Annotated in this window: 52 protein-coding genes and 2 rRNA genes (1 of these 54 running past the window's edge); 51 read left to right on the top strand and 3 right to left on the bottom strand. The window is 55.0% G+C overall.

Annotation, left to right across the window (positions count from 1 at the left end):
- Positions 1 to 126: ribosomal RNA gene (locus NQZ67_RS25120) — 23S ribosomal RNA — on the top strand; the annotation flags it as partial.
- A 68-nt stretch (positions 127 to 194) separates the two neighbouring features.
- A 5S ribosomal RNA gene (gene rrf / locus NQZ67_RS25125) occupies positions 195 to 311 on the top strand.
- Positions 312 to 852: 541 nt separating this feature from the next.
- Here the strand turns inward: rrf and NQZ67_RS25130 are convergent.
- Positions 853 to 1,383 (bottom strand): transposase, encoded by a 531-nt coding sequence (locus tag NQZ67_RS25130; protein WP_257451393.1) that lies wholly within the window; start codon positions 1,381 to 1,383, stop codon positions 853 to 855.
- A gap of 226 nt (positions 1,384 to 1,609) precedes the next feature.
- Between NQZ67_RS25130 and NQZ67_RS25135 the strand changes: the two genes are divergently transcribed.
- The 10 genes from NQZ67_RS25135 (at position 1,610) to rsmI (ending at position 9,188) form a co-directional block, all read left to right on the top strand.
- Positions 1,610 to 1,801, top strand: a complete 192-nt coding sequence (locus NQZ67_RS25135; protein ID WP_371825360.1) for a sigma factor G inhibitor Gin — start codon at positions 1,610 to 1,612, stop codon at positions 1,799 to 1,801.
- Between the two features lie 124 nt (positions 1,802 to 1,925).
- Entirely contained in the window at positions 1,926 to 3,479 is a 1,554-nt protein-coding gene (locus NQZ67_RS25140) for an aminotransferase class I/II-fold pyridoxal phosphate-dependent enzyme (protein ID WP_257451395.1), read from the top strand.
- A gap of 62 nt (positions 3,480 to 3,541) precedes the next feature.
- Complete coding sequence (gene tmk, locus NQZ67_RS25145; RefSeq protein WP_257451397.1) at positions 3,542 to 4,177, top strand: dTMP kinase; 636 nt, start codon at positions 3,542 to 3,544, stop codon at positions 4,175 to 4,177.
- Positions 4,178 to 4,397: 220 nt separating this feature from the next.
- The gene (gene darA, locus NQZ67_RS25150) at positions 4,398 to 4,727 is read left to right on the top strand and encodes a cyclic di-AMP receptor DarA (protein ID WP_257451399.1); all 330 of its coding nucleotides are present in this window, start codon (positions 4,398 to 4,400) and stop codon (positions 4,725 to 4,727) included.
- A 14-nt stretch (positions 4,728 to 4,741) separates the two neighbouring features.
- On the top strand, positions 4,742 to 5,185 hold the full coding sequence (locus NQZ67_RS25155; protein WP_257451401.1) for a YaaR family protein: 444 nt from the start codon (positions 4,742 to 4,744) through the stop codon (positions 5,183 to 5,185).
- Between the two features lie 34 nt (positions 5,186 to 5,219).
- Complete coding sequence (gene holB, locus NQZ67_RS25160; protein ID WP_257451403.1) at positions 5,220 to 6,197, top strand: DNA polymerase III subunit delta'; 978 nt, start codon at positions 5,220 to 5,222, stop codon at positions 6,195 to 6,197.
- A 3-nt stretch (positions 6,198 to 6,200) separates the two neighbouring features.
- Complete coding sequence (locus tag NQZ67_RS25165) at positions 6,201 to 7,004, top strand: PSP1 domain-containing protein (RefSeq protein ID WP_257451405.1); 804 nt, start codon at positions 6,201 to 6,203, stop codon at positions 7,002 to 7,004.
- A gap of 67 nt (positions 7,005 to 7,071) precedes the next feature.
- Complete coding sequence (locus tag NQZ67_RS25170) at positions 7,072 to 7,464, top strand: initiation-control protein YabA (RefSeq protein WP_257451408.1); 393 nt, start codon at positions 7,072 to 7,074, stop codon at positions 7,462 to 7,464.
- 123 nt (positions 7,465 to 7,587) lie between these two features.
- Positions 7,588 to 8,295 carry a tRNA1(Val) (adenine(37)-N6)-methyltransferase gene (locus NQZ67_RS25175; RefSeq protein ID WP_257451562.1) on the top strand — a complete coding sequence of 236 codons (708 nt, stop codon included), beginning with the start codon at positions 7,588 to 7,590 and terminating at the stop codon, positions 8,293 to 8,295.
- Entirely contained in the window at positions 8,292 to 9,188 is an 897-nt protein-coding gene (gene rsmI / locus NQZ67_RS25180) for a 16S rRNA (cytidine(1402)-2'-O)-methyltransferase (RefSeq protein ID WP_257451410.1), read from the top strand. Before NQZ67_RS25175 ends, rsmI begins: the two co-directional genes overlap by 4 nt.
- Positions 9,189 to 9,294: 106 nt before the next feature.
- On the opposite strand, the gene NQZ67_RS25185 is transcribed toward rsmI, so the two are convergent.
- Positions 9,295 to 9,549, bottom strand: coding sequence for an AbrB/MazE/SpoVT family DNA-binding domain-containing protein (locus tag NQZ67_RS25185; protein ID WP_012772023.1), 255 nt, complete (start codon positions 9,547 to 9,549; stop codon positions 9,295 to 9,297).
- A 266-nt stretch (positions 9,550 to 9,815) separates the two neighbouring features.
- Here NQZ67_RS25185 and NQZ67_RS25190 point away from each other — a divergent pair, with 266 nt between their 5' ends.
- The 38 genes from NQZ67_RS25190 (at position 9,816) to NQZ67_RS25375 (ending at position 50,705) form a co-directional block, all read left to right on the top strand.
- Positions 9,816 to 11,135: an HD domain-containing protein gene (locus tag NQZ67_RS25190; RefSeq protein WP_257451416.1), complete on the top strand. Its 1,320-nt coding sequence runs from the start codon at positions 9,816 to 9,818 to the stop codon at positions 11,133 to 11,135.
- Positions 11,136 to 11,150: 15 nt separating this feature from the next.
- Positions 11,151 to 11,930: a TatD family hydrolase gene (locus NQZ67_RS25195; protein ID WP_257451418.1), complete on the top strand. Its 780-nt coding sequence runs from the start codon at positions 11,151 to 11,153 to the stop codon at positions 11,928 to 11,930.
- Between the two features lie 454 nt (positions 11,931 to 12,384).
- The gene (locus NQZ67_RS25200; RefSeq protein WP_257451420.1) at positions 12,385 to 13,533 is read left to right on the top strand and encodes a resuscitation-promoting factor; all 1,149 of its coding nucleotides are present in this window, start codon (positions 12,385 to 12,387) and stop codon (positions 13,531 to 13,533) included.
- A gap of 169 nt (positions 13,534 to 13,702) precedes the next feature.
- Positions 13,703 to 14,257: a ribonuclease M5 gene (gene rnmV, locus NQZ67_RS25205; RefSeq protein WP_371825361.1), complete on the top strand. Its 555-nt coding sequence runs from the start codon at positions 13,703 to 13,705 to the stop codon at positions 14,255 to 14,257.
- Between the two features lies 1 nt (position 14,258).
- Entirely contained in the window at positions 14,259 to 15,188 is a 930-nt protein-coding gene (gene rsmA, locus NQZ67_RS25210; RefSeq protein ID WP_257451424.1) for a 16S rRNA (adenine(1518)-N(6)/adenine(1519)-N(6))-dimethyltransferase RsmA, read from the top strand.
- Between the two features lie 62 nt (positions 15,189 to 15,250).
- On the top strand, positions 15,251 to 16,150 hold the full coding sequence (gene yabG, locus NQZ67_RS25215; protein WP_257451426.1) for a sporulation peptidase YabG: 900 nt from the start codon (positions 15,251 to 15,253) through the stop codon (positions 16,148 to 16,150).
- A 163-nt stretch (positions 16,151 to 16,313) separates the two neighbouring features.
- The gene (gene veg / locus NQZ67_RS25220; protein WP_116050072.1) at positions 16,314 to 16,586 is read left to right on the top strand and encodes a biofilm formation stimulator Veg; all 273 of its coding nucleotides are present in this window, start codon (positions 16,314 to 16,316) and stop codon (positions 16,584 to 16,586) included.
- A 162-nt stretch (positions 16,587 to 16,748) separates the two neighbouring features.
- Positions 16,749 to 16,934 carry a small, acid-soluble spore protein, alpha/beta type gene (locus NQZ67_RS25225; RefSeq protein WP_371825359.1) on the top strand — a complete coding sequence of 62 codons (186 nt, stop codon included), beginning with the start codon at positions 16,749 to 16,751 and terminating at the stop codon, positions 16,932 to 16,934.
- A gap of 124 nt (positions 16,935 to 17,058) precedes the next feature.
- Positions 17,059 to 17,913, top strand: coding sequence for a 4-(cytidine 5'-diphospho)-2-C-methyl-D-erythritol kinase (gene ispE, locus NQZ67_RS25230; protein WP_257451431.1), 855 nt, complete (start codon positions 17,059 to 17,061; stop codon positions 17,911 to 17,913).
- Between the two features lie 82 nt (positions 17,914 to 17,995).
- A complete protein-coding gene (gene purR / locus NQZ67_RS25235) occupies positions 17,996 to 18,823 on the top strand; it encodes a pur operon repressor (protein ID WP_257451433.1) in 828 nt (275 codons plus the stop codon).
- A gap of 17 nt (positions 18,824 to 18,840) precedes the next feature.
- Positions 18,841 to 19,239: a RidA family protein gene (locus tag NQZ67_RS25240; RefSeq protein ID WP_257451436.1), complete on the top strand. Its 399-nt coding sequence runs from the start codon at positions 18,841 to 18,843 to the stop codon at positions 19,237 to 19,239.
- A 130-nt stretch (positions 19,240 to 19,369) separates the two neighbouring features.
- A complete protein-coding gene (gene spoVG / locus NQZ67_RS25245; RefSeq protein ID WP_087571183.1) occupies positions 19,370 to 19,651 on the top strand; it encodes a septation regulator SpoVG in 282 nt (93 codons plus the stop codon).
- Positions 19,652 to 19,790: 139 nt separating this feature from the next.
- A complete protein-coding gene (gene glmU / locus NQZ67_RS25250) occupies positions 19,791 to 21,179 on the top strand; it encodes a bifunctional UDP-N-acetylglucosamine diphosphorylase/glucosamine-1-phosphate N-acetyltransferase GlmU (RefSeq protein WP_257451565.1) in 1,389 nt (462 codons plus the stop codon).
- 113 nt (positions 21,180 to 21,292) lie between these two features.
- Positions 21,293 to 21,946, top strand: coding sequence for a 50S ribosomal protein L25/general stress protein Ctc (locus tag NQZ67_RS25255; protein WP_257451439.1), 654 nt, complete (start codon positions 21,293 to 21,295; stop codon positions 21,944 to 21,946).
- Between the two features lie 258 nt (positions 21,947 to 22,204).
- The gene (pth, locus tag NQZ67_RS25260) at positions 22,205 to 22,765 is read left to right on the top strand and encodes an aminoacyl-tRNA hydrolase (protein ID WP_257451440.1); all 561 of its coding nucleotides are present in this window, start codon (positions 22,205 to 22,207) and stop codon (positions 22,763 to 22,765) included.
- 64 nt (positions 22,766 to 22,829) lie between these two features.
- The gene (fin, locus tag NQZ67_RS25265; RefSeq protein ID WP_257451441.1) at positions 22,830 to 23,060 is read left to right on the top strand and encodes an anti-sigma-F factor Fin; all 231 of its coding nucleotides are present in this window, start codon (positions 22,830 to 22,832) and stop codon (positions 23,058 to 23,060) included.
- A gap of 156 nt (positions 23,061 to 23,216) precedes the next feature.
- On the top strand, positions 23,217 to 26,744 hold the full coding sequence (mfd, locus tag NQZ67_RS25270; RefSeq protein WP_257451568.1) for a transcription-repair coupling factor: 3,528 nt from the start codon (positions 23,217 to 23,219) through the stop codon (positions 26,742 to 26,744).
- A 359-nt stretch (positions 26,745 to 27,103) separates the two neighbouring features.
- Positions 27,104 to 28,231 (top strand): peptidylprolyl isomerase, encoded by a 1,128-nt coding sequence (locus NQZ67_RS25275; protein ID WP_257451442.1) that lies wholly within the window; start codon positions 27,104 to 27,106, stop codon positions 28,229 to 28,231.
- A gap of 158 nt (positions 28,232 to 28,389) precedes the next feature.
- Positions 28,390 to 30,003 (top strand): spore germination protein, encoded by a 1,614-nt coding sequence (locus tag NQZ67_RS25280; RefSeq protein WP_257451443.1) that lies wholly within the window; start codon positions 28,390 to 28,392, stop codon positions 30,001 to 30,003.
- Positions 30,004 to 30,045: 42 nt separating this feature from the next.
- Positions 30,046 to 31,149 carry a GerAB/ArcD/ProY family transporter gene (locus NQZ67_RS25285; RefSeq protein WP_257451446.1) on the top strand — a complete coding sequence of 368 codons (1,104 nt, stop codon included), beginning with the start codon at positions 30,046 to 30,048 and terminating at the stop codon, positions 31,147 to 31,149.
- Positions 31,142 to 32,377 (top strand): Ger(x)C family spore germination protein, encoded by a 1,236-nt coding sequence (locus NQZ67_RS25290; RefSeq protein ID WP_257451448.1) that lies wholly within the window; start codon positions 31,142 to 31,144, stop codon positions 32,375 to 32,377. Before NQZ67_RS25285 ends, NQZ67_RS25290 begins: the two co-directional genes overlap by 8 nt.
- A gap of 28 nt (positions 32,378 to 32,405) precedes the next feature.
- Positions 32,406 to 32,603 carry a CLC_0170 family protein gene (locus tag NQZ67_RS25295; protein WP_257451450.1) on the top strand — a complete coding sequence of 66 codons (198 nt, stop codon included), beginning with the start codon at positions 32,406 to 32,408 and terminating at the stop codon, positions 32,601 to 32,603.
- 87 nt (positions 32,604 to 32,690) lie between these two features.
- The gene (locus tag NQZ67_RS25300; protein ID WP_257451453.1) at positions 32,691 to 33,563 is read left to right on the top strand and encodes an SPFH domain-containing protein; all 873 of its coding nucleotides are present in this window, start codon (positions 32,691 to 32,693) and stop codon (positions 33,561 to 33,563) included.
- A gap of 12 nt (positions 33,564 to 33,575) precedes the next feature.
- Positions 33,576 to 33,758: a type II toxin-antitoxin system antitoxin gene (locus NQZ67_RS25305; protein WP_257451455.1), complete on the top strand. Its 183-nt coding sequence runs from the start codon at positions 33,576 to 33,578 to the stop codon at positions 33,756 to 33,758.
- A 424-nt stretch (positions 33,759 to 34,182) separates the two neighbouring features.
- Positions 34,183 to 34,725 carry a stage V sporulation protein T gene (spoVT, locus tag NQZ67_RS25310; protein WP_257451457.1) on the top strand — a complete coding sequence of 181 codons (543 nt, stop codon included), beginning with the start codon at positions 34,183 to 34,185 and terminating at the stop codon, positions 34,723 to 34,725.
- A gap of 387 nt (positions 34,726 to 35,112) precedes the next feature.
- Positions 35,113 to 36,780: an oligosaccharide flippase family protein gene (locus tag NQZ67_RS25315; protein WP_257451460.1), complete on the top strand. Its 1,668-nt coding sequence runs from the start codon at positions 35,113 to 35,115 to the stop codon at positions 36,778 to 36,780.
- Between the two features lie 88 nt (positions 36,781 to 36,868).
- Positions 36,869 to 38,362, top strand: coding sequence for a bifunctional methyltransferase/pyrophosphohydrolase YabN (yabN, locus tag NQZ67_RS25320; protein WP_257451463.1), 1,494 nt, complete (start codon positions 36,869 to 36,871; stop codon positions 38,360 to 38,362).
- Between the two features lie 383 nt (positions 38,363 to 38,745).
- Positions 38,746 to 39,018 (top strand): HU family DNA-binding protein, encoded by a 273-nt coding sequence (locus NQZ67_RS25325; protein ID WP_257451465.1) that lies wholly within the window; start codon positions 38,746 to 38,748, stop codon positions 39,016 to 39,018.
- Positions 39,019 to 39,021: 3 nt separating this feature from the next.
- Positions 39,022 to 39,321, top strand: a complete 300-nt coding sequence (locus tag NQZ67_RS25330; protein WP_257451467.1) for an RNA-binding S4 domain-containing protein — start codon at positions 39,022 to 39,024, stop codon at positions 39,319 to 39,321.
- A 183-nt stretch (positions 39,322 to 39,504) separates the two neighbouring features.
- A complete protein-coding gene (locus NQZ67_RS25335; RefSeq protein ID WP_257451469.1) occupies positions 39,505 to 42,594 on the top strand; it encodes a PAS domain S-box protein in 3,090 nt (1,029 codons plus the stop codon).
- Between the two features lie 54 nt (positions 42,595 to 42,648).
- The gene (locus NQZ67_RS25340; protein WP_257451471.1) at positions 42,649 to 44,106 is read left to right on the top strand and encodes an amino acid permease; all 1,458 of its coding nucleotides are present in this window, start codon (positions 42,649 to 42,651) and stop codon (positions 44,104 to 44,106) included.
- An 80-nt stretch (positions 44,107 to 44,186) separates the two neighbouring features.
- On the top strand, positions 44,187 to 44,474 hold the full coding sequence (yabP, locus tag NQZ67_RS25345; protein WP_257451473.1) for a sporulation protein YabP: 288 nt from the start codon (positions 44,187 to 44,189) through the stop codon (positions 44,472 to 44,474).
- On the top strand, positions 44,471 to 45,088 hold the full coding sequence (yabQ, locus tag NQZ67_RS25350) for a spore cortex biosynthesis protein YabQ (protein ID WP_257451476.1): 618 nt from the start codon (positions 44,471 to 44,473) through the stop codon (positions 45,086 to 45,088). The genes yabP and yabQ overlap by 4 nt, the downstream gene beginning before the upstream one ends.
- The gene (locus tag NQZ67_RS25355) at positions 45,088 to 45,390 is read left to right on the top strand and encodes an FtsB family cell division protein (RefSeq protein WP_257451478.1); all 303 of its coding nucleotides are present in this window, start codon (positions 45,088 to 45,090) and stop codon (positions 45,388 to 45,390) included. The genes yabQ and NQZ67_RS25355 overlap by 1 nt, the downstream gene beginning before the upstream one ends.
- A 199-nt stretch (positions 45,391 to 45,589) precedes the next feature.
- Positions 45,590 to 46,090: a S1 domain-containing RNA-binding protein gene (locus tag NQZ67_RS25360; protein ID WP_257451481.1), complete on the top strand. Its 501-nt coding sequence runs from the start codon at positions 45,590 to 45,592 to the stop codon at positions 46,088 to 46,090.
- A gap of 601 nt (positions 46,091 to 46,691) precedes the next feature.
- Entirely contained in the window at positions 46,692 to 49,190 is a 2,499-nt protein-coding gene (spoIIE, locus tag NQZ67_RS25365; RefSeq protein ID WP_257451483.1) for a stage II sporulation protein E, read from the top strand.
- A 221-nt stretch (positions 49,191 to 49,411) separates the two neighbouring features.
- Positions 49,412 to 49,936, top strand: coding sequence for an RNA polymerase sigma factor (locus NQZ67_RS25370; protein WP_257451485.1), 525 nt, complete (start codon positions 49,412 to 49,414; stop codon positions 49,934 to 49,936).
- On the top strand, positions 49,920 to 50,705 hold the full coding sequence (locus NQZ67_RS25375) for a hypothetical protein (protein ID WP_257451488.1): 786 nt from the start codon (positions 49,920 to 49,922) through the stop codon (positions 50,703 to 50,705). The genes NQZ67_RS25370 and NQZ67_RS25375 overlap by 17 nt, the downstream gene beginning before the upstream one ends.
- A 51-nt stretch (positions 50,706 to 50,756) precedes the next feature.
- On the opposite strand, the gene NQZ67_RS25380 is transcribed toward NQZ67_RS25375, so the two are convergent.
- Entirely contained in the window at positions 50,757 to 53,027 is a 2,271-nt protein-coding gene (locus NQZ67_RS25380; protein ID WP_257451490.1) for a helix-turn-helix transcriptional regulator, read from the bottom strand.
- Between the two features lie 236 nt (positions 53,028 to 53,263).
- Here NQZ67_RS25380 and NQZ67_RS25385 point away from each other — a divergent pair, with 236 nt between their 5' ends.
- On the top strand, positions 53,264 to 57,671 hold the 5' portion of the coding sequence (locus NQZ67_RS25385) for an S-layer homology domain-containing protein (RefSeq protein WP_257451492.1). The gene runs 1,244 nt beyond the window's last position; the window shows 4,408 of its 5,652 coding nt (coding positions 1-4,408); it begins with the start codon at positions 53,264 to 53,266; the stop codon falls past the right edge of the window.

The raw sequence follows: 57,671 nt of genomic DNA on the forward strand, positions 1-57,671 counted from the left end.
GCCCCCCTCAAGATGAGATTTCCCAATTAGTAAGACCCCTTGAAGACGACGAGGTTGATAGGTTCGGGGTGGAAGCACGGCAACGTGTGGAGCTGACGAATACTAATCGGTCGAGGGCTTATCCTAAAATGAGTTAAAGATCACTTCAGCTAAACTTTCGTATCCAGTTTTCAATGTGCAAACATTGAACATCGTTTGGTGGCGATGGCGGAGGGGAACCACGCGTTCCCATACCGAACACGACCGTTAAGCCCTCCAGCGCCAATGGTACTTGGACCGCAGGGTCCTGGGAGAGTAGGACGTCGCCAAGCACGAAAGACCTGTCACAGTAAATTGTGACAGGTCTTTTTGTGTGCATGAAGTTTTCGTACTTGGCTTAGGCCAATGCGAAAATCTTCGTGGCGACTTCACTCTCCCAACAGGGAGAGTGTCTGAACCGTTTTGATCGAAGCAATTCGACGTAGCATGACCCGGCCTTTAGAGGTAGGTTCAGACGCCGACCGGCGATGTGATAGCTTCGAAGCTGATTCATCGCCGGTGCGGAATGGACGTTGCCAAGCACGAATGACCTGTCACAGTAAATTGTGACAGACCTTTATGCGTAGCGACTTCACTTTCCCTGTTGGGAGAGTGTCTGAACCTTGTTGATCGAAGTAATTCGACGAAGCGTGACCCGGTCTTTAGAGGTAGGTTCAGACGCCGACCGGCGATGTGATAGCTTCGAAGCTGATTCATCGCCGGTGCGGAATGGACGTCATAGAGCACGAAAGTTACAGCCGGTGCGAATGGACGACCTAAAAGAAATGCCCTATCGTTTTTTGCGACAGGGCATTTATTATGTAAGTAACTCTTCTAACGATGATAGAAGAAAGCTTCTCTTGTCTGTAGGCGAAGAATGCCGTCCTTGCGCTGCTTACGGAATGCAACGGATAGAAGCAGGCGGGGAATGATGACCCAGATATGCCAACTGATCAAGCTGATCATTAACGATGGTTGAATCCATGGATAGAGTACCGCAATAATGCATAAGCCTAGCCAGAACAGATGGCGGTGCACGCGGCGGAATACGGTTATGGATATATCGTTGGCCGGTTTAAAGCCTATCCACGGAGGGTTGACGCGCCAGATCCATTTGCGTTCGGCTGCTTCGGTAACGGAAATAAAGGTTATGATAATGATAACGAGATGCAGCAGTTGAATGGCAGCGAATCCGAACAGCCAGGCGAACAAGCCGTTCATGCCGTACACGAGCATTTGAATGCCTAAGAAGATTGCGGCAATAATAAGATGGCTAAGGATAAGCTCGGACCTTACGACGACTTTTTTGACCAGCTGGTATTGATAGATCGTCGCGTTCTTCTGCTCGGATAGATTCTGTTTCATGAACGACGTCCTTCCTTTGGCAAACATAGTCCCACTATTTATATCGGCAAGTCAGATACCGTTGTGAATACAAACAATTTGGTAATCGCCGCTCACCATTCGCCTAGTTGTCGCATATGATGATATATAAATATTTGAAATGGGTTATGAAACAAGTATAATTCGCTAGAATACGTGGCATAATAATAGGAATAGATCATAATTGGCAAGGAAAGCGGGGATGATCATGGACAATATCGGATCTCACCAATGCACCATATGCGGCAATGTGAAAGCTGAAGGTGAAGGCATACGTATCGTATTGGGCTTTATCTGCAGCGATTGCGAGACGGAAATGGTTCGTACAGATGTCAAAGATGCTAAATATCCTTTTTTCATTCATCAAATGAAGCAGCTATTCGTCGAGAAAAACGCGTAAACAGCCCTGGAGACGGAGGCTGTTTTTTTTCTGTGCGCTTCCCGTTTACGGACGAGGCTCGCATCAGTACAATAGAACAAACGCAGCTCAAAGCTGCTCAATGGACAGGAAGGATGTTGGAGCAGTGAAGCAACGGCTACATGCACCGCTTTACCAAGCACTAGTGAATCATGCAAGCAAAGATCCCGTTAGCTTCCATGTTCCCGGTCATCATGGGAACGAAGCTTTGCAATATGCGTTGAACATGCTGGACAAGCAAGAAGAAGCCATTAATAGACACTTCGGTCCGCTACTTGCGCTAGACGTCACAGAGCTATCGACGACGGATGATCTCCATCATCCGGAATCCTCCATTAAGGAAGCGCAGGCCTTGGCAGCCGAATGTTTTGGGGCAGAGGATACTTATTTCCTTGTAGGGGGAAGCACCTCGGGAAATTTGGCTCTGATTCTGGCGGTATGCGATCCTGGAGATATAATACTTGTTCAACGGAATGTACATAAATCGATAATCAATGGCCTGAAGCTGGCCAACGCTAAGGCGGTATTCCTCACGCCCGAGCGCGAGTCGATTACAGGTCTTGCCACGGTGCCAAGCTTGCTAGAAACCGAAAAGGCCATTATCCGATATCCGGAGGCCAAAGCCGTATTTTTGTCGACGCCCAATTACTATGGAATGAGTGTAAATATGGAGCGTTACGCGGAGCTGTGCCACCGCAATGGCATTCCTCTTCTCATAGACGAAGCGCATGGGGCGCATTATGGATTTCATCCTGAGCTTCCGGCTTCGGCCATTCAGGCTGGGGCCGACGCGGTCGTCCAGTCGACCCATAAGACGCTTACGGCCATGACGATGGGCGCCATGCTGCATGTGCGGGGCAGCCTTTTGTCACGCGGCAGGCTGAAGGACACGCTCGCCATGATTCAAAGCTCCAGCCCATCTTTCCCCATTATGGCGTCGCTAGATATTTCCCGAGCAATAGCCCAGCAGCTTGGACCGGACCTATTTCGTGAATCTATCGAGGCGGTTCGGTTATTTCGTCAATGGCTGAAAGAGGAATCGAGCAGATTGACGGTGCCCGAGAGGGAGGATAGTCCTGTTCGATCTATTTCGTATGACCCGCTAAGAATCTTATTAATGGATAGAGACGGATTGTTGTCCGGCTACGAGATTCAGCAGGAGCTGGAACGGCATGGCTGCTATGCGGAGATGGCGGATCCGAAATATTCTTTGTTGGTCGTTGGCCCTCACGCGGCCCGGGGAGCGATACCAAGGCTTCAAGAGGCAATCCTCCATATAAACGCTAAATATGCTGAAAGATGCGACAGCGCAATGGCGGAGCCTATTCAATCGCTCGATCTCATGGATGAAGATATCAGCAGCGTAAGCGAACCGGTAGCTTTTGCGAGACATGGAATGTCGGGGAAAGGAGCTCGAAGGGTTCATTTGCAGGATGCACGGGGGCAATTGTCCGGCGAGATGGTTATTCCTTACCCTCCTGGCATTCCGATCCTCTATACGGGAGAACGCATTACGAATCATCATATCAGTCAAATAGAATGGTTGGCCAGAACGGGGGCTAGGTTCCAAGGAGCCGAAGACGACACGATGACAACAATCGCTATATTAATAGAAGAGAAAGATGAAGACGGGTCGAATTCCGTCAAACTTTCATTGTAGATGGGGAAGCCCTTTGCTACAATGAATGTACAAGTTGTCGTAAAAGTAAGGAGCACGAACGATTGAGCAAAGGGTTATTTATTACGATAGAAGGCGGAGAAGGAGCAGGCAAGAGCTCACTCATTGGGCTGCTCGCGAATACACTGCAGCATAAGGGCAGAAGCGTAGTCGTGACAAGGGAGCCTGGCGGCATTCCCATCGCGGAGAAAATTCGCGGCGTTATTCTGGATACCGCCCACACGACGATGGACGCCAGGACCGAGGCTTTGTTGTATGCGGCAGCCCGGAGGCAGCATTTGGTGGAGAAGGTGCTTCCGGCCCTGCAAGATGGTCATATTGTCCTATGCGACCGTTTTGTCGACAGCAGCTTAGCGTACCAAGGCTACGCCAGAGGACTTGGGATGGACGAAGTGTGGAAGATCAACGAGTTCGCGATTGCCGGCGTCATGCCTGATTTGACGATTTACATGGATGTGTCGCCAGAGGTAGGCCTCTCGCGCATCGCACAGAATGAGGTACGCGAGGTGAACCGGCTCGATCTGGAGCGTCATTCGTTCCATGAGCGGGTAAGAGAAGGGTATATGCTACTGCTCGACCAATTCCCGGAGCGAATCGCGCGCGTGGACGCGGAGCAAAGCCCGGAGAACGTGCTAAATGAGGTAATCGACGTTATTAGCCGCAGATTTGCAGGATTATAGGGTAACCGCGTCAAAATATACAGAATAAACAGTTGAATTGGAGAAGAGGGGACTTAGTCATTCATTTATCACAATAGAATTTATAAGTTTTCCGTGATTTCGGAATATAAATTCTATTTGACGATAAAAACTACCTCTAAACGCGGTCGTTCATCATGGATTGACTTCGATAGAAGTTTTTCTCATTACCTATTCTAAAAGTATTCAAGGGGGAATGAAGATGAAATTAGTCATCGCGGTAATTCAAGACAAGGATAGCAACAGATTATCGAACGCTCTGGTGCGCGAAGGGTTCCGAGCTACGAAGCTGGCTAGTACGGGCGGATTCTTGAGAGCGGGCAATACGACGTTCATGATCGGAATCGAGGACGAGCGCGTGCACGAGGTTCTCCAAGTCATCAGCGCCAACTGCAAAGTGCGCGATCAATTGGTGACGCCGGTATCGCCGATGGGCGGATCCACGGATTCGTATATCCCATTCCCTGTGGAAGTCCAGATCGGCGGAGCAGCCGTATTCGTCGTACCAGTGGAGCGATTCGAACACTTCTGAATGGGTGTGACAACATGAGAGTTGACCAAAGCTGGAGACCAACCCAGCAAAACCGGACCAACACGGATCCTGCGGCCAAGCCCGTGCAGTCCTCAAGCTTCGCGGACGTGATGGTGCAGCAGGATGCGCAGCGAAGCCAAGAGCAACTGCAGTCCAAGCTGCAGGATATTCATAGGCAGGGCGACCGCCTAGCGAAAAACATGACGGTACGGGAGCTCATGCTATACCGCCAAATGGTCAAGTCGTTCCTCGAGGATACGATCAAACGAGGAGTTGGGCTGAAGGAAGTGCGCGGCTTTGACCGCCGCGGGCGGGTCAAGCGTTACAAGCTGCTCGACGAGATTGACGCAACGCTTGTATCGATGGCCGAGGAGCTGCTCGACACCGAAGAAGGAAGAATCGAGCTGCTGAACAAAATTGGCGAAATACGCGGCATATTGATAAACCTTATGTTTTAACGCGAATCGAGCTGGGAAAGGTAAGGAAGAAGTTATGGGCCTTGAACTGGCGGACGGACAATGGAAGGCGCAGCGCATCCTGAAGCATGCCCTTCAAAGCAATAAAATATCTCATGCTTATTTATTCAACGGCCCGTCCGGAACGGGCCGTCTTCAGATGGCGCGGCAATTCGCCAAAGCGTTATTCTGTACGGCAAACGGCTGGGACGCATGCGGTGAATGCTTGGAATGCCGGAAATTCGAGCATGGCAACCAAAGCGATCTGATCATGCTGGCGCCGGATGGGCAAAGCATTAAAATCGACCAGATTCGCGAGCTGCAGCGTTCGATGTCGTATCGGAGCACGCAATCGGGAAGGATCGTATATATCGTCGAATCGGCGGAGAAGATGACGCTGCAGGCAGCCAACAGCCTGCTCAAGTTTCTGGAGGAGCCCGTATCCCCGATCGTCGCTATCTTGATTACCGATAATGGACAAGCGGTGCTACCGACTATTCGGTCGAGAACGCAGTGGGTGCCGTTCCTGCCGATGTCGCCCGAAACGATGCTTGAACGGTTAACGGAAGAGGGTGCTTCGCCGCTTCTGGCGAGAGCCGCGGTGCACTTGTCCTCCGGGCTGGATGGGGCAAGGGAAATTCTCCAGCAGAATGGGTTTGCAGAAATCCGAAACCTAGTGATACAATTAGGCAAGGAGAGTATGTCCCGATTCACCGCGGCGATGATCACTGCCCAGCAGCAGCTGTTTAAGACGGATTTGGCGAATCAGACGAATCTGCTGCTTGCATTATTAACACTTTGGTTCAAAGATTTAACGCAGTTCCAGGCCGGCAGGCAGGACAAGCTTGTATTTATAGATCAGGTAGAATGGATAAGCAGTCATGCTTACGATCGCTCTTTCGCGGGATGGGTGTCCTGCATGGAGCATGTTCTTGAAGCGGGCAAGCGGATACGCGCGAACGTATCGCCTCAGCTCGCTTTTGAGCAATTATTGGTAAACCTACAGGAGGGCTAATCCTTGTATAATGTCATCGGTGTCCGCTTTAAGAAAGCGGGCAAGATCTATTACTTTGATCCGGTCGATCACCCCGTCGAGAAGGACCAGCATGTTATTGTTGAAACCGCTCGCGGGATCGAATACGGTAAAGTGGTGGTGGGACAGAAGCAAGTCGGTGAATCGGATGTTGTTCTCCCTCTTAAGAAAGTCATTCGGATCGCAAGCGATTCGGATGCCCAGGTCGTCGACGAGAACCGCAATGCGGCCAAGAATGCTTTCACGACATGCCTGGACAAGATCAAGAGCCATCAGCTTCGCATGAAGCTGGTTGACGTCGAATTTACGTTCGACCGGAATAAAATCATTTTTTATTTCACCGCCGAAGGCCGAGTGGACTTCCGCGAATTGGTTAAGGATTTGGCGAGCGTCTTCCGGACTCGCATCGAGCTCCGCCAAATCGGAGTAAGGGATGAAGCCAAGATGCTTGGCGGAATCGGCCCTTGCGGACGCGTATTATGCTGTTCGTCATGGCTTGGGGATTTCGAGCCCGTATCGATCAAGATGGCGAAGGATCAGAACCTGTCTCTGAATCCTACGAAGATCTCGGGGCTATGCGGTAGATTAATGTGCTGTCTCAAGTATGAGCATGACAACTACGAGAGCGTGCGCGAGGAGCTGCCGGCCGTAGGCAAGATTGTCGTAACCTCTTACGGCGAAGGCAAGGTAACCGGCATTAACGCGGGAACGAAGAGCGTATACGTGCAGCTGTTCGATATCCCGGGGAAACCGAAGGAATTGCCGCTGGACGATGTTGTACTGAAGTAGATGTAGACGATAGAGTTGAATCTAATAGGTGAGGTAACGCTCACGCTTGAAGTTCTGGGGTGGGAACTTGGAGAAGAGGAATATTTTTGATCAGATGGATGAGTTGGATAACCGGGTAGGTCTGATTCATGCCGAGCTTAGCGCCCTCAAGCTGAAGGTGAAGGAATTGCTGGAGGAAAACAACAGGCTCAGCATGGAGAACCATCAGCTTCGACAGGTGTTCAAGCGAGAGACGGCCACGGAGCGGGAAGCCGTAACCGCATCCCGAAGCGCGGCGAAGAAGCCGAGAACGGCTCCGTCTCGCGAGGGTCGGATCGCGGAGAGCATCGTGGCAGTTGGAGAAGGACATGATAATTTATCGCGGATCTATCACGAAGGGTTCCATATCTGCAATGTGTACTACGGTCACTTGCGGACGGAGGGCGATTGCTTGTTCTGCTTGTCCTTCCTCAACAAATAAGAGAAACTCGTATCGACAGGCCGTCCTTACTTACTGGGACGGTCTTTTTTTGCTTTTTGCGGGATGTGCGTTATGATGGAAGAAATAAAGGAGAGACGAATCGTGACCGAACAACAATCAATTATGCTTGGCGCAGGGGAACGCATTGATGATTTATTGACCGATACGGGGCTGCGAATCATCCAGAGCAGAGAAGTGTTCAGCTTCTCCTTGGATGCCGTGCTGCTCTCCCGTTTCGCGAACATCCCGAAGAACGGGGGACGAATCGCGGATTTATGCTCAGGCAACGGCGTTATACCGATCCTGCTGTCGGGCAGAACCAAAGCGAAGATCGATGCGATCGAGATTCAGCCGAGGTTAGCCGATATGGCCAGACGAAGCGTGGAGCTTAACGGGCTGCAGGAACAAATTCAAGTGCTAGAGCAGGACCTGCGTACCTATCCGAAAGTAGCGGGCAACGGCGTTTATGATGCGATTACCGTGAATCCACCCTATATGCCGGTAATGGCCGGCGATCACAACGAAAATGAGCATTACGCCATAGCGCGCCACGAAATTCATTGCACGCTTGAAGATTTGGCACAGGCTTGCTGCAGGCTGCTCAGACCGGGAGGCAAGCTGTCGATGGTCCATCGCCCCGCCAGAATGCTCGATATTCTCGAGTCGTTAAGACGATGGAAGCTGGAGCCCAAAAGGATTCAGTTCGTTCATCCTCATGCAGGAGCGGAAGCGAACATGATATTAATAGAAGCAACGCGCGACGGGAAGCCGGATATTCGGCTGCTGCCGCCGATTATGGTATACAACGATGAAGGAGTCCAAATCGTATGAGGGTACAACGAAGCTATAAATCGGAATCGGTCCCGGGCGCAAACGTGAGCGGAAGCGGGACTCTCTATTTGGTCGCGACGCCGATTGGAAACTTAGAGGATATGACCATGCGGGCGATTCGCGTGCTGAGAGAGGCGGATCTGATTGCGGCGGAGGATACGCGGCAGACTCGCAAGTTATTGACGCACTTCGAAATCCATACGCGGCTGGTCAGCTATCACGAGCATAACAAAAGCGCCAGCGGACCGGAGCTCATCCGTTTGCTCCTGGAGGGGCAGTCCATCGCCCTCGTGAGCGATGCCGGTCTTCCTGCGATTTCCGATCCCGGGGCCGACCTTGTCGCGGAAGCAGCGGAACAAGGTATTGCGGTCGTCCCGATCCCGGGGGCGAACGCGGCGCTCTCCGCGCTTATTATGTCGGGGCTGCCGACGGAACGGTTCTTGTTCGCGGGGTTCCCTCCGCGGGAGAAGAAGACGCTTGGCAAATGGCTGAAGGATCTTGCAAAAGAAAGAGCAACGCTTATCATGTACGAGTCGCCTCATCGGCTTGGCAAAACGCTGAGCGCGATGCTTGAAGCCTTCGGCGACCGCCGCATTGCCGTTATTCGGGAATTAACAAAAAAACATGAAGAGGCGATCAGGGGATTAATCTCGGAATGTATCGGCTGGTTCGAGGAGCATTCGCCTCTCGGAGAATTTTGCCTCGTTATAGACGGAGCCAATGAATCAGAGTCAGACGGCCAGGGAGAGAATGAGGTCTGGTGGGCGGAGCTGGATGTGGAGGCGCATGTCTCTCATTATGAATCGACGATGGACCGCAAGGAAGCGATCAAACAAACGGCGATCGACCGGGGGGTCCCGAAGCGGGACGTATATAATGAAGTAAACCGCTGAGAAAAAAAAGGACCTTCCTGGCCGGGTTCTAGCGCAGGAAGGCAAAAAGGAGTATAAAAAGGTTAGAATTAACAAGGTGGTATAAATTGATTATAACCGATTTTTTTTATTTTGTCACAGGAGAAGGCATTTCTGATAAACAAATATGGCAAACAATTTTTCCCTTAAAGTAGGAAACGTTCTCCGCGTTGCCGCAGAAGATGCATGCCGGCTCATATTTTTTCAGCATGATGCGCTCGCCGTCTACATAGATTTCCAGCGCATCCTTCTCGCCGATGCCCAAAGTACGACGCAGTTCAATCGGAATAACAACGCGTCCCAGCTCATCGACCTTACGTACGATACCTGTGGATTTCATCATATCTATCAGTCCTCTCCAAAATATGCATTCGTCATCGTTCGACAATGTTTGTGAAATCTATGTTTCTATGATACCAACTCTTCCCAAAACAGTCAACAATAAAACTGCTTCCAAATTGCAGTAATTACAAGACTTCTCGGGTTATAGTAAAAATATTGCTCTGTAATAGAATACAACAGCTTCGACAATTTGGAAACTATTCGACGACACTATTCGACATTTAGTGCGCGGGTTGTGTCGAAAATATGAACAAAGGAGATGAAGAAATGAGGGAGAAATTAACGGAAGAAAAAGTGTTTAAGGATCCGGTTCACCATTACATTTATGTTCAAGACCAAACGATTTGGGATCTTATTAATACGAAGGAATTCCAGCGGCTTCGCCGGATCCGTCAGCTGGGAACGACGTATTTGACCTTCCACGGGGCCGAGCACAGCCGATTCTCCCATTCGCTTGGCGTCTATGAAATTACCCGCCGCATCATTTCGCAATTCGAACGTAACGGTTACCCGGACTGGCCGCGAGAAGAGAGGCTCGTCTCCTTATGCGCCGCTCTGCTCCATGATGTCGGCCACGGCCCGTTCTCGCATTCATTGGAAGAAATTTTTGACACGGACCACGAGGTGTGGACCTGTAATATTCTGCTGGGCGATACGGATATCAATGCGGTGCTCCGCCAAGTAAGCGAAGACTTCCCGGCCAAGGTGGCCGCGGTTATCCAGAAGACGTATCCGAAGCCGATCGTCATCAGCCTTATATCCAGCCAGATGGACGCGGACCGCATGGATTATTTGCTTCGCGACGCTTATTTCACGGGCGTCAATTACGGCACGTTCGACCTGGAGCGGATTCTTCGGGTGCTGCGGCCATATCAGGGGAAAATCGTGGTCAAAGAAAGCGGCATGCATGCGGTGGAGCATTATCTGATGTCCCGCTATCAAATGTATTGGCAAATCTATTTCCACCCCGTCACCCGTAGCTCGGAAATTATATTGAGGCAAATATTCCGCAGGGCGCAGGAGCTGTACCGGGAAGGCTATACCTTCGGGTGGATGGCCAGCCCTCTGGAGAAGCTATTGAACAACACGCTTAGCTTGCATGATTATTTGAAGCTGGACGAATCGCTCGCGCAGACGGCGTTCTCGGAATGGGCCGAGGAGTCCGACGAGCTGCTCGCCGACTTATGCGGACGCTTTCTGAACAGACGCCTCTATAAATATGTAACCATCGATAACCCGGATGAAACATGGCTTTCCGAAGTAGCCGACGCGCTGCTCTCCGCAGGCCTCCATCCCGATTACCATATGGAAATCGACTACCCGTTCGACCTTCCGTACGATGTTTATCGCCCAGACCAGAAAAACGGCGAAAAACGGGAAAAAGCGCCGATTTTGTTGCTGGACAACGAAGACCGCATTAGCGAAATTTCCGTGAAATCCGACATCGTTCGTTCGATCACGGGCTTGCGGCAAGGACAATATCATTTGTACTTTCCGGAAGAGTCTCTGCAAGAGAAAAAAGCGATTCTATCCGATCGCATGATTCAGCTGTTCAGGCTGAATGAAACGAAACCTACACCCATGTAAGGAGAACTGACAGCCATGACAATACCATTCCTATTCGATACGCATACCCATCTAGATTCTTATAAATTCGACAGCGACCGGGAGGAAGTGATCGAGCGCGCGAGAGCCGCCGGCGTCCAGCTTATGGTCAACATCGGCTTCGACAGGGAGACGATCCCGACGACGATGGCGCTTGCGGAAAAATACGATTTTATTTATGCCGCGGTCGGCTGGCATCCCGTGGAGAGCATCCATATGAAGCCGGAGGATCTAGGCTGGATCGAGGAGCTGTGCAGCCATAAGAAGGTCGTCGCGATTGGCGAAATTGGGCTGGATTACCACTGGGATACGTCGCCGAAGGACGTTCAGCACCGCGTATTCCGCGAGCAGATCCAGCTGGCCCGCAAGGTGAAGAAGCCGATTGTCATCCATAACCGCGACGCGCATGAGGACATCGTCCGCATCCTGAAGGAAGAGAACGCGGCCGAAATTGGAGGAGTGATGCACTGCTTCTCGGGGAGCTGGGAGACGGCTAAGCAATGCCTCGATATGAACTTCTATATTTCATTCGGAGGACCCGTTACCTACAAGAATGCGAGGGTACCCAAAGAGGTATTGGAGAGAGTTCCGATGGACCGTTTATTGATCGAAACAGACTCCCCTTATCTGACTCCACATCCATTTCGTGGGAAGAGAAATGAATCCTCTTATGTGGCTTACGTGGCTGAGGCCGCAGCCGAAATTAAGGGGAAAACGGTGGAGGAAATCGCTCAAATCACGACCGAAAACGGTAAAAAATGTTTTGGACTCCAGTGAAAATAGGATTAAACGAGAGAAATAAAGACTAATCAAGCAATAAAACTGATTTTTGAAGCTGAAATCAACCGATTTTTCAAACTTTACCTTGTTTTTTCGTAAAAATCGGATTTTATCGCTTCTTTACAGCAAGGCTCTGATGAAGGTATCATTCAAATCAGAGCTTTTCGTTTTGTATTGGATTTCCAGTCAGGCATCCAGGTTTTTGAACCTCAAATTCTCTCCTCTCCCGCATCCTATCGTGAACGCTCAAGGCGCCTACCACACGTTCTTCCATTCGACGATCTCCACCGCATACCAGAATAAACGGTACATCGTCGTCATAGGGTTATCAAGAGGGGGGTGAGAAGTTAAGCTTACTGGAGCGCGTGCTTGCACGCCAATCTATAAATAGTCGCGTCAGTTGTAACATGCGTAACACTTGGCGGCGGGGCTATGAAGGAGGACCGAAGAAGTGGGCTTACTCCCTATGAAGGACACCCATGGGAAACGATCATCCAGCATGACTTTCGCAATGCGATGGAAGCATGGAAACCTGCGTTTGATTATCTTGAGCGCTACAATCTCAATCGCTATGACTTTCATGTTTTTGGTGTTGTTGTACGGAACGGCTGTCAAGAGCGTCTCCGTAGTAGTGAATGGACAAGAAACCATTGTGGAAACGAAGCAATGGGTCCTGCAACGCCTACTGGATGAACAAGCTATTACAATCGGGCCTCATGACGAGGTATCCGTCCCGCTTAATTCACCGATTAAGGACGGGGACCGTATCGTGGTGGAACACGCGATTCCGGTCAATGTAACGGCTGATGGCAAGACATCAACGGTGTACACGACAGAGAAGACGGTACAGGCGGCGATAGAGAAGCTGAATCTATCCCTTCGAAGTGAAGATCAAATAAGTCCTCCGCTGAACGAAGCGCTGGAAGCGGAAGACGAAGTAACTATAGTGCGTGTGGACACGAAGGTGTCCGAGCTCGAGAAAACCGTGCCATTCTCTATCGTGAAGAAGGAAGACCCGACACTCCTGCAAGGTCAAGAGAAAGTTGTTCAGACCGGCAAGGAAGGCGTTATGGTCGAGCAAGTTCAGGAGAAGTACGAGGATGGCGTACTTGTATCCAAGAAGAATATCAGCGAAGTCGTTCAGACGGCAGCGGTGGATCAGGTTATTGCGGTAGGCACCAAGAAGCCTGAGCCCAAAGTTACCGTGCTGTCTAGCAAAAGCCCGAGCGTCATGACCGTCACCAAAGACGGCTATACGTTCGGAGCCAAGAAGGTTCTCAAAAGCGTCACCTTAACCGCCTATACGGCCGGCTTCGAGTCGACCGGCAAGAGCGAAGGCGACCCTGGCTACGGCATTACCGCTTCAGGCACCCGCGTTACCGAGGGTAGAACCATCGCCGTCGATCCGAAGGTCATTCCGATCGGCTGGTGGGTCTACATCGAGGGCATCGGCTTCCGTCGCGCGGAAGACAAGGGAAGCGCCGTGAAGGGGAACAAGATCGATATCTACTTCGCCAGCGAAAGCCATGCGACGAAGTTCGGCAAGAAGACAGGCTATACCGTCTACATTCTTGGACCGAATAAGCCGAAGGCGAGCTAACCGGTACATAATAGCCGGGAAAGGGCTGCTTCTCGGGGTCAACCAGGACCTCGAGAAGCAGCCCTTTCGTTTGTGTTAAGTTCCGGAGGAGGGCTAGCCGCATGCTTTGCAAGTTTCCGGAAGGTAGGATATGCTGAGGCTAGGGATAGCAAAGGAAGGATTGGACCAAGTGATTAAGGAAGTCATCGTAGTGGAAGGCAAAAGCGACACGATCGCGATTAAACGCGCGGTAAACGCGGATACGATAGAGACGAACGGCTCCGCCATCGGCGAAGACGTGCTTCGTCGCATCGCGCTGGCCATGGAGCGGAGAGGCATTATTATCTTCACCGATCCCGATCATGCGGGAGAGCGGATTCGCAAGATCGTCGCCCGTCATGTGCCAGGGTGCAAGCATGCGTTCCTGCCGCAGGAGAAGGCCTATTACAAAGGCGATATCGGCATCGAGAACGCAAGCCCGGAGGCAATTATCCAGGCCTTGTCCGAGCTGCGGACCGAGACGAAGGACGACGGATCCGGCGAGATCGGCTGGGACGATCTGATGGACGCGGGCTTGATCGTTCATCCGGATGCGGCGAACAGGCGCCTTCTTATGGGCAAGCTGCTCGGCATCGGCTACGCGAACGGCAAACAATTTTTCAAACGCTGCACAAGCTTCCGCATAACGAAGGCGGAATTCGAGCATGCTTTGCGCGAAATGGAACAGAACCTGGAGGGATCGTAGGATGGGAAGCACGAGCGGAGGAGCCACGGACAAGCCGCAGGCTAAGCCGGGAGGAGCGGGCGAAGTCGGAACGCCCAAACGCACGAAGGAGATTATCGGGAAGTACGGCTTCTCGTTCAAGAAGAGTCTGGGACAGAACTTTCTGATCGACGGCAATATATTAAGCCGGATCGTCGACGCGGCCGAGCTGGGAGGCGGCACGGGAGCCCTCGAGATAGGACCGGGCATCGGCGCGCTTACGCAGCGGCTGGCGGAGAAGGCGGGCAAGGTTGCGGCCATCGAAATCGATCAGAGGCTGATTCCGATACTTGGCGATATTCTGGCGGACAAGCCTAACGTGACGATCGTGCACGGTGACGTGCTGAAGATCGACCTGAAGGAGCTGTTCCGGGAGCAATTCACGGGCTGCGAGGGCGTCAGCGTCGTGGCGAATTTGCCCTATTACGTGACGACTCCGATCTTGATGAAGCTGCTGGAGGAGAAGCTCCCTCTGCGGCATATCGTCGTCATGATCCAGAAGGAAGTGGCGGAGCGGATGGCCGCGAAGCCGGGAGGCAAGGAATACGGCAGCTTGAGCGTGGCCGTCCAATATTATTGCGAGCCGAAGCTTGTCTGCACCGTGCCGCACACCGTGTTCATCCCGCAGCCTAACGTAGATTCGGCGGTCATTAAACTGTCGGTGAGGGACAAGCCGGCTGTTGACGTGCCGGATGAGGAGCATTTCTTCCGCGTCGTGCAGGCTAGCTTCGCCCAGCGCCGCAAGACGCTCATGAACAATCTGACCGCTTTCGTCGGCAAGGAACGCCGCGAAGAGCTGACGGCTCTTCTCGCGCGTATCGGCATCGATCCGGGCAGGCGCGGCGAGACGCTGTCGCTGGATGAGTTCGCCCTGCTGTCGACAAGCATGCTGGAAGCTGGCTGGAGAGGATAGTGCAGAAATTGGTCACCATTCGACGTATCCGCCCATAGGATAGACGAAGAGGTGATTGACCTATGAAGCAAGGGGACCTGGTCGTCCGCAAATCGTATGGCGGTGACGTGTTGTTCCGTGTCGAAGAAGTACGTACTTATAACGCCGTCCTGAAGGGCACGGACTACCGGCTGCTGGCGGATGCGCCAATTCCTGATCTGTCGGTCGTACGCGATCCCGACGCCACCAGCGCGGTCCAGCAGGTACGCATCAAAGTGAACGAGTCGCTGAGGAGAATGCGCACCGACAGGGAGCGGCAAGGATTAGCCGTGGAGGAGGCCAGTAGGCTTCCCGAGCAGCAGCAGAACGCGAATTACTTCGAGATGCCGGGGAAAGTGCTTCACCTGGACGGGGACAACAACTACTTGAAGAAGAGCATGCAGTTATATAACACGATGCGCGTTCCCGCGCACGGGCTTCATCTGCACGAATCCCAGATGGCGGAAGTATTGTACCGGCTGCTGCCGCAGATCAAGCCGGATATCGTCGTCATTACGGGACATGACGGCGTGCTGAAGAACCGGGCTCCGAACGAGGTGTACAGCCTCAGCAGCTACAAGAACTCCCAAAACTTCGTGAACGCCGTGCGGATCGCAAGGGAATACGAGAAGAACAGGGATGGCCTCGTCGTAATAGCCGGAGCCTGCCAATCTCATTTCGAGGCGCTGCTGCAAGCAGGATCGAACTTCGCGAGCTCGCCCGGCCGCATCTTGATCCATGCGCTGGATCCCGTCTATATCGCGATTAAATCCAGTTATACGTCGATTCGCGAATCCATCAATCTGCATGACGTGATCCACGGCACGATCAGCGGCATTGACGGGGTTGGCGGCATCGAGACGATGGGGAGATATCGCGTAGGCTTGCCGAAGCCGAAAGCTGCGACGGGATTGGGAGCGGTAAGCACGGCTTACCATGCATAGTTTATCGGATAACGGGAGAAACTAACGATCGACTGTAGGAATTTTAAAAATGGATGAAATGACCGTTGACAAGGGAAATGACCTACTGATATAATATTTTGCTTTGTTTGACAAATCCTCTTTCTTTGGTTATAATGGACAAGGAAAGAGGTGGTAGCTGACAATGGCAAAAAATGCGCTGTTGGATATAAAACGCAGCTTGGAAGCTCATGTAGGTTCCAAAATCCGTTTACGGGCGAACGGTGGTCGCCGAAAGACCATTGAACGGACCGGCACGCTGGAAGAAATCTACCCTTCTGTGTTCATTGTCAAGCTGGATGAGGAGCAGCACGCGTTCAAGCGTGTATCCTACAGCTATGCGGACATCCTGACAGAATCCGTGGAAGTGACCGTGTGCAATGATGAGGGTCAAGTACGCATCGCTTTTCAACAATAGATCGACATTCGTTTCGCCAAGCCTCTCGAGGCTGCTGACGCAGAGAAATCTGCGTCTTTTTTCTTGTTTGGACCTCCCGGCCTTCCGCATAATCCAGATCGGCGTACACATACTAGCAACGTAGAGGAAAGGCAACTTAGACGTTAACAGGAGGGATTGCTGGTGGGTCGCAGAAGACGCGGCGTCATGTCGGAGCAGCTCAAATACGAGCTGGCGAAGGATTTAGGGTTCTATAACACGGTGCAAGAGGAAGGCTGGGGAGGCATTAAAGCCAAAGACGCCGGCAACATGGTGAAGCGGGCGATCCAGCTTGCGGAGCAGGCGGCGGCTAAGTCGCAGCAACCATAAAGCATTTTCGAACACGAAGCTAAACCTCGGGCTATCATCAGGCGGCCCAGCGGGTTTAGCTTTTATTGTGTTCCTTTGTTATAATGGGGCTTAAGCTAAAGATCGAACGGGAGAAGTTACCTTTATGAAAATATACGAGAAAGCGCCTGCGAAAATAAATCTGCTTCTAGACGTGCTGCGGAAAAGGGAAGACGGCTATCACGAGGTAGAAATGATCATGACGATGGTGGATCTGGCGGATCGGCTCGAGATGGAAGAGCTGCCGCGCGATACGATCATCATTTCGAGCCAGGTCGGTTATATTCCGCTCGACGAGAAGAATTTGGCCTTCCAGGCCGCAAGGCTGATCAAGGAGCGCTACGACGTCAGGAAGGGCGTCTATATCCATCTCGATAAGAAAATACCGGTAGCCGCGGGATTAGCCGGCGGAAGCAGCGACGCGGCGGCGACGCTGCGAGGACTGAACCGGCTGTGGGGGCTCGGCATCTCGGAAGACGAGCTGTGCGACCTTGGCGCCGAGCTGGGCTCGGACGTGCCTTTCTGCGTGAAAGGCGGCACGGCGATCGCCAGAGGTAGAGGAGAGAAGCTCGAGCATATCGACCACCCGCCGCAATGCTGGGTCGTGCTCGCCAAGCCTCCGATCAACGTCTCGACGGCCGACGTCTATGGGAAGCTGAGAGCGAACGAGCTGAAGGAGCATCCGTCCATCGCGAATATGCGGGACGCGCTTGCCCGAGGATCGTTCCAAGATATGTGCAGCGGGCTCGGGAACGTGCTGGAGAACGTCACTCTGGAGCTGTACCCGGAGGTGCTGCAGCTTAAGGAAAGCATGCTGCGTCTCGGAGCGGACGGCGTGCTCATGTCGGGCAGCGGACCGACCGTGTTCGGTCTCGTATCGAAGGAAGCCAAGCTTCCTCGCATTTATAACGGATTAAGAGGCTTCTGCAAAGAAGTATACGTGGTAAGAATGCTTACATAGGCATGACGTTCTTCTTGATTAAATCCGTATAAAAATGTTATATTGTCAATATATTATTCGGATTTAGTGGGGGGACATGGCTATGAAAAAGTTAAAACGGAGCTCCAGGCTCGTAGAAATGACGCAGTACCTATTATCTCGTCCCCACACGTTAATTTCATTGACAGCATTTGCAGACCGATATCAATCCGCGAAGTCCTCGATCAGCGAGGATCTGGCTATTATAAAAGAAGTGTTCGAAGAAGAAGGCATTGGCGAGCTGCAGACCCTGGCGGGGGCTGCAGGCGGCGTCAAATATATGCCGCATATGAAAGAGTCGACTGCGCTCGAGATCATGGAAGAAGTATGCCTCAAGCTGGAGCAGCCGGACCGCGTGCTTCCGGGCGGCTACTTGTACATGACGGATATGCTCGGACAGCCGGAGCTGCTTGCGGACGTAGGCCGGATGTTCGCGACGGCGTTCATGGGCCGCCGAATCGACGTCATTATGACGGTAGAGACCAAAGGCATTCCTCTCGCGTACGCCACGGCCGCGTGCCTCAACATTCCCGTCGTCATTGTCCGCAGGGACAACAAGGTAACGGAGGGCTCCGCCGTCAGCATCAACTACGTGTCTGGCTCCAACAAACGGATCCAGACGATGTCGCTTGCCCGCAGGGCGCTCAAGGAAGAATCCCATGTGCTGATCATAGACGACTTCATGAAAGCCGGCGGGACGATTCAGGGCATGATGGATTTGCTGCACGAGTTCAAGGCCACGGTCGCCGGCGTCGGCGTATTCGTGGAATCCGGCGAGGTCGAGCTTGAGGAGCGTCTTCTCGAAGACTATGTCTCGCTCGCCAAGCTGACTGCGGTCGATATGAAGACGAAACAAACGAAGGTCGTCCCGGGCAACTATTTCAAAGGCTAGAGAGGAAGGATTCCATTATGACAACGAATGCAAAGCTGCAAGTCATCTCCACAAGCGAGGCGCCGGCCGCGATCGGCCCGTACTCCCAAGCGATTAAGCTGGGGGGCTTGCTCTTTACTTCCGGACAAATTCCGCTCGACGCCTCCGGCGCGCTGGTAGAGGGCGGAATCGAGGAGCAGACGCATCAAGTGTTCCGCAATTTGAAAGCGGTTCTCGCGGAGGCGGGCGCGTCCTTCCAAGACGTCGTCAAAGCAACCGTATTCCTGAAGGACATGAACCAGTTCGCGACGGTGAACGGCATCTATGCTTCCTACTTCGGAGAGCATAAGCCTGCCCGCTCGGCTGTAGAGGTGGCAAGGCTTCCGAAGGACGTTCTTGTCGAAATCGAAGTCATTGCATCGACATCTGTCGAATGAAAACGAAAAAAATTCATACTCCAAAAAATATTTTAAAATGAGCATCTTTTTACCAAAAAATAAGAAGGAATTGGCACAAAAACGTGGAAGTATACACCAAGTCTCAGATAGGCAAAGGTGGTGAACACAAGTGCAAATTACTGATGTAAGACTCCGCCGCGTTAACTCGGAAGGACGTATGAAGGCGATCGCATCGATTACCATTGACAACGAATTCGTGGTTCACGACATTCGCGTCATCGATGGCAACAATGGGATGTTCGTAGCGATGCCTAGCAAACGTACTCCGGATGGTGAATTCCGCGATATCGCTCATCCGATCTCTTCCACGACTAGGGAGAAGATCCAAGCTGCCGTACTGGCAGAATACGAGCGCGCGGCCGATGAAGTAGCAATTGAAGAAGGCGCTTAATAGCAGCTCCGTCGAGGGCTGCGGCTAGATGGTATTACAGGAGAAGAGAGCCTTGGCTCTCTTTTCTTTTTTTTCAATATGAGCTATATTCATGTGAGGATTGGAAGGCGATAGGGAGGGTTTTACCTTGAAGAAAATTATGGCGATTGTGCTGGCCGCAGGGCAAGGCAAACGGATGAAATCGAAATTATATAAAGTGCTGCATCCCGTATGCGGCAAACCGATGGTCGGCCACGTGCTGGACACGGTGAAGGAAGCGGAGAGCGAGCGGACGGTCGTCGTCGTGGGGCATGGCGCGGAGATGGTAAAGGCGCGCCTCGGAGACGCGGCCGAGTTCGTGCTGCAGGAGAAGCAGCTGGGCACGGGCCACGCCGTCCAGCAGGCGGAAGCGCTCCTGGGCTCGGAAGACGGCATTACCATCGTTATCTGCGGCGATACGCCGCTCGTGCAGGCTTCGACGCTGCGTTCCATGCTGGAGCTGCACGAATCGAGCGGAGCGGCGGCTACGATCATGTCGGCGTCGTTCGAGGACCCTACAGGATACGGACGAATCATTCGCGGCGAGGACGGCACGGTACAGCGCATCGTGGAGCACAAAGACTGCTCGGCGGAGGAGCTGCTGGTCCGGGAGATCAATACGGGCACATACTGCTTCGATAACCGCAAGCTGTTCGATTCGCTGTCGCGCGTAACGAATCAGAATGCGCAGGGCGAATACTATCTGACCGACGTAATCGGTCTCCTCAGGGAAGCGGGAGAAGTCGTTCAAGGCTACTGCACGGCGGATATCGCGGAAGCGATCGGCGTGAACGACCGCGTAGCGCTTGCCGAAGCGGAGCGTTACATGAGGGAGCGCATTAACCGGAAGCATCTGCTGAACGGCGTGACGATCATCGATCCGTCGAATACGTATATCGAAGCAAGCGTCAAGATCGGTTCGGATACGGTTCTTTACCCGGGGACGGTGCTGCGCGGAACGACGGTCATCGGCGAGGATTGCGTGATCGGTCCGGCGTCGGAGCTGACCGACGCTGTCGTTCATAACGGCGTATCGATCAAATATTCCGTTGTCGCCGAGTCCGAAGTAGGCGAGGACAGCACGGTAGGTCCGTACGCGAATCTGCGTCCCGGCTCCAAGCTTGGACGCGGCTGCAAGATTGGCGATTTCGTCGAGCTGAAAAACGCGACGTTGGACGACGGCAGCAAGGTGTCGCATCTGAGCTACGTGGGCGACGCGAAGGTCGGAAAGGAAGTCAACATTGGCTGCGGCGCGATCACGGTGAACTACGACGGCTTTAACAAGGCCCTCACGGAAATCGGCGACAACGCGTTTATCGGCAGCAACGTGAATCTGATCGCTCCCGTGAAGATCGGCGACGGCGCTTACGTGGTAGCGGGCTCGACCGTAACGCAGGACGTGCCGGAAGGCGATCTCGCGATCGCCCGCGAGCGACAGGTGAACAAGCCGGGCTACGCGGATAAGATCCGCGCGCGCGCGAAAGCGAAGAAGGAACGGAGCCAGAAGTAACGGAGAGCGGTCGGTTTCGTGGTTGCCGGTTCTCTTCGAGGCTCGACGTGATTAATTTTGGCCTCATGTGGGTAACTTTATATGGAATTCCAATTCCTCGAGGAGGGTTCCATATGGCTATTGCAATGAAGGTCGAACAACGAACGGGGGCCACGAAGGGCGACTTGCGCAAGCTCCGGATGAGCGGCCAAGTGCCGGGCGTCGTATATGGCAAGAAGCTGCAGAACGCGGCGCAAGTAACGGTTAGCGAAAAGGAATTGTCTGCGCTGCTGCGCTCCCATCCGAATGCCATCCTTGATCTGGACGTGCCGGCAGCCGGCAAGCATTCGGTCATGGTATCGGACGTGCAGCGCGACTCCTTAACGGGCAAGCTGCTGCATGTCGACTTCCACCAGATTAATATGAACGAAGCCGTGAAGGCGAATGTCCGCATCGAAGCGGTCGGCGATTCGGCAGGCGTGCGCGAGGGCGGCATTCTTTCGCTTATTCTTCATGAGCTGGAAGTACAGTGCCTGCCGGGAGACATTCCGGAAATTGTCGAGGTAGACGTGAGCGAGCTCGAGATCGGAGGCAGCTTGACCGTAGAGGATCTGAAGCTGCCGCAAAGCGTAGAAGCGAAATCCGATCCGCAGCTTGTGGTCGTGACGGTGCTCGCGCCGCAGAAAGAGCTGAGCGAAGAAGAAGCGGAAGCGCAGGAAGTGGAGCTGCATGAAGCGGAATCCCGCTCGGAGGAAGCGAAGCACGCGGAGATTGCGACAAGCACATAGAATAAGGCGTATGTTGGGGTAACACGATGACATAGGAACGGCAGTGGCCGTCCTTGGAGCAGACACATCTGCCGATGGGACGGCTTTGCTGTGCTTGGGGCGGTGTTCGGGCGGGGGAGGGAGCAAATAGGAGATTGACAGTCGCTTAGAGCCACTTCGCAAAGGCCGCGAGAGTATGCTACATTAATTACATATGGAATAGCGGCGACAAGCTTACGAAGTGGGTTTTCTCCGAAAACCCTGAAAGGACTGGGACAAGTGAAATGGATCGTGGGGCTCGGCAATCCGGGCACGCAATATCGGGATACGCGGCATAACGTCGGGTTTATGGTCATTGACGAGCTGGCGAAGAGATGGGGGATTTCGGTCACGCAAAGCAAGTGCAAAGCGCTGATCGGCGAAGGCAATGTCGGCGGCGTAAAGGTGGCGCTCATTAAGCCGATGACCTATATGAATTTGTCCGGGGAGACGGCGCGGGCATTCATGGATTATTTTAAAGCGGATCTGTCGGACATGATCGTCGTATACGACGACCTGGATACGGAGATCGGCAAGCTGAGGCTGCGCTACCAAGGAAGCGCCGGCGGCCATAACGGCATCAAGTCGCTTATTCAGCACTTGGGGACGCAGACGTTTAACCGGATCCGGATGGGCATCTCGCGCCCGCAGCCGGGCGTCGTCATCTCCGACTATGTGCTCTCGAACTTCCCGAAGGCGGAGCGGGAGAAGCTGGCGGCGATGATCGAGCAAGCGTGCGACGCGGCAGAATTCGGGCTGAAGGCGCCTTTCGAGGAGACGATGGCGAAGTTTAACCGATGAACCGTTAAATGGCGGCGATATGGGGCATACTGAAGGGTATAACCAAACTTCAGGAGGCATACATATGGCTGTAAACTACAAATGCAGACACTGCAAAACGTCGATTGGCTCGGTCGATGCGGCATCCGTTACGGAGCAGCAGCTGGGCTTCCATTTCTTGACCCCCGAAGAACGCAACGATATAATAGCGTATGACTCAAATGGAGACGTAACGGTTAATCTTGTATGCGATTATTGCAGCGAGGCGCTGGATTCGAATCCGGACCTGCTGCTCATCGGCAATCCCCTGCAATAAACGGTACATTAGAAATACGCGAGAACAAGCTATGCCGCCAACTTGGCCGGATGTAGCTGTTTTTGCGTGCTCATGCATAGATTCTAAGGCGCAAGCTCTACGAACCTGCTAGGCTAGCAGGTATTGGTTGTGTATAGAAAAGAGGTGCCGCAAACGTTGAAAGCGCTAATCCAAGCTTTTGCCGCGGATGATGACGTACAGTCCATCCTGTCGGGTATTCGCAAAGGAATGCGTGAACAGATGGTATCCGGCCTCGCCGGCTCTTCCCGCCAAGTGTTGATCGCGGCGCTCGAGGAAGCGGTGGAGCGTCCGATGCTCGTCGTGACGCATAATATGTTCTCTGCTCAGAAGATCGCGGAGGATCTGCAAGAATGTTTGTCCGCCGATAAGGTGTTGTTATATCCTGCGAATGAGCTCATGGCTGCGGAGGCCGCGATCTCGAGTCCCGAGACGCTGGCCCAGCGCATGGACGTGCTGATCAAGCTGTCCAAGGGCTTCCGCGGGATTGTTGTCGTGCCGTTCTCCGGCGTCCGGCGCTACCTGCCGATCGGCAGCGTTATGGCGGAAGCGCAGATCGAGGTCGCCGTGGGCGATGCGCTTCCGATCGAAGACTTCCTGCGCCGAATGACGGCGCTTGGCTACGTAAGAGTAGACCGCGTGGAATCCAAAGGCGAAATGAGCGTCAGGGGCGGGATCGTCGACTTCTTCCCGTTGACCGCGGCCCAAGCCTGCCGCATTGAATGGTTCGGCGACGACATCGATTCGATCCGCACGTTCGATCCGGCGGAGCAGCGCTCCGCGGATCGGCTGGAGTCGTATGTGGTCACGCCTTGCCAAGAGATTATCGCGGACGAGATCCGGATGAAGAACGCGGCGAACCATGCGGGCGTCCTGCTCGAGAAGCAGCTGGAGAAGATGACCGACCGAACGGCCAAGGACCGCCTGCGCTCCGAGATGGGCGGCGAGCTGGAGAAGCTGAGGGAGCATGTCTATTTTCCCGAAATCTATAAATATATCGCGCTGCTCTATCCGGAGAGGCAGACGATCATGGACTATATGCCGAGCGATACGCTCCTCATTCTGGATGAACCGACGCGGCTGATCGAGACTTCGAAGCAGCTGGAGCGGGACGAGAGCGAATGGTCGCTCCATCTGCTGCAGAACGGCAAATCGCTGCCCGGCCTCGCGCTGGCGCGCGAAACGGACGAAATCCTGCATTACCGGCCGTTCCCGACTTTGTTCTTATCCTTATTCTTAAGACAAATCCCGCATAGCCAGCCGCAAAATATTCTGAACATGACCAGCCGGTCCATGCAGAACTTCCACGGCCAGATGAACGTGCTGAAAGCCGAGATGGAACGCTGGAAGAAGATCGGCGCGAAGGTCATGATGCTGGCGGGAAGCGCCGAGCGGATCGACCGCATGCGGCGCGTCCTGGACGATTACGGCATCGAGCCTCCGACGCTGCTGGAGGGCAACCTGCAGCAGGGCTTTGAGCTGCCGTCCTCTCATCTCGTCGTTATTACCGAAGGCGAGATGTTCTCCCAGAAGCAGCGCAAGCAGCGGAGCCAAGGCAAGAAGATGGACAATGCGGAGCGGATCAAGAGCTATACCGAGCTGAAGGTCGGCGATTATGTCGTCCATCAGAACCATGGCATCGGCAAGTACGTCGGCATAGGGACGCTGGAGATCGGCGGCATTCACCGCGATTATCTGCATATCGTCTACGCCGGCGGTGACAAGCTGTCCGTTCCGATCGACCAGGTCGACATGATCCAGAAGTACGTCGGGAACGAAGAGAAGGAACCGAAGATCAACAAGCTCGGCGGCAGCGAATGGACGAAAGCGAAGAGCAAGGCGAGAGCCTCCGTCCAGGATATCGCCGACGATCTCATCAAGCTCTATGCGCAGAGGCAGTCGACGCCGGGCTTCGCGTTCAGCAAGGACACGTCCTATCAGCAGGAATTCGAAGCGATGTTCCCGTACGACGAGACGAGGGACCAGCTCCGGGCGATCGAAGAGATCAAGAGGGACATGGAGAAATCGCAGCCGATGGACCGTCTGCTCTGCGGCGACGTCGGCTACGGCAAGACCGAAGTGGCCGTCCGCGCGGCGTTCAAGGCGGCGATGGAGAGCAAGCAGGTAGCTGTGCTCGTGCCGACGACGATACTTGCCCAGCAGCACTACGAAACGTTCCGCGAGCGGTTCTCCGGCTACCCGATCAACGTGCAGGTGCTCAGCCGGTTCCGCTCCCGCAAGGAGCAGAACGAGACGATGAAAGGGCTGAAGAACGGCACGGTCGACGTCGTCATCGGGACGCATCGGCTGCTGTCGCAGGACATTATTTTCAAGTCGCTGGGGCTCTTGATCGTGGATGAGGAGCAGCGCTTCGGCGTCTCCCACAAGGAGAAGCTGAAGAAGCTGAAGACGAACGTCGACGTGCTGACGCTCACGGCGACGCCAATCCCGCGGACTCTGCACATGTCCATGCTGGGCGTGCGCGATCTGTCCGTCATCGAGACGCCGCCCGAGAACCGGTTCCCGGTTCAAACATACGTGGTCGAATACAGCCCCGCCCTTGTACGGGAGGCGATCGAACGCGAGCTCGCCAGGGGCGGGCAAGTCTACTATTTGTACAATAGAGTGCAGGGCATCTACCAGATGGCGGAGGCGATTAACGCGCTCGTTCCGGATGCCAAGGTAACGGTGGGTCACGGCCAAATGTCGGAGCAGGAGCTGGAGAAAACGATACTCGACTTCCTCGACGGGGAATCCGACGTGCTCGTCAGCACGAGCATTATCGAGACAGGCGTCGACATTCCGAACGTGAACACGCTCATCGTGCACGACGCGGACAAGATGGGTCTGTCCCAGCTGTACCAGCTAAGAGGACGGGTTGGCCGCTCGAACCGGATCGCGTACGCGTATTTCACGTATCAGCGGGACAAGGTGCTCACGGAAGTGGCCGAGAAGCGCCTGCAATCGATCAAGGAGTTCACGGAGCTGGGCTCCGGCTTCAAGATCGCCATGCGCGACTTGTCCATCCGGGGTGCGGGCAACCTGCTTGGAGCGGAGCAGCACGGCTTCATCGCCTCCGTCGGCTTCGACATGTATTCGCAGATGCTGGCCGAGGAGATCGCGAAGCGGAAGAAAGAAATGAGCGGCGTCGAGGTCGTGGAGGAGAAGGTCGTCAATACGGTTATCGATATAAGCGTGGACGCGTACCTGCCATCCGACTATATTTACGACAGCATTCAGAAAATCGAGATCTACAAGAAAGTCGCCGCGACGAAGACGTTCGTAGAGACGGATGATCTGATCGACGAGCTGATCGACCGGTTCGGCGATCTGCCGCAAGCCGTGAGCAACCTGATGTCGGTCGCGAGGCTGAAAATATACGGAACCGAATACGGCATCGAATCGATCTCCCAGAAAGGCGACGACTTGATCTTCCGCTTGTCCGACGCAATGAAAGGGCGCATTCAGCGGAAGAAAGTGGACCAGCTGTGTCTCAAACTGGAGAACCGCTTCAAGCAAAGCGCCGAGCAGGAGTCTCCGCAGACGATTCTGCTGAGGGGGAAAGGTCTGAACATGGAGCAGAAGCTTCATCTATGCGAGAAGTTTATGGATGGATTCGGCGACGCCGTCACCGGCAAGGAACAGCTGCAGAATGCCTCGTCCTAGCAAAATTCGCAATCGGGTTCCCTTTTCTGCTACAATACGAGATAAGTTTTAGTTCAAAAAAAGCAGTTTTCAGCACAATAGCTTATTCTCCCGATGCAGCGTTTTTTTCAAAACGCTTCCGAAGATTGAAAGAAGCTAGGAAATGAGGAGCGGTCTACGTTTTCGAAGAAAACGACATCGTAAGCATTCGCTTAGTGGAGGCTACGTGAGCACCTGAAATGTTTCCGGAGGAAACATGCTTCGGAAGCATATGCTCAGTTCCGGCTGAATTCAAGATTCGATGTCGAGTTACTTCCTGGGAAGCTACGTGATCAAAAGTGTTTTTTTTTGAACTACCTATAATCGAAAGGGGATTTAGCATGTTCCACAGTACACGCAAATCGGCATGGCGCAGAACCGCGCTGCTGATCGCTTCAGCGGTGCTCGCCATGACGATGCTGGCGGCATGCGGGGGCGACAAAGGGCATTCGCTCGAATTCAAGGGCGTGGGCGACGGCGAAGTCGTAGCCACGTACAAAGGCGGACAGGTGACGCAAGCCGAGCTGGACAAGTATCTCAGCCTCTTCGTGCTTTCCCAGCCTGCCTATGAGTCCATTGTCGAGGTGCCGGAATTCAAGAAAGCGCTGCTCGAGCAATACGTGTCGTACAAGATTCTCGGCGCTCAAGCTTCGGAGGATTCCTTGAAGGCGGCGCGCAAGCAAGTGGATGAGCAGTTGCAGCAATTCAAGGACTACAAGAAACAAGACGAGACGTTCGCGGCTGAGGTGAAGGAGAAGAAAATCACCGATGAGGATATGGGGACGTTCTTGCTTCTGAATGCGGCAACAATCGAACATATGAATTCCAAAGTAACGGATGAGGATATAACCAAATCGTACGAAACGATGAAGAACGACTTCACGATCGTCTCCGCGCGCCATATTCTGGTCGCGACGTCCGAGACGGATCCGACTACGCAGGAATCGAAGGAGCTGCGTACGCTGGAGGAAGCTCTTGCTCGCGCCAAGGAAGCGAAGGCGAAGCTGGACGCCGGCGGAGATTGGACCGAGCTGGCCAAGCAATATTCCGACGACGGAGGCTCCAAGGAGAATGGCGGCCTATACGAGAACGCAACTGCGGGACAATGGGTCGAAGCATTCAAGAAGGCCGCAATCGAGCAGGAAGTCGGCGTGATCGGAGAGCCGGTCGAGACCGAGTACGGCTATCACGTGATCAAGGTTGAGAAGCGTGAAGAGAAAACCTACGATCAGCTGTCCGACGACCAGAAGGAGCAAGTGAAGAGCGCAGCGGCCTACACGTACATGGAGACATTCATGACGGAAGAGATGCCGAAGCAGGAGCTCAACATTACGCTGCCTGAGCCTGAGACAGAAGAGGGCGAGGCTGGCACAGAAGGCGATGCCGGTACAGAAGGCGAGTCGAACGCAGGAGCTGCCGAAGGCGATGCATCCGGCAATACGGCGGCAAGCGACGAGAAAAAGGAATAAGATACGGAACGAACCGTTCCGCAAGCAGAACAATGGATCTGCTTGCGGAGCGGTTTTTTTGCGTTTAAGGGCAGTAAATGGATACATTTTCCCATCTTGGAACACACTAAGCATTGGCAGAATGAGATCGGCATACAGCCGGTTCTGGAGGTGCGGAGATGAGAAAAACGAACAGTCCGAAAAAAAAGACGTCCGTAACCGTGGTCCATTCTCTGCAGGAGTATGAAGACCGGCAGATCAGCGGTTCGTTGGAGGAAGTCGATGCGATCATCGAGGAGGCGCTTGGCGGCACCGAGGATCTATCCGTTCGCAAATTTCTAATATTCGGGCAGCACCGGGCCATTATGTACGGCTTCTCCCATATGGTCAATCACGTAATGATCAACGAGGCGATCATGAGGCCGCTCATGCAGCCGCCCTATCACTTACAGGGCAGAAGCATCCCGGTAGAGGAGTTGGCGGACGTCCTGCTGCAGGAGACGCTCTACCATGACGATGTTTCCAAAGAGAACAACGTCGCGGCTCTATTACGGGCGCTGCTTGGCGGCGAATCCGTCATCGTCGTCGAGGGATTAGGCGAAGCCCTCTTGGTCGGCTCGAGAAATATCGACAAGAGGGGAATCGAGCAGCCGGCGACGGAGCAAGTCATACGGGGGCCTCGTGAAGGCTTTATTGAATCCCTGGACACCAATTTATCACTTATCCGGTACCGTCTGCAGTCGGCCGAGCTGCGCGTAGAGATGAGGGATATCGGCCGAAGGACGAAGTCGAAGGTTGCCGTCTGTTACATGGAGGGGATTACGGATCCGAAGCTGGTTGAAGAGCTGGATCGCCGGCTGGACCAAATTGACATCGACGGCGTACTGGACTCCGGCTATCTCGAGCAGTTCATCGAGGATCATAAATGGTCGCCGTTTCCCCAGGTGCAATATACGGAGCGTCCCGACAAGATCGTAGCCAACCTGCTGGAGGGACGCTTAGCCATCATGGTCGACGGATCGCCGCTCGCGCTGGTCGTGCCGACAGTGTTCAACCAGTTCTACCAGACGGTGGAGGATTATACGGAGAGGTTTCTCCTGATGAGCGCCATACGGCTCGCGAGGCTGGTGGCCCTGGTATTCTCGCTTGTATTCCCATCCCTCTATGTCGCTATCATCTCGTTCAATCCGGAGCTAATTCCGACCGAATTCGCCGTTGCGGTAGCGGGCGGAAGAGCCGGCGTGCCGTTCCCGGCCGTCGTCGAGGTGTTAATCATGGAGGTATCGATGGAGGTGCTGAGGGAGGCGACGATCCGGCTGCCTCAGCAGGTCGGCGGCGCGTTGTCGATCGTCGGGGTGCTGGTTATCGGACAGGCGGCCGTCTCGGCGGGCTTCGCCAGTCCTATCACCGTCGTTATCATCGCGCTTACCACAATCGGGTCGTTCGCTACGCCAGCGTATAATGCGGCGCTCGCGCTAAGGCTGCTCCGGTTCCCGCTTATTATTATGGCTGGCGTATTCGGGCTGTATGGCATAATGATCGGCCTCATCGTGATCGTCAACCATCTATTGTCCTTGAAATCGTTCGGCGTTCCTTACTTGAGTCCGTTCGTGCCGGGCGATTATAACGGATTGAAGGATCTTCTCATCCGGGGGCCGCTGGGCAAGATGAAGCGGAGACCGGCTTTCTTGAATCCACAGGACACTACCAAGCTAGCGGGGACGGACGACGAGAGCGGCGAGAGTGAGAAGGGGCTGCCGCCGTTGGAGACGACGAGACCGTCCCCCTCGTAATCAGAAGACTTATGAATAAGCGGCCAGAAAGGAGAAATAGGCATGGGGAATACGAATGAACGTCCGATTACGATGCTGCAGACGGCAACCATTTTGGTGAGCACCCTCATAGGCGTAGGGGTTCTTCCCCTCCCGCTGTTCGCCGTTCGAGCCGCGGATTCAGCGGCTCCGTTCGTGACGATGCTCGGCATCGGCTTCGCCTCCATCAGCCTTCTTCTGCTCACCTGGCTCGGAATACGATTTCCGAAGGAAACGATATTCGAGTACAGCAACCGGATTATCGGGAAGTGGCTGGGCACGGTCGGCACCCTCCTCGTCATTCTCTTCTTTGCTATCCTGACTTCTTTGGCGGCAAGGGAATTCGGCGAGGTTGTCGTCACGTCGGTCCTGAAATCGACGCCTGTTGAAGTAACGGTTATCGTCATGCTGGTGCTGGCGGCGATCTCTACGCGCAAGCCGCTTACCTTGTTCGCGTACATGCATAACTTTTATTTTCCATGGCTGCTGGTGCCTGTCGTGCTTATTTCGATCCTCTCTCTCAACAACGCGGAGATCGTTAATTTGCAGCCGATTATCTGGTCGCATCCTCAGAAAGTATTCATAGGAACCCTTACGATCGCGGCTCTGTTCCAAGGCTCGTTCGTTATCACGGTCATCATTCCTTCCATGCGCAAGCCGCAGAAGGCAATGAGGGCGAGCATCATCGGCATATTAATTGCAGGAGGGTTATATCTGGTGATCGTTTCGGCCTCTGTAGGCGTGTTCGGAGCCGAGGAAATCAAGAAGCTGCTGTGGCCCACCCTGGAGCTGGCCAAAGCGACGTCACTGCCGGCCAACGTGCTCGAGAGGTTGGATGCGGCGTTTCTGGCCGTATGGGTAACGGCGGTGTTCACGACGCTGCTGTCCAGCTACTTTTTGACGCTTTATGCTTTGAAGCAGCTATTCAAAATGCAGGATCACCGGGTTTTCTCGTTTATTCTGCTGCCATTTGTATTCTTCATGGCGATGCTTCCGCAGAACGTTACGCATCTCTACGGCGTTATCGAGGATGTAGGCCGAATCGGGCTGGTCATCACGACGGCTTATCCCGCGGTTCTTGCGCTTCTCGCCTTCGTTCGGAAGAAGAGGGGGGAATCGGATGGATAGAAGAGGACTTCTCGCGAGACTGCGGCTGCTTGCGGCAGCGCTCCTGCTGACGCCGCTTCTCTCCGGCTGCTGGGACCGTCTGGAGATTGACGAACGAGCGGTCGTGCTAGGCGTTTCGATCGACGAGGCGACGGAAGGCGATGAGCGCGAAAGCGAAATATCGCACGTCAAAGGCTCGCTTCCACCGCCTAAACACGGGCTCGTCAAGGTAGGCGTGCAGATTGCGCTTCCGGGACGGATCCCGCTCGGCCCCGGAGAGGGCGGCGGCGGCACCGACCCGAGCCAGACGTTATGGGTCATTCACGTGGTGGGTCATTCCATTGACGATGCCTTCATGAATTTGCAGCAGCAGGTATCCAGCAAGCTGTTCTTCGGACATCTCCGCATTATTGCCGTATCGGAGGCGGTAGCGAGGAAGGGGATGGAGAATATAAACGATTATTTCCGCCGTAATTCCGAAGTGAGGCGGATGGCCTGGTTGATGGTGACCAAGGGGAAAGCTTCCAGCTTGATGACAGCCGCGCCCAAGCTGGAGAGGATACCGACGCTCTTCCTTATGTCGACGCTCGACAACTCGATCCGTATGGGCAAGTTCCCGAAAGATTTCATCGGCATCTATTGGAGCAATTCGTCGAAGAAGGGGCAGGAAGGCTTCCTTCCTTATGTTATCCTGAAGGATGAACAGAATGTCGAAATCAGCGGTCTTGCTTATTTCCGCAGCGAGAAGATGGTCGGATCGACGAAGCCCATGGAGGTAGCCGGCTATCTCGGACTGAAAGGGGTGAACCCGGCCGGCTATCGCGCGGTGGTGATGCTGGATGAGGACGATCCCGACTCGGCTGTCATGACCAATGTGACGCACCGGCAGTCGAAGATTAAGCTTAGCTTAAAGGACGGAATGCCGCATTTCCATATCCAGGTGGAGCTTGAAGCGAATCTGGAGGAGAAGCTGAGCGAGCATCTGGCAATTAACGACCCAAGCGTCATTCAACAGATCGAGAGGAAGCAATCCGAAACGTCCGTGAAGTTCTACCAGAACATCATTAAACAGACGCAGGCCAAAGGCTCGGATATATTCGGCTTCGGCGAGCAGATCAGATCCAAGAAGCCGGCTTACTGGAGCCGGGAGATCGGGACCAAAGAGAAATGGCAGGAAATGTACAAAGAGACGACATTCGATGTCGAAGTCGTGGTGAAAATCCGGAGAATCGGAATGAAAGCGACATAAGCCCGCGAAGAAGGAGAGATGGACGGAAATGATGATCCAAGGCATATTCACATTCGGCTTCTCGGGCTATCTCTTCTTGTTATTCGCGGCCAGCGGCGCGTTCCTGCTGCTAATCGAGAGTAAAGCATCGGGATCCGACCGCAAAAGCTATAGGCTCTCCAAGCGCTTCGGCTGGATCCACCTCATGTTAAGCCTCGTCGTCGTCATGATGCTGTGGCTGAGATAAGCAGGCGCTGTATTTTCTCTTGAAGTATTGCTTGATTCTGTAAAAAGTGATATCATAAAAATATCACATTGATATGGAGTGATGCTCATGAGAGAAAAGAAGGCCTTATACGTTAGCGGATATTTGGGATTGCTGATCGCTATTCTGGCGGGATTAGGCGGCGCTGCGCTGGCCATTCTGCAGGCAACGTCCGAAGAACCTTCAGGACTGCTGCTAGCCGTCGGCGTCGTGCTGGTCGTCCTGTCCCTGCTGATGCTGTCGTCGTTCGTGATCGTGCAGCCGAACGAAGCAAAAGTGATTACGTTCTTCGGAACCTATATCGGCACTATTATCGAGAGCGGCCTATGGATGGTTCTGCCTTTGACGTCCAAGTCGACTGTATCGCTTAAGGTGCGCAACTTCAACAGCCAGAAGCTGAAGGTAAACGACGCGGAGGGCAATCCCGTGGAAATCGGCGCGGTCGTCGTGTTCAAGGTAGTCGATACGGCGAAGGCTTCCTTCGATGTCGACAACTACGAACGGTTCGTCGAAATACAGAGCGAGACGGCCATTCGCCATATTGCTGCCCAATATCCTTACGATATATTCGAGGACGAGGCCGGCATTACGCTGCGAGGCAACGCGGACGAAGTGGCGGCCGAGCTGCTGCGCGAGCTGCAGGATCGCCTCGACGTCGCGGGCGTGGAGCTCAGGGAAACGCGCATTACGCATCTCGCTTACGCGCCTGAAATCGCGAGCGCGATGCTTCAGCGGCAGCAGGCTATTGCGATTGTGGCCGCGCGCCAGAAGATCGTGGAGGGCGCGGTCGGCATGGTGGACGCGGCACTCCGCAAGCTGGAGGAGAACGGAATCGAGCTGGATGCCGAGCGGCGGGCGGCGATGGTGAACAACTTGATGGTATCGATCGTATCCGACCGGGCGGCGCAGCCGGTTATTAATACGGGATCGTTGTACAGTTAAGGGCCGCCTTCCATGGCCAAAGAGAAGAAGGCGTTCCCGCTGCGCCTGGATCCGGACATTCACCGCGCGCTCGAGCAATGGGCTGCAGACGAATTCCGCAGCGTCAACGGACATATCGAGTTTCTGCTGCGTGAAGCGCTCGCCAAAGCGGGCAGACTCGGCAAGCCTCGCCTGGATGCCGAGCAGGACAAATAATGCGATTCGACAAGACGGCGTCTGCCTGCTTCCTGCGGGCGGACGCCGTTTTTTGTGTAAACGCCAGCGACTGGGTATGCTTTCAAGGATTGGGGAATAGTAAGGATCCGACGGTGTGAGAAGCACGCGCGCGGCTGCAGTCGTATCCTTCCTGCACAGGCTGGAGTCGTGCATAAGATACTGGGAGCGGATGAATACTATGGTCAGATTCAAAAAAATCTTCATTGAAGGATCGACCTCTTCAATACCGGTTATGGACCCGGTAGGAGTTATCATCCGCCGCGCAAGTCAAGCGGACTCGCTGCCCGGAAGTACTTCGAGGACGGCGATGATCCTCGTGGAGCTCTCAGTGATGTTTCTCATCATAAATTGATGCAAGTATCCAGTCGATTCAAAATCCTCTAGGAAAGCGGGGCAACAAGAAATGAAAGCAACTGGAATAGTACGTCGTATCGATGATCTAGGGCGTGTGGTGATTCCCAAAGAGATTCGCCGTACCTTGCGTATACGCGAAGGCGATCCGCTGGAAATCTTCGTAGACCGTGACGGAGAAGTCATTCTGAAAAAATACTCTCCGATCGGCGAGCTCGGCGACTTCGCCAAGGAGTATGCGGAATCGCTGCATGAAAGCACCGGCCATATTACGCTGATCTCGGATCGCGATACCATTATTACGGTAGCGGGCGCTTCCAAGAAGGAACTGATGGACAAGCCGATCGGCAGCACGCTCGAATCGTGCATGGACAACCGCAAGACGCTGACCGAAGCTAACGGCGGTCCGCATGAGATCGTAAAGGATCTGCAGGAAGAATATAGCGCGTACGTCGTCTCCCCGATTATCGCGAGCGGCGATCCAATCGGAACGGTCGTGCTGCTAAGCAAGGACGAATCGGTGAAGATGGCGCAGATGGAGCAGAAGATGGCGGAAACCGCGGCCGGCTTCCTCGCCAAACAAATGGAGCAATAGCGAACGGTACACATAAGCTTTCAACGGCTTCCCCAGGAACGGGGAAGCTTTGTTGCGTTTTGAACAACCTCTTAATTCGGGTTCAAAAAGTCCGGTTTTCAGCACATGGGATGATGCTTACGAAGCTGCGTTTTTTCAAAACGCTGTAGAAGATTGAAAGAAGATTAGGAACTGAGGAGCGGAGCGTAGTTAAAGCTACGTGAGCACCTCAAATGTTTCCGAAGGAAACATACTTCGTAAGCACACGCTGTTCCGGCTGAATTCGATATTCGACGTCGAATAGGCTTCCCCGAGCTTACTTCGTGATCAAAAGCGGACTTTTTGAACAACCTCTCCGATTTGCGTTATAATCAGGTATCATGTGCAGAATGGGAAGCAGGGAAAACAATGGGGAGCCGTAAGCGCTCGGACAGCCGTCAGTATCGACTCTTGCGCAGCGGCGTCATCTTGATGGCGGGAGCGGCTCTTCTGACGAAGCTTATTGGGGCTTTGCAGAAGATACCGCTTCAGAATTTGGCGGGGGACCGCGTATTCGGCATCTACAACGCTGTGTATCCGTTCTATCAGCTGATCTCCGTGCTTGCGACTGCGGGTCTGCCGACAGCCGTATCGATTCTGATCGCGCACAGGCTGCGGGAGGACGGCGGCGAGGATGGGACAAGGGTTACCGTCGCGGCGGCGCTGCTGCTGCTCGGGGCGACGGGAGCAATCTCCTTCGGCCTGATGTGGATGAGCGCCGATCTGACGGCATCATGGATCGGCGACGACTCGGCCTCGTTGGCCATTCGCGTATTATCCGTCGCGCTGCTGTTCGCCCCGCTCGTTGCCGTCCTGCGCGGCTACGAGCAAGGCAAGCGGCGAATGGGGTTGTCCGCCGCGTCGCAGGTGGCGGAGCAAGTGGTGCGCGTGGCAATGATGCTGCTCGCGCTGGAGATTGGCCTGCTGGCGGGCTGGAGCGATTCGGAGCTGGCCGCGGGCGTTATGAGCGGGGCCGCGGCGGGAGCGGTCGTCGCATTGCTGCTGCTCGCGGCCAGGAGCTGGCGTGGCGGTAGGAGAGCCAATGCGCCCGCGTTGGAGAAGCCTGCGTTAATGGGCGAAATCCAGGCGCTGGCGAAGCTGGCCGGCCCCGCCGCTCTGGCATCGGTCGTCGTTCCAGCGATCGGAGTCGTCGACGCGTTCATGGTGCCGCGGCTTCTTCGGGAGAGCGGCATGGCGGAAGCGACGGCGATGAGCTTATTCGGCGTATACAGCCGCGGGGGGCCGCTCGTGCAGCTGGTCACGATGGTAGCCGGCGCCGCGGCCGCGGCCATGGTACCGGGCCTCGCCGCGGCCAAATCGCAGGGCGAGGCGCAGACGCTGGAGCTGCGCCTGAACATGCAGCTGCGCGCCGCTTGGCTGGCCGGCGCCGCGGCTGCAATTGGGCTCGTTCTGCTCGCGGAGCCGCTGAACGTCATGCTCTACAAGGACGCGAAGGGCACGCTCGCCTTCGCGCTCGTCGGCTGCACCGCGCTCGCCGGCAGCGTCAGCGCGGTCGTCGCGCCCGCGCTGCAAGCGCTCGGCTCGGTGCGGGCGCCTGTCGCGCTGCTCCTGCTCGCAGCGCTGCTGAAGGGCGCGCTCAACGCCGCTCTCGTCCCCTCCCTCGGTATCGAGGGAGCGGCCCTCTCCGGCGTTGTCGCGCTAAGCGCCGCCGCCTTGCTGGGCGCGGCGGCGCTTCGCCATGCGGCTGCGGGGCTTCGCCCGCCGCATGTATACAGGCGCCGCGGGCCGGGCATGGGCCCCGCGGCCGCCGGCATTGCCGCGCTGGCGGTGATGGCCGCCAGCGTCCTGCTGGCCGAGCGCGCGCTGGACGCCGCGCTCGGGTACGGACTGCCGCCGCGGGCTGAGGCGGCAGCTTTGGCGCTGACGGGCGCAGCCGTCGGCGCCGTGGTGTTCGCCGCCGCAGCCTTGCGCGGCGGCGCGGTCAGCGCGCGCGAATGGCGCGCGATCCCGGGCGGCGAGGCGTGGGCCGCCCGGCTTCGGCGCTGGCGGCTTATTCCGCCGGCGGACGAACGCTGATGGCGGCGCTGGGCAAGCCGGCGCCGCGAGCAAAAAAAATGCAACCCGCCTACATAAACGCACGTCCTACTAGGGAGGCTGATTTTTTATGGCGCATTCGCCTATTACGATCGTCGGACTCGGCTCCGGCGACCCTGATCAATTAACGCTCGGCATCTGGCGTCGGCTGCAGTCGGCGAAGCGCGTGTTCGTGCGGACGGAGCATCATCCCGTGATGGCGCTTCTGAAGGAACAAGGCATCGCGTACGAGTCGTTCGACGGCGTCTACGAGCAGCATGATTCGTTTCCCGAGGTGTACGAGGCGATAGCCTCTAGGCTGCTGAAGGAAGCGACAAGCGGCGCGGAGACGTCCGGCGAAGCGATCCTGTATGCCGTTCCCGGTCATCCTATGGTCGCCGAACGCACCGTCCAGCTGCTTCGCGAGCGCTGCTCCGAAGCCGGGGTCGCGCTGGATGTATTAGGCGGCGAGAGCTTCTTGGACGCCGCATTCGCATCGCTTGGCTTCGACCCGATCGAAGGCTTCTCGCTTCTGGATGCGGCCGAGCTGCAGCCGTCGGCCCTTCAGCCCCAGCTGCATACGGTAATCGGCCAAGTATACGATGTCTTCACCGCTTCCGACGTGAAGCTCGCGCTGATGGAGCGTTATCCGGAGGATTACGAGGTCGTTATCGGCCATGCGCTGGGCGTTGGCGGTCAAGAGCAGATCGTCCGCGTGCCCATCTACGAGCTGGATCGCGATCAGGCGTACGGCAATCTCTCGATCATCTACGTCCCTCGCTCCGAGGATCCTGCTTTGCGCAACCGCACGTTCGATCGGCTTCATGAGATCGTGCGCATCCTTCGTAGCCCGGAGGGCTGTCCGTGGGATCGGGAGCAGACGCATCAATCGATCCGCAAGAACTTCATCGAGGAGCTGTACGAAGCGCTGGAAGCGCTCGACAACGACGATCCTGCGGGAATGCAGGAGGAGTTCGGCGACGTCATTCTGCAAGTCATGCTCCACTCGCAGATGGAAGAAGAGGTGGGAGCGTTCTCCGTGTACGATGTCATCCAGACGCTGAACGAGAAGCTGATCTTCCGCCATCCGCATGTGTTCGGAGACACGGGCGCTCAGAACGCGGACGAAGCGCTGGCGAACTGGGAAGGCATGAAGGCCGAGGAGAAGAAACGCAAGGGTACGGATGCGGACAGGAAATCGCAGCTGGACGGCATTCCGCCCGATCTGCCCGCGCTGATGAAGGCGTACAAGCTGCAGAAGAAAGCGGCAAAGGTCGGCTTCGACTGGGACGAGCTTGGTCCGGTGCTGGCGAAGATCGAGGAGGAGCTGCGCGAGCTTCGCGAAGCGATTTCGGCCGAGGACAAGGAGAAGCAGGCGGACGAGCTGGGCGATCTGCTGTTCGCCGTCGTGAACGCGTCGCGCTTCATTGACGCCGACCCCGAAGAGGCGCTCTCTCGCACGAATCGAAAGTTTAAGAGCCGATTTCAATATATTGAAGAGCAGCTTCGTATAAACGGCAAAACTTTTGACCAAACTGATTTACTAGAGATGGATCGCTGGTGGGAAGAGGCAAAGAGGCAGTAGACAAAGGTAATAATCAAAATGTCAGTTCAAAAAGCTTGCTTTTCAGCACCGAGAAGGTTGGATGTAGCTAGAAAATGAGGATCGGAGTGTAGCAGCGCTACATGAGAACCGGAAGTTTCGGCTGAATCCAAGATTCGACGCCGAATAGTCTACTTGAATAGGCTTCGTGATCAAAAGCGAGCTTTTTGAACATCCTCTACTAGAATTTCGCCATATTTCGCCTCTATTCTGCACTATTCCCAAAAAATTTTATCGACATCAGCAGGATTTTGTAGAGACGGGCAGAATAAGTATTCTTCGGAAGAGCAGATTTTGCCAAAGGGTTAGCCGCTATTCTATCGGCAGCCAAAAATAACCGTTAACTAATTAGGAGGAATATTCACATGAACAAAACAGACCTGATCAACAACATCGCAGAAAAAAGCGGATTGACAAAACGCGACGTAGAATCCGTACTGAACGGCTTCCTCGGCGAAGTAACAGACGCGCTTGCTAGCGGCGACAAAGTACAATTGATCGGCTTCGGTACTTTCGAAACTCGCAAACGTTCCGGCCGCGTAGGCCGCAACCCGCAAACGGGTAAAGAAATCACGATCCCTGAATCCAAAGTTCCTGCGTTCAAAGCAGGCAACAAGCTGAAAGAAGCGATCAAGTAATACATGCGCTTAGATAAATTTCTCAAGGTGTCCCGGCTGATCAAGCGCCGCACCGTCGCGAAGGACGTATCCGAGCAAGGACGCGTCTGGATCAACGGTCGCGAAGCGAAAGCTAGCAGCGCCGTGAAAGTCGGAGACCAGCTCCAAATCCAATACGGTCAGAAGATCGTAACGGTCCGCGTGGAGCGTCTCTCGGAGACGACCCGCAAGGATGAAGCCGGCGAGCTCTATACCTTGGTGAAAGAAGAACAGCGGCCCCGCGATACCGGTCTTGACTGGGAGAGCGGCAAGAGCACGCCATAACCTACTTATAACGCCGCAAGCCGGCGCCTTCGGAAGAAGGCGCCGGCTTGTTTTTTCTTTTGAGCGAATTTGCCATAAGGAAATGACAATATCCTTCCGATATAAACAAGGAATAGAGTCGGGTATTGTAGAATGAGGTCTAATACGACCATGGCTTCCACATAAACAAGGGGTGTCATCACGATGCTGCAGCAGTTGTTCAGCAATCTTACGCTTGTACTGGTTTTCTTAATTCTATCCGCGCCCTTCTACGGGCGTTATCCTTATACCAAGTGGACGCTTCTGCACAAGATCGGAATCGGGGTCGTCCAAGGGTTGTTCGGGGTCATTCTTCTCTCCTTTACGATCGAGCTCGACAATAACGTGGTCATCGATTATCGCTATCTCTCCATCCTTATTTCCGCCTATTACGGCGGTCTTCCCTCGGCCGTTGTAAGCACGGTCATCATAGCCTTCTGCCGGTTATTCTATGACGGCACCGTCGACGAAACCGCCGTTCTGGCAGCCTTGCTCTCGCTGGGTGTCGGCATAAGCTCCGCGATAATCGGCAGATTGGTATATCGTTACTGGCCGAAATGGTTCGCGATGCTTGGCTTTGCAAGCGTGTCGATCAGCGCGAGTCTCCTCTATCGGATCGGACCGGAGGACGGCCTCGGCGTGGTCATACAATTCATTTCGCTTATGCTCGTCGGCGGTCTCATCGTCGCGGCTTTTATCCATGTGCAGAACTATCTCCGGGAGAGGGCGGAGCTTAACAAGCGAATCTCCCGCTTAACCGAGCAATTCCAGACGCTTGAGCTCAAGGAGGTGTACGAACGGACGCTGCTGGAGATGCTGGGCTTCCTTCGGGTCAGCTTCGGGAGCATCTACAGCGTGGATAACGGAAAAAACAAGATGTTCTGCAGGGCGGTCAGGGGCAAGCTTCTCGAGGTGGGGCCCCACGAAACCCATACGGTAACCGAGGCGATGGATGCCGTCGTTGCGACCGGCAAAGCGGCTATCTATCCGAATTGGAGGCGGCGGCGCCCCGATAGCAAGATGGAGGACGGCCTGTATCGGATGGGTGTCAGATCGACGATCCATATTCCGGTCATCTATAACGGCAAGGTTATCGCCGTCATTAATTTGGGCTCCGATATTCCCGGCTATATGTCGCAGAAGCAAATTCAATTGATGAATCCGATCGCCTCCCTCCTCGGGTTCTCGGTATCGCTGAAATACGCGGAAGGCAAGTATAAGGCGGTCAGCGAGTCGGATCAAGACGCGGTCATTCTGGCGGACAGCGAACTGAACATTATTTCCTGGAATCGCGGAGCCGAGACGATGTTCGGCTATTCGAACGAAGAGGCGCTCGGCATGCCGCTGTGCGACGTCATCTCGGAGCGTCAACGCGATGCTTACCGGCGGGAAATGGAGCAGTACCGGATCGCGGAGCATGACGCGGCCTGGGAAGGCTCTATGGAGCTGGAAGGCCAAAGAAAAAATCGTTCCGTGTTCCCCGTCGATATAACGCCTAACAAGTGGCAGACGGCCGGCACGCTTTATTTCTCCTGCATCATTAGAGACATAACCGTAAGGAAGGATTCCGAGCGGCTGTTGTCGGAATCCGTCAGCAAGTACCGCGCGCTCGTCGGCCATGCGGTGGATATGTTCTTCATGACGGAGTTTAACCCGGAGCCCATGACGATTCTGGAGGTTAACGAGCGGGTCTGTCAGGTGCTGGGCTACACGCGGGAAGAGCTGTTCAAGATGACGCCTTATGATCTTGGGGTTCAAGATGAGACGCTTCGGCAAGGGCATAAGCACGTCATCCAGCAACTGGTCGAAACGGGATTCGCCAAGTTCGAGATGCGGGTGAGGTCGAAGGGCGGAGAGATCATTCCGGTCGAGTCGGTCACCAAAATTATCGAGCTGCAGGGCAAAAGAGTGTCGATCAGCGTCCTTCGCGATATGACCGACCGGCAAAAGACGGAGCTTGCGCTCAAAGAAAGCGAGGAGCGTTACCGTCGTCTGATCGAGCTTCTGCCGGATACGGTTGCGGTTCATGCGAACGGAGAGGTCGTCTACGTGAACGAAGCCGGCGTTCGCATGTTCGGCGCGGCCAAACCGGAGGATATTATCGGCCGGCGCTTGCTGGAGTTCATCCATCCGGATTCGCGCGAGCTGGTCAAATCGCGGATTTCGATGACGCTGACCACGCAATTGCAGGCGCCGCCTGTCGAGCAACGACTAGTGCGGGTAGATGGCGCGCCGTTCGAAGCGATCGTGCAGTCCAACCGGATCATCTACCGCGGCGAGGAATCGGTGCTTGTGGTCGCGCACGATATTACCGAGCGGAAACGGGCCGAGCAGGCCATGAGGGAGAGCGAGGAGCGTTACCGGAGGGTATTCGAGCTGTCTCCCAACGCAATTTGCCTCTATGACGCGGAAGGGACGATCGTCTACGCCAACGGGAAAGCGGCAAGCTTATTTGCGGCTTCGGAGCTGTCTGCTCTATTGGGGAAGAACAAATTCGAGCTCGCCCACCCGAATGACCGGAACGAAGTCGAGGAGCGTTTTGCCTTGATGCTAAAAGAAGAATTGTCGCAAATGACGTACGAGAGCCACTATTTGACGCTGAGCGGTTCTGTCTTCATCGCGGAGGTGTCGATCACATGCGTGCATTTCGGCGGCAAGCCGCATAACCTGGCCTATATTCGGGATATATCCAAGAGCCGGGAGGAAGAGGAGAAGCTGCAGGAGATGAACCGCATGCTCAAGGAGCTGTCCGCGCTTGACGGCCTGACCGGCATCGCGAACCGAAGAGCCTTCGACGAGGCCTTCCAGCAGGCTTGGCAGACTTCAGCCGGCGAATCGTCGCCTCTCTCGATTATCCTGTTCGATATTGATTACTTCAAGCTGTACAACGATACGTACGGGCATCTAGGCGGGGATGCCTGCCTGAAGAGCATCGCCTCCAGCCTGAAGCCTCTAATCGGTAAGCCCGGCGAAGTGCTGGCTAGATACGGCGGAGAAGAATTCGTCGTGCTGCTGCCGGGCGCGGACTCTGCGGCAGCGATGGAAGCGGCGGAGCGAATCAAGGGACGGATCGCATCCCTCCGCATTCCGCATAAGGCGTCTAAAGTGAGCGATTACGTGACCGTCAGCCTTGGCGCGGCGACCATGATTGCGATGCCGGGGCTTGACCGCACGGAAATGGTCGAATTCGCCGACAAAGCGTTGTATCAAGCGAAGCTTGCGGGCCGAAACCGTATTTATACAGCTGCAGTATGAGAAGCGGCGAAATGCCAAAAGATAAGCCCATCTGTCAAGATGGGGGTTTAGAGGATGGAGAAGGAAAAGGCTTCGGGCCAGAGCACTCTCGTCAGGGGGCTCAAGGCCCGTCATATGACGATGATCGCCATCGGCGGCTCAATCGGAACGGGGTTGTTCCTTGCCAGCGGCGGGGCGATTGCCTCAGCCGGGCCGGGCGGGGCGCTGATTGCCTATGGGGCGATCGGCCTCATGGTTTATTTTCTGATGACGAGTCTTGGCGAGATGGCCGCTTATATGCCCGTGCCCGGATCGTTCAGCACTTATGCGGGCAAATTCGTCGATCCCGCGCTAGGCTTCGCGCTCGGATGGAACTACTGGTTTAACTGGGCCATCACGATCGCGGCGGAGATCGCGGCAGCGAATCTGATCGTGAAGTATTGGCTGCCTCAATCTTCGACGATGCTCTGGAGCGTTATTTTTCTGGGGGTCATGTCGGGAATCAACTACTTGTCCGTCCGCGCTTACGGGGAATCGGAATATTGGTTCTCGTTCCTGAAGGTGGCGACGGTAATTCTCTTCATCGTCATCGGACTGCTTATGATCGTCGGGATCATGGGCGGGCATACGGGGGGCATACGATGGATGGGCGAAGGGGAAACGGCGTTCCCCGGCGGCTTCCTTGCGGTATTCGGCGTGTTCATGGCGGCCGGCTTCTCCTTCCAGGGCACGGAACTGATCGGGATAGCGGCCGGGGAGAGCGAGGATCCCGCGCGCAGCGTGCCGAAGGCGGTTAAGCAAATTTTTTGGCGCATCCTCATCTTCTATATTCTCTCGCTGTTCGTCGTGGGCGCAATCATTTCCTACAAGGATCCGCTGCTCCTGCAATCCGGTATCGAGAATATCGCCGTCAGCCCGTTTACGATCGTGTTCGAGCGGGCGGGCCTTGCTTTTGCCGCGTCGCTTATGAACGCGATTATTCTGACCTCCGTGCTCTCCGCGGGAACGTCGGGCATGTATGCCTCGACCCGCATGCTGTGGGTGCTGGCCAAGGAAGGCAAAGCCCCGGCATGGCTGAAAGTCCTGAACCGGCGCGGCATCCCGATCGCGGCGCTCCTCGTCACGTCGGCCGTCGGCATGCTGGCGTTCCTCGCCTCCCTATTCGGAGAAGGGGTCGTCTACACCTGGCTGCTGAACGCTTCCGGCATGTGCGGCTTCCTGGCCTGGATCGGCATTGCGATCAGCCATTACCGGTTCCGCAGAGCGTTCGCGGCCCAAGGGCGGAGCCTCGACGAGCTGCCGTATCGGGCGTTGTGGTTTCCGTTCGGGCCTCTCTTCGCGTTTCTGGTCTGCTTCGTCGTTATGGCCGGTCAAGGTTATGCCCAGTTTCTCGGCGGCGCGATCGATTGGAAAGGCGTCCTCGCCACCTATCTCGGCATTCCCCTGTTCCTGCTTATTTACCTCGGCTACAAGCGGAAGTACCGGACGAAGCTGATTCCGCTTCGGGAATGCCGTTTGAGCCCGGAGGATTAACAAGAAGCTTAGGTCCGGTTCTAAACCTTGTCTCTCTCCCATAGAGTAATAGAGAAATTAACGAAGCGGGGGACGAGTCTATGGTCGAATCGGGCAAAGGGCAGAAAAATCAAGAGATCAGAATGATCAATCGGAAGCTGCTGGAGCTGACCGGCGTGGTGAACGTGGAGAGCTTCGACAGCGAGGAGTTTCTTCTGGAGACGGAGCTGGGCTTCCTGACCGTCACGGGTCAAAATCTTCATATTAAGCATTTGAGCCTGGAGCAAGGGCTCGTCGCGATAGAAGGCTACGTTCATTCCCTCGCCTATTTGGACGGTACGTCCGCGAATAACAAATCCAAAGGCTTGTTCGGGAAGCTGTTCAAGTGACCTTAACGACTCAATGGCTGACGGTGGCCGTCATGCTGTTATCCGGTCTCGGGATGGGCGTCGTATTCGATGGATACCGCGTCGTGTCGAACGAGCTGAGATTTCCGCGCTGGTGGCTGCCGGTGCTCGATATCCTTTATTGGATGGCGGCCGCGGTCGTCGTCTTCCTAATGCTGTATGCCAGCAACAATGGCGAGGTGCGGGCATACGTTTTTTTGGGACTGGCTATCGGCGTCATTCTGTATTATTGGCTGCTTAGCAAGCAAGTGATCGCGCTCGTGAAATGGGTCATAGAGGCGGTCCGGGCGCTGATCCGTTTCTTGCTCAAGGTGTTCGATTTTGTCATCATTAAACCGATTCTCCTGCTATATAAGGCGGTTCTTGTCATCTTGGGATTTGGGACTGCGCTCACTATTTTCCTCCTGAAAATTGTGGTACAATTGGTTCGTCCAATTTGGCTTTTGCTGCTATGGCTGGCAAAACCGGTCACGCGTCCGATGGGGCGATGGCTGAAGCCGCACTGGGAGCGATGGCGCGCGGAGGAACGTCTCATGAAGGGACTGGCTGCCGTGAAGAGCCTTTGGAATCAATGGTTCAGGAGGGAGAAGCGATAATGGCAACTGCTACTGCGAAGCAGTCGGCACCGGCCTCGAAACGCCGGTACAGGCTCTGGATGATGTTCGTCGTCCTGTTCATGGGCTGGGCGGGTTATACGTTATTCGGACAGATGCAGCAGCAGAAGGCAACGTACCAGAAGCTGACCACCATCGAGGACGGGATCGAGGAGACTCGCGCCCAGACCGAAGAACTGACCAAGAGAGTCGAACAATTGAACGATCCGGAGTATATCTCTCAGCTCGCGACCAAGGAACTGGGCATGGTGAAAGAGGGAGAACAGCAGATCTTCAGCGAATAATCCGGGCGGCCTGGCAGGATGAACGTCTGTTGACCTTGCTTCCGCCATTCGGTTATAATCACGGTAGATACAAGACTTTTGCTTACGGGGCGTTTTTGTTCCATATATCATGCTTACGAAGTAAGTTTTGTTTCATCATTCGCCTAGATATAGGCGATAAGCTTTCAACAAAACTTTTAAGAGAGGAACATTTTATTTTATGGCAATTGAAGTGGGCGCCAAGTTAGAAGGAAAAGTGACGGGCATCACGCATTTCGGGGCATTTGTCGACTTGTCGGGAGGTGTCACGGGTCTTGTTCACATTTCTGAGATTGCCGATAACTACGTCAAGGACGTGAAGGATCACCTAAAGATCGACGACGTCGTCAAGGTCAAAGTGATCAACGTGGACAAGGACGGAAAGATCGGACTCTCCATCAAGCAAGCCATTGATCGGCCGGAAGGTCATCAGCCACCACCCCCACGCGAGCGCTCAGGCGCAGGCGGATTCGGCGGCGGCGGCGGAGATCGTTTCAACCGCGGAGGCCAAGACCGAGGCGGACGTCCCTTCAACAAGCAATCGGGTGGCAGACCATCATTTGGCAAACCGTCATTCGAGGATAAAATGTCACGCTTCTTGAAAGATAGCGAAGAGCGGATTTCTTCCCTGAAGAAGAACACGGAAGGCAAACGCGGCGGACGCGGAGCCAAGCGAGTATAACATCAAGCGCATACGAATAGATACAGCGAAGCCTTAATTGGCTTCGCTTTTTTGTTGTCTGGGCGGGGGGAGCCCAGGGGTGTAGTCGGAGTAGACGTTCCTGGCACGTCTAAACGTCGAAACCGTGATGCTGCGGCACAAATAGACGTTCCTGGCACATCTAAAGTCATAAGTGCTCCCTTTTCCGATCCATCCCAGCGCGCGCCAAAGGCAACAATCGCAGGCATCTGACGGCGCCGTTTGTCGCATCCGCTATCCCTGTCGAGGGGACGGGCTCAAAAGTCGTTTTGCCGAATATGCCTATCCGCGAGAAATAGTTTTCCCCTTACCTCCTCCATTCCCGACAGGTTACGGCGTCGATTCGTCAAAGAATAGACGCGCGCGCTTGTGCAATTTGTTGACGGAGACGACAGCGGACGGCGCATCGAACGGCGTTCAAAGCCAGCGTCAGCCTGCGATTGACACGGTCATGACAAGGACTGCGAAGCGCTTCCATTTTGTCGGAAAAAACTTTTGGCCTTGCTACGATAACTGACAAACTTCATCCGGACAAGCACCTATAATGGGGAACACAATAAACTCGGAATGGTGGTGCTTGTTAATGTGGAAGAAGGAGAGCGTGATGGGTAACCCGGCGGCAATGAAGCGGGAAGGACTCTTCCGAAATGCCGCGCAGCGAGTGAAGGAGATGAGAGCCGTCAAGGGGACGGCTTCCATGCTCCTGGCGAAGAAGTGGACGATTCTGCTGGTCGCCGTCGCTTTTCTGCTTGGACGAGCTGTTATCCTGGAGTCGCTGATGCCGTTTGCCGCCGCTTATTTTGCCGTCATTTATTTCATGAGGAAGGACATCTACGGTTATATCGCCGTGTCTCTCGTAGCGGGGAGCTGGTTCGCGGCCGATCCGGCGCCGCTCTGGATCGCGATGGAGATCGCCGTGCTGTTCTTATTGATGAAGGGGCTGGAGGCTTACGAGAAGGCGGAGCTGTCAACCGCGCCGTTGCTCGTGTTCACGGCAACGCTGCTTGTTCAAATGTTCGGCGTGTTCATCGGCGAGAGCCTAAGCTGGTACAGCTTCATGATGGTCCTCGTGGAAGCGGCGCTGGCCTTCGTTCTGACGCTGGTGTTCATCCACGCGCTTCCGGTGCTGACGATGACGAAGAAATCGGCCGCTCTCAAGCACGAGGAAATTATTTGCGTCATGATATTGCTCGCATCCGTCATGACGGGCGCGGTCGGCTGGGTGTTCTACGGCATGTCGGCCGAGCATGTCATGTCCCGTTATATGCTGCTACTGTTCGCCATGGCCGGCGGCGCTCCGCTTGGGGCTTCGGTCGGCGTCGTGGCGGGGCTCATCCTCAGTCTCGCGGATTTCAGCGCGGTCGTGCAGATGAGCATGCTCGCTTTCGCCGGCTTGCTGGCGGGGCTTCTACGAGATGGAGGCAAGATGGCGGCTGCTTTCGGCATGCTGCTCGGCACGTCCATCCTTTCTATATATATCGGGACCGGACCCGACGTCATGAGCTCGACGTGGGAATCGGTTGCGGCCGCCACGCTGCTGCTCCTTACACCGCGGGGCGTCATTCGGACGATCGCCAGGTACGTGCCCGGCACGAACGAACACGCCAAGTCGCAGCATGAGTATGCCAAGCGGGTGCGGGAAGTGACGGCGGAGCGGGTATCCCAATTCTCGGATGTATTCCGTCAATTATCGAAGAGCTTCGGACAGCTGAACCAGAACGTGACCGAGGTGAAGAAGGAGGAGGAGATCGGGCATTTCATGAACGCGGTGGCGGAGCGGAGCTGCGCGAGCTGCCATCGTCAGAAGGCATGCTGGGAGGATAAGTTCTTCCATACTTACAAAATGATGACCGACATGATGTCGGCGGTCGAGGAGGATCGGGTTCCGGCATCGAAGGAGCAGCCGAGGACATGGACGTCGCATTGCGTGAAATCTTCGCAGGTGCTGTCCGTTATGAAGCATCAATACGAGCTGCATCAGAACAACAAGCATTGGAAGAAGCAAATCGTGGATTCCCGTCAGCTTGTCGCGGATCAATTGCTCGGCGTGTCCCAGGTCATGGAGGACTTGTCCAGAGAGATCAAGCGCGAAGGTCAGACGCTGCATTTGCAGGAGGAACAAATCAGGGAGGCGGTCGAGGGTTTAGGCTTGTCCATTCAGGGCGTTGATATCGTCAATTTGGAGGAGGGGAACGTCGAGATCGAGGTTTACCATTCGTTCGAGAAGGGCTTCGACGAATGCCGCAAAATTATTGCGCCGCTGCTCAGCGACATTCTCGGCGAGCATATCGCGGTGAAGACGGAGGTGCCGCCCGCCAAGAACGGGGAGCCGACGATGGTAACCTTCACGTCGGCGAAGCAATTCGAGATCGAGACGGGCGTGGCCGGAGCGGCCAAGGGAGGCGATCTGCTGTCGGGAGACAGCTTCAGCCTGGTGGAGCTCGGCAACGGGAAGTTCGCGGTCGCGATCAGCGACGGCATGGGCAACGGGGAGCGCGCGCGCCAGGAGAGCAGCGCGGCGTTATCCATCCTGCAGCAACTGCTGCAATCGGGCATGGACGAGAAGCTGGCGGTGAAATCGGTGAACTCCGTCCTGCTGCTCCGCTCCTCAGAGGAGATGTACGCGACGGTCGATCTGGCGATCGTCGATCTCTATACCGCGCACACGACGTTTATGAAGATAGGCTCCACGCCAAGCTTCATCAAACGCGGCAAAGAAGTCATTCCGATTACGGCAAATAATTTGCCGATTGGCATCATTCAGGATATTGACGTCGATTTTGTCTCCATGCAATTGCAGCCGGGCGATACGCTAGTCATGATGAGCGACGGCATCTATGACGCGCCGGGCCATGCGGTGAACAAAGAGCTGTGGATGAAGCGCATTATCGGCGAGATGCAAACCGATGATCCGCAGGAGCTGGCCGATGCGCTGCTCGAGCGCGTCGTGCGCCACCACGAGGGTGAGATCGTGGACGACATGACCGTGCTCGTCGCGCGCGTGGACAAGCACCAGCCGGAGTGGGCGTCCTTCCGCTGGCCGGGCGTCACCCGCATGGAGCGGCCAAGGACGGTGAGCTAGGATGAATGCATCTGCGATGAAGTCCAATTCGGCGTTTAATCATAAGCAGAAATGTATCCCTTTTAATGATTCATAACCACATGAATGGCTTCATGAAACAGAAAGACCGTGCGGAAATCCCAAAACCGCGCGGTTTTTGTGTTGTTTTTTTAATAAGGAACAAACTTTCCGCCAAATTGGCGGGTAATACTTAATAGAACAGCAAGAAAGAGGTGAACGAAGTGGAGCGAGAGATGATCGGCCGAATCATCCAAGGCGACAGAGAGGCGTTCCGCCATTTATATGATGAATATTTCGATTATGCGATGCGAACGGCGATCGTGGTGACCAAACATGCGGAGTGGGCGAAGGATGCGGTGCAGGAGACGTTCCTTCGCGTCTATCGGAATATGTGGCAATACGATCAAGGAAAGCCGTTTAAGCCGTGGTTCTACTGTATTCTGCTTAGGGAATGCTACCGGATCATGGAGCGGGAGAAGAAGGTCGTGCCGCTGAGTGAGCAGCTCGAGCGGATCGGGGTGGAGCCGGAATTGCCGGACGCGAACGTCGATATCTATGAGGCGCTGCAGTCTATGAACGATATGTACCGGATTCCGCTTATCCTCAAATATTTGCACGACTATAGCGAGAAAGAAATCGCCGATATGCTAGAGCTTAACGTGAACACGCTGAAATCGCGCCTCCACAAAGGACGAGAGAAAATGAGAAGCAGCTTGGGAGGGGAGCCGTATGGATCAAAAGCTTAAGGACCGACTACAGGAAGAAAGCCGATATCCCGACAGTCTGAAGGAAGACCTGTGGGCGCAAATCGAATCGCAGCTGGAGGCTTTGCCTCCGGGAATGACAGAACAATCTCGAACTCTATCACGCAGCCTAGAGCATGACAACAAGAAGAGGAGAGTGTCCCGCATGAAAATTGTAAAAGTATCGACCGGCATAGCCGCTGCCGTTATCGCCGTTACCGCGTTCCTCGCGCTGCCGGCCGGCACGGCGTTCATGAAGAGCATTCAGGACTGGTTCGCGCCGGAGAAGGAAATCGAGATCGAGCTGGAGGGCGACAAGGAGACCACGCAGGGGCAGGTTCACGTGGATCAAGAGAGCCGGTACGCCATCTATTATGACAAAGAACGCTACAAGCTCGTGCAGGAGAACGACAAGGACGTCATTACGACGATCGATCTGCTGCCGGCCGAATATCCGGAGGTATCCTTGACGATCGAGCAGAACGTGAGTAAAAAACCGGAGGAGCTGGCGTCCGAGATTGCCGGGCAGCTTGCATCGCAGTACTCCGACGTCCGGGAAATCGAGCAGGTAACCGATCCGGTGAACGGCTACTGGATCCATGCCATCGACGGCAGCGACCGCCTCAGTCCGGTCATCGACGTCTACATCGTCAGCAACGAGCAGCAGGGCAGCTTTATCCTGACAAGCCGCTTCTTCCTCGAAGCCGCCGAAGGACATGGCTCCCGGTTCACGCAGACGCTCAAGGAGTTTCAGGTGCTGAAGCCGGAATAACGACTATACGATGCAAAGAAGCCGCCCCGGCAAGGAGCGGCTTCTTTCCCTTTAACCCGTACGCCCCATCGCGTCGCTTCGTTTGCGATACTCGCCGGGGGCGATGCCATGCCATTTTTTGAAGGCGCGGTTGAAGGATGTCGTATTCGGGTAACCCACCATGCGGCCGATGTCGTTAATGTTCAGCGACGTGTCCATAAGCAGCTCCGTCGCTTTGGCCATCCGGATGCCGCCGAGATGCTCTATGAAGTTGACTCCGGTCTTTTCCTTCAAATAGGTAGAGAGGTAGGTGGGCGACATGTTCAGCTCGGCTGCCAAATAATCGAGCGACAAATCCTCGGCATACTTCGTTTCCATAATGTCCATGATTCGAAGGACGGTCGGATCCTCAGGTGCTTCATCGGTTTTCGCGAGGAGGGAGCCGGCAACGGCGACAAATTGGATCAGCCATTCCTTGTATTCCTTGAGCGAGCATGCGGAAGACAGCTTTCTTCGCAGAGAGCGGAGCGTCCAGAGCGCTCCGGGATCGGGATTTCCCCTGAGCGCATCGAGCTGTGCGGAGATCATGATCGTGATCTGCTCCGTGAAGCTGCGAATTTGGCGCGCGGAGGCGCAGGCGGCCTGCATGTCGCCCAGCGCCGCCTCCAGCAATCGCACGGCGCTTTCATCCTGCCCTTTGCGGAGGTATGTCGTGAGCAGCTGCGCGTCATAGTCGGATAGGCGAGGCTGCTCCGGCAGCATTCGCGTCTTCGTAATGATCTGCGTCTCCTCCAGCAGCATCGCTTGGTCTGCCATGGCCTTTACTTGCTCGTAGGCGTAATGGCACTGGGAAGCGTGCTCGAATCTCGAGCTGACCGCAATCGTTACGAAGCCGAACCGGGATAGCAGGTCCAATCCGGCTTTTAGCTTGTTCAGCATATCGGTGAGAGAAGCGCTGTTCCCGTTCCGAATGACCGTGAGCAGCTGCTGCGGCTCCATGAGTAAGGTGTGCGCATCCGGGTAATAAGCGGAAACCGTCTTCCCGATTTGTTCGTTCAAAGCGCGTACGGCATGTTCCGGCCGGTTATCCGGAAGAGCCTCAGGTTCTTGGCGGAGCCGAATGTCGTACAGGATGACGTCGAAGGCTCCTTCCTCTAGCTGCCACTCCTCCCACCGCTCGACAAGTCCGTTCATGTTTTTCAGCAGACCGATGTAACCAAAGTTGGTCATGGCGGCGCGCTGCCTCTCCATATGCTTTCTCGCAGCTTCCCTTTCATTCAGCAGCTCCCGAACGAAGAGGTCGAGTCGCATGAATTCCCGAATCCCGCCGGAAGCGGGGGACGCGCCGGAGCGGCTCTGAACGTTCTCTATGAATTGAAGAGCCGGCCGCTTCAGACGTTTGCCTATCCAATAGGTTGACGCGAGCGCAATAAGAACGACCAAGGCGAAAGCGAGGATGGCCCATAAACGAATAGCATGGACCTCTGCAGCGTCGTACGGGACCTCCGCGTAATAGCTTCTTCCCCAGTCATCCTGCACATGCAGCAGCAGCCGGTTATCCTGGAGGACGTATGCTTTACCGCTTAGAAGCGCTTCCCTATTCCAGGCTTCCGATAAAGGCTCTGACTGGTACAGCAGGCGTCCCGTATCGTCCTCCACTCGAAGGGCCCACTCTTTTCGATTGTCTCCGAACAGGTAGGCATCCATCGTCTCTTCCACGTTCCAGAGCGCAATAAGCTGATACGGTTCGCCCGGCAAGGAGAAGGTGAGAGGGATCACCGTGTTTTTTTGCGCCGGAAACAACGCGTTTCGGAAGGAGGCCGCGGGCAGCATAGAGGCAAAGCGCTCCTTATTCAAATGCTCCTCCCAAAAGGAAGCCGAATAGGAGTCGCTCGCATAAGCGCGTTCAAAAAGGTCGGCGGAGGTGCTGCTTCCGTTCTGATCAACGGCGAGTCCCCGGTCGGCATAATGAACGATAAGGCCTTCCAAATGGAGCAGCGGATTGTGGGCAGTGGCGCGCAGTACATTCGTGATCCGGTATGTTCCCGGTACGGAGGAGACGTGGGTGCCCGAATCGCCGTTGTCTTTGTTGAACTCGCGGACGATAGGGTCCTGATAGATTTGATTCAGCGCCGTGTTCAATTGCTCGATATGCATGTCGAGCAGCTCGGCGGCCTGATTCCATTCGGCGAGTCTGGCGTCGATCGTTTTTTGCTTGAGCTTGTTTTGGAAGAGGAATAGAAGAGCTCCGCTGCAGAGGGCGAACAGCAGCAGAATGGAAAGCGAACAAAAGGCGATATTTCCCGATATGGTATTGAAGCGAAACAGAAGCCGGCGACCCATCCTCGCGTCATCTCCTTCACGTACCGTTACTTATATTACTCCTATCGTACAAGCTTCGCGTCGCCTAAGTATTAAGGCCATGTTTAGATATTGTGAAGAACGAATCGGAAGAAAGGGAAAGGATCGGAAGAAACGGCAATAACGCTGCAAAGGCTAGCATTGTACCATAGGTTTTGGACGTCCTCGGCCTGCCAGACGAAGGGCCGGCAACTAATGAACCCAGGAGTGTGTGAACCGTGACAGCACTAAGACGAAGAACATGGAAGCAATGGCTATCCAGCATGACAGCCGCAGCTCTTCTATTCGGAGCCGTGCCGCAGGCTGGTTATGCGGAGGAAGCGGGCGGGAGCGCCGCTTCGGCGGTACCGCCGGTATTGATAACGGAGCTTGTGCCGGATACGGCGAACGTAAGCGGCGTCAGCTCGGATGCGTACGAATTCATTGAGATTTACAACAATACCGATGAGGTGCTCGATTTCTCGCAATACAAGCTGTTCTACCGTTACCCGGACAAGGGACCTTCTGGCGACGTGCCGTGGCCGACCGTGGAGAAAGGCAGCGTCGATATTCCGGTGGGTGGATCCATCGTGCTTTGGGTCATCAATAGCGCCAACGGATCGGCGACAGAGGCGGATTTCAATACAAACTTCGGGGTGAGCCTCAAGGAAGGCGAAACGCTGTTCCGCTTGGAGGAAAGCGGCGGCATGGCGAACGGGTCGCCGCGCGACATGGTTGTGAAGGATCTTCAAGGCAACGAGGTGGTCGTCGCCTCTTACCAGAATGATGAGCAGACGAAACCGGACAAGGGCATCTTCTATACATACCCGACCGACGGTACCATTAACATGCGCATGGTCGCGGATCCAGGCACGGTGACGGCTACGCCCGGCAGCGTGACGGTCGATCAAGTGCCGTCGGAGCCGGTTCAGGGACCGGATCCGATTGAGAATACGCTTCCGGCTATCGCGGACATCAGCCATGAGCAGGTTGCCGAAGGACTGGAAGTGTCGGCTGCGATTACGGATGCCGACGGTACGCTGCCGGAGGCGGTCTTGTATTATCGTACGGAATCGCAAACGCAATTTGCGTCGGTCATGATGCTGAAGAGCCCGGACGGAGATAGCTTCAAGGCGCTCGTTCCGGCATCGGCGCTTGTAGAAGAAACGCTGTACTATTATATAGAAGCAGCGGATCAGGCGGGCAAAACGAAATCGGAGACGCAAACCGTACAAATCGAGCTTGGCGATTTCGATCCGCAATCGGCTCCTCCGCTTCTCGTGACGGAGATTGTGCCCGATTCCGCGAACGTTGGCTCCGGCGACGGTTACGAGTTCGTCGAAGTGTACAACAATACGGACAAGCCGATGAATCTGAAGGATTACAGGATCAAGTACCGGTATACGGATTCCGGTCCTTCCGCCGACGTTATCTGGCCGACGTCGACGGAGGATGTCGTCATTCCTTCCAAGCAGAGCGTTGTATTCTGGGTCATTAATGCCTATAACACGGCTTCGACGGCTGCCGATTTCAACACGAACTACGGCACTTCGCTCGAGGAAGGCGTCAATCTGTTCCGCATGTTCAGCGACGGCATGGCAAACGGCGGCAAACGGGGCATCGTTGTTGCCACCAATAGCGGCATCGAGGTATCGACCGTCTATTACGACAACGACGAAGAGACCAAGGCGAATAAGGGAATCTTCTATCGCTATCCGGTCGACGGCACAGCGAACATGATCAAATACAGCGCAGGCCTTGAGGCCGCGACGCCGGGCGCCGTCGCTTCGCAGCAAGTGCCGGCCGTTCCGGTCACTGTCGCGGCGGACAGTGTCAATCCGGAAGTGACGGATTTGACGGCAGCGACGGAGGTCGATCAGACGAACAACTTCGACATCGTAGCGGACGCGGCAGACGATATGCAGGTGAAGACGGTACTGCTCTACTACAAGGATGATAAGGAGAGCTCGTACACAAAACGTTATTTGACCCAGAGCTACAACGATTCGTTATTCCGTCAGACGATCTTCAGCCCTCAGCTGATCGGACGCAAGTATATCGAATATTATTTCGAGGTGTCCGACGGCACGAACGCAGTTGCGACGATGCCAAAGCGTGTTGCGATTTTGGGAGGACCGGAGCAAGCGGATCTTAGACTGAACGTGAAAGAAGGCGAAGTGCTGGCGGGCAGCAAAATCATTCGCGGCACGGGAGCGGGCGTTCCTTGGAGTGAGCTCACCATGTCAATCGGCGGCGATGAGCTGACAACCGGTACGTATTCCGCTCTGGAGAGCGGCGCCTACTTCGCGTTCGAGACGCAGGGCGTCAACTATTACTTCAAAAATGCAGTCGTGGTGGACGGCCAAATTATTCATACGTTCCTCGACCCGATCGACAGCTGGTCGACACTGTCCATTCCGGTCTCGGCAGACGGACTGGAAGCGGGCGACAATGTCATCTCCATCTATGCCGGCTCGAAGTCCGGACCATTCGATGAGCGTCCGGAGGAGAACAAGGACGATTTCGAAATCCGGAATGTACGCCTCGTGCTGGCCGACGGAACGGAGCTGTACGATCCGAATTACGCGAATCCGATGACGTCGCTGAAGATGGGCGACAGCTCGGGCAAAAACGAATTTATCGACTTCACGTTTACGCTGACGGCGGACAAGCTGGCTTCCAAGGCTTATCTCTGGGATACAAGGTCGGCGGAAGACGGGAACCACACGATTAGTTTGACACACAGCCAGAATGGCACGTTGACTCGCGACGTCAAGGTTGACAATACGGCGCCGATCATCGTGCCGACTGTCGAGAACGAAGAAGAGTATCGCGGCGAGTTCGTCATTGATGCGGCGGTTACCGATGAAATCGCTGGCGTCGAATCGGTACAGGCGACGCTGGATGGCAAGGCGGTCGAGCTGCCCATTGCGGCATCTTCGTCTGCTCTTGCCCCTGGCGAGCATGTGTTGGAAGTGAAGGCAGCCGATAAAGTGGGCAACCTTGCGGAATCTACCGTGACGTTCAGCGTGCCGGACGAGAATCCGGCGGCTCCGGTCGTCGTATCGCCGTTTCCCGGCAAGGATCGTGTAGGCGACAGGGCTGAGCTCACCGTTAAAGCGCAGGATCCTCTGGACGATCTGATGCGCGTCTCGTTCTTCCGCGGATACAAGTTCGACGCAAGCACGCAGGCCGGCTTCAAGGCTTATCGCGGCGCGGCGGACACGGAGCCTCCGAAGCAGGAGGTGCCTGGCGGCGAGACGGCTCTCGGCGCAGCAGATTATAAGCTGATCAGCAAGGATGACAACCAGTACCTGATCGACGACGCGACGGAGCAGTTCCCGTATCAGCGTTTCGAGATTACATTGGACCCGTCCGTGAAGGATACGGACCGCGTCGCCGTGAAGTGGCAGGGCAAGTCGCTTGAAGGCCGCAAGGTCAGTCTGTACGCGTGGTCGCCGGATGCCGGCAAGTGGCAACAGCTGGATACGATTATTGCGGGCAATGAGGAGTTCGAGCTCGGCTCGGAGGTAGCGGCAGGCGATTACCGTCACGAGGAGACGAACAAGATCAACCTGATGGTGCAGGATGAGCTGCCGGTATCGAACGACCCTTACGATTTCTCCTTCGTCTGGATGTCGGATACGCAATACTATTCGGAGACGTACTTCGAATACTATCGCGACAACGTAAATTGGATCAAAAACAATCTGGATTCGCACAAAATCAAATATGTCATCCATACCGGAGACATTGTCGACGAGTCGGACAAGCTTTACCAGTGGGAAGAAGCGGATCGCAACATGAAGGTGCTGGACGACGCGGGCATTCCTTACGGCGTTCTTGCAGGCAACCATGATGTCGACCATCAGAAGGGCTCCTATGAAGACTATTGGAAGTGGTTCAGCGAGGACCGGTTCGTGAACCAGCCGACGTTCGGCGGCTCCTATCAGAACAACAGAGGCCACTACGATCTCGTGTCCGCGGGCGGCAATGACTTCATTATCGTCTACATGGGCTGGGGCCTCGCCGATGAAGAGATCGAATGGATGAACCAAGTGGTGAAGGATCACCCGAACCACAAGGCAATTATTGCGCTTCATGAATATTTGCTCGTGTCGGGCAACCGCGCCCCGATCGCGGACAAGGTGTACGAGCAGGTCGTGCTGCCGAACAAAAACGTGTTCGCGACGCTGTCCGGCCATTACCATGACGCCGAGCTGAAGACGGACGAGATCGACGACGACGGCGACGGCGCGGCGGACCGCAAGGTGTACCAGATGCTGGCCGATTACCAAGGAGCGGAAGACGGCGGCCTCGGCTATATCCGTCTGATGCAATTCGACATGGCGAACGATAAGCTGCACATCAAGACGTATTCGCCTACGTTGGACGACTACAACTATTACGACCCTGTCGCGTATCCGGGCAAGGACGAGTTCTCGCTTGATCTGGAGCTGGATGCCGAGACGAAGCGGGTCGCGACCGACTACTTCGGCGTGCAGGTGTACACCGACGAGCAAATCGGCGAAACGAAGGAAGCGGCAAGCGGAGCGAATGCGACGGTCGAGTGGTCCGGTCTTGATGCGGACGCCGCCTACGAATGGTATGCGGTAGCGGAGGACGACTACACGGGCGTTGGCCGTT

It is taken from the genome of Paenibacillus soyae (assembly GCF_024623455.1).
GTDB classification, from domain to species: domain Bacteria; phylum Bacillota; class Bacilli; order Paenibacillales; family Paenibacillaceae; genus Pristimantibacillus; species Pristimantibacillus soyae.

Bases quoted from the DNA above. Each gene is read 5' to 3' on its own strand.
- NQZ67_RS25130 (WP_257451393.1), bottom strand. From the start codon at position 1,383: ATGAAACAGAATCTATCCGAGCAGAAGAACGCGACGATCTATCAATAC.
- NQZ67_RS25135 (WP_371825360.1), top strand. From the start codon at position 1,610: ATGGACAATATCGGATCTCACCAATGCACCATATGCGGCAATGTGAAA.
- darA (WP_257451399.1), top strand. From the start codon at position 4,398: ATGAAATTAGTCATCGCGGTAATTCAAGACAAGGATAGCAACAGATTA.
- NQZ67_RS25155 (WP_257451401.1), top strand. From the start codon at position 4,742: ATGAGAGTTGACCAAAGCTGGAGACCAACCCAGCAAAACCGGACCAAC.
- holB (WP_257451403.1), top strand. From the start codon at position 5,220: ATGGGCCTTGAACTGGCGGACGGACAATGGAAGGCGCAGCGCATCCTG.
- NQZ67_RS25175 (WP_257451562.1), top strand. From the start codon at position 7,588: ATGCTTGGCGCAGGGGAACGCATTGATGATTTATTGACCGATACGGGG.
- rsmI (WP_257451410.1), top strand. From the start codon at position 8,292: ATGAGGGTACAACGAAGCTATAAATCGGAATCGGTCCCGGGCGCAAAC.
- NQZ67_RS25185 (WP_012772023.1), bottom strand. From the start codon at position 9,549: ATGATGAAATCCACAGGTATCGTACGTAAGGTCGATGAGCTGGGACGC.
- NQZ67_RS25190 (WP_257451416.1), top strand. From the start codon at position 9,816: ATGAGGGAGAAATTAACGGAAGAAAAAGTGTTTAAGGATCCGGTTCAC.
- NQZ67_RS25195 (WP_257451418.1), top strand. From the start codon at position 11,151: ATGACAATACCATTCCTATTCGATACGCATACCCATCTAGATTCTTAT.
- rsmA (WP_257451424.1), top strand. From the start codon at position 14,259: ATGGGAAGCACGAGCGGAGGAGCCACGGACAAGCCGCAGGCTAAGCCG.
- yabG (WP_257451426.1), top strand. From the start codon at position 15,251: ATGAAGCAAGGGGACCTGGTCGTCCGCAAATCGTATGGCGGTGACGTG.
- veg (WP_116050072.1), top strand. From the start codon at position 16,314: ATGGCAAAAAATGCGCTGTTGGATATAAAACGCAGCTTGGAAGCTCAT.
- ispE (WP_257451431.1), top strand. From the start codon at position 17,059: ATGAAAATATACGAGAAAGCGCCTGCGAAAATAAATCTGCTTCTAGAC.
- purR (WP_257451433.1), top strand. From the start codon at position 17,996: ATGAAAAAGTTAAAACGGAGCTCCAGGCTCGTAGAAATGACGCAGTAC.
- NQZ67_RS25240 (WP_257451436.1), top strand. From the start codon at position 18,841: ATGACAACGAATGCAAAGCTGCAAGTCATCTCCACAAGCGAGGCGCCG.
- glmU (WP_257451565.1), top strand. From the start codon at position 19,791: ATGGCGATTGTGCTGGCCGCAGGGCAAGGCAAACGGATGAAATCGAAA.
- NQZ67_RS25255 (WP_257451439.1), top strand. From the start codon at position 21,293: ATGGCTATTGCAATGAAGGTCGAACAACGAACGGGGGCCACGAAGGGC.
- fin (WP_257451441.1), top strand. From the start codon at position 22,830: ATGGCTGTAAACTACAAATGCAGACACTGCAAAACGTCGATTGGCTCG.
- NQZ67_RS25275 (WP_257451442.1), top strand. From the start codon at position 27,104: ATGTTCCACAGTACACGCAAATCGGCATGGCGCAGAACCGCGCTGCTG.
- NQZ67_RS25280 (WP_257451443.1), top strand. From the start codon at position 28,390: ATGAGAAAAACGAACAGTCCGAAAAAAAAGACGTCCGTAACCGTGGTC.
- NQZ67_RS25285 (WP_257451446.1), top strand. From the start codon at position 30,046: ATGGGGAATACGAATGAACGTCCGATTACGATGCTGCAGACGGCAACC.
- NQZ67_RS25290 (WP_257451448.1), top strand. From the start codon at position 31,142: ATGGATAGAAGAGGACTTCTCGCGAGACTGCGGCTGCTTGCGGCAGCG.
- NQZ67_RS25295 (WP_257451450.1), top strand. From the start codon at position 32,406: ATGATGATCCAAGGCATATTCACATTCGGCTTCTCGGGCTATCTCTTC.
- NQZ67_RS25300 (WP_257451453.1), top strand. From the start codon at position 32,691: ATGAGAGAAAAGAAGGCCTTATACGTTAGCGGATATTTGGGATTGCTG.
- NQZ67_RS25305 (WP_257451455.1), top strand. From the start codon at position 33,576: ATGGCCAAAGAGAAGAAGGCGTTCCCGCTGCGCCTGGATCCGGACATT.
- spoVT (WP_257451457.1), top strand. From the start codon at position 34,183: ATGAAAGCAACTGGAATAGTACGTCGTATCGATGATCTAGGGCGTGTG.
- NQZ67_RS25315 (WP_257451460.1), top strand. From the start codon at position 35,113: ATGGGGAGCCGTAAGCGCTCGGACAGCCGTCAGTATCGACTCTTGCGC.
- yabN (WP_257451463.1), top strand. From the start codon at position 36,869: ATGGCGCATTCGCCTATTACGATCGTCGGACTCGGCTCCGGCGACCCT.
- NQZ67_RS25325 (WP_257451465.1), top strand. From the start codon at position 38,746: ATGAACAAAACAGACCTGATCAACAACATCGCAGAAAAAAGCGGATTG.
- NQZ67_RS25330 (WP_257451467.1), top strand. From the start codon at position 39,022: ATGCGCTTAGATAAATTTCTCAAGGTGTCCCGGCTGATCAAGCGCCGC.
- NQZ67_RS25335 (WP_257451469.1), top strand. From the start codon at position 39,505: ATGCTGCAGCAGTTGTTCAGCAATCTTACGCTTGTACTGGTTTTCTTA.
- NQZ67_RS25340 (WP_257451471.1), top strand. From the start codon at position 42,649: ATGGAGAAGGAAAAGGCTTCGGGCCAGAGCACTCTCGTCAGGGGGCTC.
- yabP (WP_257451473.1), top strand. From the start codon at position 44,187: ATGGTCGAATCGGGCAAAGGGCAGAAAAATCAAGAGATCAGAATGATC.
- NQZ67_RS25355 (WP_257451478.1), top strand. From the start codon at position 45,088: ATGGCAACTGCTACTGCGAAGCAGTCGGCACCGGCCTCGAAACGCCGG.
- NQZ67_RS25360 (WP_257451481.1), top strand. From the start codon at position 45,590: ATGGCAATTGAAGTGGGCGCCAAGTTAGAAGGAAAAGTGACGGGCATC.
- spoIIE (WP_257451483.1), top strand. From the start codon at position 46,692: ATGTGGAAGAAGGAGAGCGTGATGGGTAACCCGGCGGCAATGAAGCGG.
- NQZ67_RS25375 (WP_257451488.1), top strand. From the start codon at position 49,920: ATGGATCAAAAGCTTAAGGACCGACTACAGGAAGAAAGCCGATATCCC.
- NQZ67_RS25380 (WP_257451490.1), bottom strand. From the start codon at position 53,027: ATGGGTCGCCGGCTTCTGTTTCGCTTCAATACCATATCGGGAAATATC.